Source organism: Streptomyces sp. CB01201 (assembly GCF_002803085.1).
Classification (GTDB): Bacteria; Actinomycetota; Actinomycetes; order Streptomycetales; family Streptomycetaceae; genus Streptomyces; species Streptomyces hundungensis.
The window spans coordinates 113597-170551 of the sequence record NZ_NNBJ01000006.1; the positions used below are offsets into that span (position 1 = coordinate 113597).

Consider the following 56955-nt stretch of genomic DNA (forward strand, 5'->3'; position numbering starts at 1 on the left):
TCCCGTCCCTTCAAGCTGGTGATGCCGCAGCCCTTCCGGCTCGTCGAGGCGGTGGTGACCCACCGGTCGATGGGCCTGACGACCGCCGACGCCGCCCGTCTCACCGCCCGGCCGTGGTGCGGTGAACAGGGCATCGCCGCGTTCATGTCCACGCTCCTGGGCGGATTCCAGCGGCACGGCGACGAGATCGAGACCGCCTTCGACCTGTTCGGCGGCAGCATCGTGGGCCTGGCGGCCGCGCTCTTCGCCGAACGCATGCGGTCGGCCGTCGCGGAGCCGGACGCCGCCCGGCAGTCCCTGATGCTCCACATCCAGGCCTACGTCCGCGAACGGCTCGCCGACCCCGAGCTGACCCCGTCCCTGGTGGCCAAGCGCTACAACGTCTCGCTGCGCTACCTCCAGAAGATGTTCCGCGAGCACGGCACCAGCCCGGCTCGCTGGATCCGCGACGAGCGGCTCGCCCGCTGCCGCTGCGAGCTGTCCGACCCGCGCCTGGAGCACCTGCCGGTCGCGCTGATCGGGGAGCGCGCCGGACTCTACGGCGCCTCGCACTTCAGCCGCCTCTTCCGGGACCGCTACGGCGTCACCCCGAGGGAGTTCCGCAGGGAGAAGGTCACCGGATGAACAGGGCGGACCTCTCGTTCCTCGACGGCGGCCCCGCACCGCGCCCGGCCCACGCCGACCTCGGCTCGGCGCTCCGGTCGGCGGCCCGGCAGGGCAACCCCGAAGGGCTCTGCTTCCTGGACGCGGACGGCACCGAGACCCGGATGAGCTATGCCGAACTGCTCGACGCGGCCTCCCGGATCCTCGGCGGACTGCGCGCGGCGGGGACGGCGCCGGGGGAGACCGTGCTGCTCCAGATCCGGTCCGAGCCCGAGCTGATCGCCGCCTTCTGGGGCTGTGTGCTCGGCGGCTTCGTGCCGATGCCGGTGGCCGCGGGAGAACCCGGCACCCCGGGCGGACCCGCCGCCGGCCCCGCGTCCGGCGCCGAGCAGCTGCACCGGGTGTGGACCCGCTACGGCAGACCCCGCACCGTACTCGGCGCGGGGCAGCCGGTCGCCCCGGCGACCCGCTCCGACCCCGGCTGGCCCGGCGCCCTCGCCGGGGACACCCGGCGGCTGCTCTCGCACCTGCCCGACCGGTCGTGGCACCGGGCCGGGCCGGACGATCCGGCAGTCCTGCTGCTCACCTCCGGTTCGACCGGCACGCCCAAGGCCGTCCCCCTCACCCACCGCAATCTGCTGACCCGCAGCGCCGCCACCGCGCAGGCCAACGGCCTCTCCGTGCACACCCGTTCGTTCAACTGGATGCCGCTGGACCACGTCGGCGGTCTGGTGCTCTTCCACCTCAGGGACGTCTACCTGGGCGCCTACCAGGTGCACGCGCCGCGGTCGTACGTGCTCCAGGACCCGCTGCGCTGGCTAACGGTCGCCGACCGGCACCGGGTGTGCACCACCTGGGCCCCCAACTTCGCCTTCCAATTGCTCACCGACCAGGCGGCCCGGCTGCGCGGCCGGTCCCTGGACCTGAGCGGGCTGCGCTACGTCATGAACGGCGGCGAGGCGGTGCGGGCCACGGTGGTGCGCGCCTTCCTCGACCTGCTGCGGCCCTTCGGGCTCGGATCCGACGTCATGTATCCCGGCTGGGGCATGTCGGAGACCTCGTCCGGCGTCATCGACATGCGCTTCGAGCCGGCCGCCGGCGACGAGCGGTACGTACCCGTCGGCCGGCCGCAGCCGGGGACGGCGGTGCGCTGTGTGGACGACGACGGCGACCTCGTCCCGCAGGGCACACCGGGCCACCTGGAGGTGTCCGGCACGGCCGTCACCCGCGGCTATCACGACAACCCGGTGCAGAACCTGCGGTCGTTCACCGCGGACGGCTGGTTCCGCACCGGCGACCGCGCCTTCGTCGAGTCGGGCCGGCTCACCGTCACCGGCCGGGCCGACGACGTCATCGAGTGCGGCGGCGTGACGTGTCACAGCCACGAGATCGAGGCCGTGGTGGAGGAACTGGACTTCGTCACCCCGTCGTACACGGTGGCCGGCCCGGTGGCCGTGGACGGGCGCGAGGAGCTGGCCGTCTTCTTCCACCGGCGCGGCGCCGTCGGTGCCGCCGAGGCCGAGGCCCTGATCCGCCGCCGCGTCGAGGAGCGGCTCGGCCTGAACGCCACCCGGATCGTCCCGGTGGACCCGAGCGACGTCCCGAAGACCGGGATCGGCAAGCTCCGCAGGAGCCGGCTGCGCGAACAGTACGAGGCGTCCGCTGCCCGCTGCGGCGGATCGCCTGGCACCACACCAGAGAACGGACCAGGGAGGCCGAATGGCGACGACCATCTCCGCGCACGAGCAGCACGCTCGGCGACGGGCGTTCCCGCACCGTGGGGAACGCCCGGACGTCGTGGACGACTGTCCCCCGGACGACTGCCCGGCGCGCTGGGTCCTTGAGATCCTGACCACCAAGTGGACACCCGTCCTGCTGCACCTGCTCCAGTCCCAATCGCCCATGCGGTACGGGGAGTTGCGCCGGGCCATGCCCGACGTCAGCAAGAAGGTGCTGACCGAGACGCTGCGCGGACTGGAGCGCGACGGACTGCTGCTGCGCGTGGACCACGGGGAGAAACCCCTCCGGGTCGACTACTACATCACCGAACTCGGCGCGAGCCTGATCCCGATCGTCGGGTCGCTCCGGGTGTGGGCCGAGGAGAACATCGCCGAGGTCCTCGCCCACCGCACGCTCTACGGGCGCACCGATCCGCCCACCGCCCGAGAAGGAGCCGTCACCCCCGCATGAAACACCGGCACGGATCCATCGAGGCCGTCGAGGCCCATGTCTACGCGATCCCGATGCGCACCGCCTTCCGGGGCATCACCGTGCGCGAGGGCATGGTGCTGCGGGGGCCGCACGGCTGGGGCGAGTTCTGCCCGTTCCCGGAGTACGGCGACCCGGAGGCGGCGGCCTGGCTCGCCACCGCCCTTGAGCAGATCGGCGGGGACCGCCCCGCGCCGGTGCGGGACCGGATCCCGGTCAACGCCACCGTGCCGGCCGTCGGCCCGGAGCGCGCCCATGACCTGGTGGCGCGTTCCGGCTGCGGCACGGCCAAGGTCAAGGTGGCCGACCACCCGGACGCCCTGGCGGAGGACCTGGCCCGGGTCGAGGCGGTCCGCGCCGCGCTGGGCCCGGGCGGCAAGGTCCGCATCGACGTCAACGGCCGGTGGGACGTGGACACCGCGGTCACCCGCGTCCGGCTGCTCGACCGGGCCGCCGGCGGCCTGGAGTACGTCGAGCAACCCTGCGCCACCATCGAGGAGTTGGCCGCCGTACGCCGACGGGTCGAGGTGCGCATAGCCGCCGACGAGTCGATCCGGCGGGCCGGCGACCCGCTGAAGGTGGCGGTCGCCGGGGCCGCCGACATCGCGGTCCTCAAGTGCACGCCGCTCGGCGGAGTGCGCCGCGCCCTGGAGGTCGCCGAGGCCTCGGGGCTGCCCTGTGTGGTGTCGTCGGCCCTGGAGACCAGTGTCGGGCTGTCCGCCCAGGTCGCCCTGGCCGCCGCGCTTCCGGAGCTCGAATTCGCCTGCGGGCTCGGCACGTTGAGCCTGCTGGACGGCGATCTCGTACCGGCCGGAGCGGCCCTGCGGCCGGTCGACGGCTTCCTGGCCGTACCGGGTGCGGTGCCCGAGCCCGCGCCCGAGCTCCTGGACCGCCACCGGCTCACCGATCCCGACCGGGCCGCCTGGTGGCACGCCCGCCTGGCCCGCGTCGGCGGTGCGCGGCTGCGGGTCCGGCCCGTCTGAGCCGGACCCGTCGGGCCTCACTCGCGCAGCGCGCTGTCCACGAGCCGTGCGCTCGCGCCGGTGTAGGCCGCCGGGTCGCACAGGGCCCGCAGCTCCGCCGGGTCCCAGGGGCCCACGGCTCTGGACGGTCCGGAGAGTCCGGCCAGTTCGGGCAGCTCGGGCAGGACCTCGTGCAGCGGCCTGCGCTGCGCCTGGGCCTGCTCGGACGCCCGGGTCAGCAGCTCCTTGGCGGCCGCCTTGCCGAGCACCGGGGCGAGGCGGGCCGCCAGGCGCTCCGACACGACCTGACTACCCGTCAACTCCAGGTTGTGGGCCATGCGTTCGGGGTCCACCCGGAGTCCCTCGGCCAGGTCCACCGCCGTGTGGGCCGCCCCGCCGGTGAGCCGCAGGCACTCGCGCAGCAGCAGCCACTCCGCGTGCCAGCCGCCCGCCGAGCGCTCGTCCTCGGCCGGCAGGCACTGGAGCAGCCCGGTCGCCAGCACGGGGACCTGCAACGCGGCGCTGCGCACCAGGGTCGCGAGTACCGGATTGTGCTTGTGGGGCATGGCCGACGAGGCCCCCCTGCCCACCGCGGTCGGCTCCGCGACCTCGGCGATCTCGGTGCGGGAGAGCGTCTGCACATCCACCGCCAGCTTCCCCAGCGCCCCGGCCGCGAAGGCCAGGGCCGACGCGAGGTCGGCGAGCGGTGTGCGCAGCGCGTGCCAGGGCAGCCGGGGCCGCGCGAGGCCGGTCTCCTCGGCGAACGCCTCCGCGAGGCGGACGTGGTACTCCTCGTCGGCGGCCTGCGGGGCGTCGAGGCGTGCGTACTCCAGATATCCGGCGAGCGTGCCCGCGGCCCCGCCGAGCGAGACCGGAAGACCGCCCTCGTGCACGGCCCGCAGCCGGTCGACGGCGTCCCGCACCCCCTGGCGCCAGCCCGCCGCCTTCAGCCCGAACGTGGTCGGCACCGCCTGCAACGCCAGGGTGCGTCCGGCGATCGGGGTGTCCCGGTGCCGGGCGGCGAGCCGGGCCAGGGCCCGGTCGACGCGGCCGAGATCGTCGAGCATCAGCCCGAGCGCCCGGCGCGCCACCAGCATCGCCGCCGTGTCGAACACGTCCTGGCTGGTGGAGCCGCGGTGCACATACTCGGCGGCCACCGGATCCTCGGCCGCCACCACCCCGGTCAGCGCCTTGACCAGGCCGACGACCGGGTTGGCGGTCTCCCGGGCCGCGAGGGACAGGGCGCGGGCATCGAACCGGTCGGCCCGGGCCAGCCGCGCGATGGTCCGGGCCGCCCCGGCGGGTACGGTGCCGAGCCGGGCCTGGGCCCGGACCAGGGCCACCTCGGCGTCGAGCATGGCCTGGAGCCAGGCCAGGTCGGCCACGGCCGCCTCGACGGGGGTGCCGGCCCGGACCGGGGAGAGCAGCCCCGCGTCGGTCCCCGCTCCGGATTCCGGCTCCGGCTCCCGCTGCTCGGGACGGCTCCCCGCGCTCACACGATCACCTCGCGCACGACGCCCGACTCGGCCGCGGCGGAGGGGACTTCGGTGCGGTCCTGCGACACCGGGGCCGCGCCGGGGACCGCGCGCGGGAGGTCCGGGCGGGCGGAGTCCGGGCGCGGGCTGTCCGTTCGGGTCAGGTCGGGCCGGGGCAGCGACACCAGCGCCCGGGCTATCGCGTCGGAGTCGCCGAGGGTGACCGAATCGACGCCGGGGCGCACCCCCGCGGCGGTCACCCAGTGCACCGACTCGGTGGGGACGCCGTAGGCGAAGCGCCGCGGGTGCGCACGACCGCGCCGGTCGACGATCCGGTACGGGCGCTCGGTGACCGCGAGCCCCCCGGTCTCCACCTCGGTGCCCTGCGCGGTGGTGATGCGGTAGGGGACGGCCTGCTCGGTCTCCAGCAGATGGCGCAGCAGCGGGTCCTCGGTGCGGCGCACGTCGGGCTCGGGCAGCCGGGCCTCGATCAGGGCCGTCGCGTGGACCGAGCGCCCGGGCACCCGCGTGCTGGCGGCGATGAAGGCGGGCTCCGCGGAATCCAGCCTGACCTCGGTGCCCGGGCCGGTGACGGTGAGCACCCCGGCCTCGATCAGGGCGGCCATCTCCTCGATCCGCGTCACCGGCGGGCCGATCGACAGGAAGGCGTTCAACGGCGTGTACCAGCGCTCCAGTTCGTCGCGGTGGGACTCCCCGTCGAGCCCGCCGTGGTCGACCGCCAGGCGTATCTCGTTGCGCAGGTCGCGCAGGATGTCGAGGGAGGCCTTCAGCGGGCCCGACAGGTTGCCCGCGCGGCCCGCCTCGGCGTCCGCCCGCAGATAGCCGAGCAGCCAGTCCCGGTACTCGTCCCGGGAGGCGAAGCCGAGATCGCCGCAGGGGTCGGTGAGCCTGTCCCAGTCGAACCGGTCCGCCGCCACCAAGCCGTGTGCGGACAGGAGTTCGTCACTCCCGGCACCTTCGGCGAGGTCGAGGTCGAGGTCGAGGTAGCGGTCGGTGAAGCCTTCGACCACATCGCTCGCGACACCCCGGGAGCGCAGCGTGGTGGCGTAGTAGACGCTCTCGACCTCGCGTTTGATCAGCGGCCACAGGTGCTCGGTGAAGCCGATCCGCTCCCCGGCCGCGGCGCGTGCGCGCAGTCGGGCGACGTACTCGGCGGTGAGCAGGCGCGGGTAGTAGCGGCCGAAGGCGCCCTTCTCGTTCTCGCCGCGCGCGTGGTAGGGCACCCCCCGGCGGGAGAAGGCGTACAGCCGCGGTTCGAGGCCCGAGGCGCGGTAGACGAGCCGGTCCCGCTCGCGGACGAAGCGGCCGCCGCGTCCGGTGGTGAGCAGGGCCATGTAGTCGAAGAAGTTCAGGCCGAGTCCGCGCAGCAGCACGTTCTGCTGCGGCTCGACCCAACTCAGGTCCACATCGGCCGGGTTGGCGGGTGTGACATAGGTCAGTCCGTGAATGAGCGCGAGGTCGGCGGTGCGTCGCTGACGCGCCGTCAGATGGGTGCCGACATGGCCCACGGCGAGGAGCACCGCGTCCAGGCCGTCGAGCCGGGCGCCGTTCTCCAGGCGCAGGCTCTGCGGTCCGTCGGCCGCGCCGAGCGCGTCGGACAGCACGACGGCGCGGGTGCGGTGCTCGCGCACCTCGATGTGGGCCGGGGCCCGGGAGACGATCCTGCGGTAGCAGTCGTGAAGGTAGTGGCCGTAGAAGCCGCGCGAGGGATAGGAGTCGGGGCCGAGCCGGCGGGCCTCGGCCAGGGTCCGCTCGTCGTAGTCGCCGTCGCCGCCGAGCAGGGCCAGGCTCTGCGCCCACTCGTACAGGCTCGGGCCGGGCTCGATCGGGCCCTCGATGCGCACGCTGTCGTCGGTGAAGACGGTGATCTGCGAGGCGACCGTATTGGTGAGCAGCTCACCGGGCTGATCGGGGCGCCAGACCGCGCCCGCGCCCGGGAGGTGGGGGTCCACGAGGTGCACGATCACGCCGTCGGCGGAGGGCCCCCGGCGTTCGTTGGCACACAGCCTCTCCAGTACGGAGAGGCCGCGCGGGCCGGCGCCGACGACGGCGAGGTGGCGGGTGACAGGAGGCATGGCAAGTCCTAGGGAGACGGCGGTCGTTGGCGACCGGACGAGCTGGTGAAGAGCTGGTTAAGAGCCGGTGGACTGTGCGAACGGCAACCTTGCACGAGGGGAACGGCTGCGGACAAGGAGCCCTGGAGAGCCACTCCGCCGGCCCCAGTGATCGTCCGCGCCCCCTTCCGACGGAACAAGAAGGCACCTGAAAGTGCCCATCGCGGGCGCCGCCACGGCCGCTGGCCACCGCCGGAGCGCGCAGAGTATAGGCACTTAAAAGTTCCTACTTGAACTACTTCCGGCCCCGGACGAAGCTCTTCACCAGAGCCGGACACGGCCCGGCGGCAGCAGGATCCGCCGCCCGATTCCCCCCTCGCCGCGCACATCGCCGCACGGCACCCGCATCCAGAGGAGCACTTCCCATGAGCAACCGCGTCGCTTTCGTCACCGGCGCCGGCAGTGGCATCGGCCGCGCGTCCGCCCTGCGCCTGGCCGAGCTGGGCCACGACCTGATCGTGCAGAGCCTCACCCCGGACGGCCTGGACGAACTGGCCATCGAGGCCAAGGAGTTCGGCGCCACCACCACCGCCCTGACGGCCGACTTCTCCGACATCGACGCGGTGGCCACCCTGTGGCCCCAGGTCGAGGAGGCACTGGCCGGCCGCACGCTCGACTTCGTCTACCTCAACGCGGGCATCGCGCCGTTCGGCGACCCGACCCAGCTCGGCGAGAAGGACCTGAGCCGCCTCCTCCAGATCAACACCGTCGCCCCGTACGGGCTCGCGGTCCGCGCCGCGGAGCGGATGACCGCCCCCGGTGGCCAGATCGTGTTCACCGGCTCCGGTCTGACCCGCTACGCCTACCCGGCGCTCACCGGCTACGGCATGAGCAAGATCACCCTGGAGTACCTGACCACCAACCTCGCCGTCCTGCTCGGCCCCAAGGGCATCACCGTCAACCTGCTGGCCCCCGGTGTCGTCGACACCAACATCAACGCCGGCTGGCTGCGCGACAACGACGAGGCCGCCGCGGCGACCCGTGCCACCTCGGCACTCGGCAAGATCGCCAAGCCGGCGGACATCGCCGAGATCATCGGCCTGCTCGCCCAGTCGACGTCCCAGGCCATCACCGGCCAGCGCCTCGACGTCTCGATGGGGACCGAGCTGTGAAGATCGCCGTCATCTACCACAGCCTGAGCGGCAACGTTCATCTGCTGGCCCGCGCCGCCGCCGAGCACGCCGAGGCCCTCGGCCACGAGGTGGGCGTCCACCGCCTGCCCGAGATCGACGAGCCGGAGCGCACCGCCGAGGTCCACAAGGCGGCCCTCGAAGACCTGGCCGACGCCGAGGTCGTGCTGTGGGGCACCCCCGGCCGGTACGGAGCCATGTCGGCCCCGGTGAAGCACTTCGTCGACCAGACCCTGCCGCTGCACCTGGCCGGCGGCCTCGCCGACAAGTTCATGACCACGTTCGTCTCGACGGCCACCAACCACGGCGGCCAGGAGAGCACGGTCCTGTCCTTCAACAACATCCTCTACCACTGGGGCGCGGTCATCGTGCCGGCCGGACTGACCGGCCCCGAGCAGCACACGCCCCTGAACGGCAATCCCTACGGGATCAGTTCGGTCTCCGGCCGTGAGCCGGAGAACGTCCCCGAGGAGAACCTCGCCGCCATGCGCTACCTCGTTGACCGCCTCGTCTCGATCGCCGGAGGTGCCCGCTGATGTTCCCGATCAAGGAGCTCTTCAAGCCCACGTCCCGTCCGCTGTACCTCTACGAGAACTTCCGCCAGGCGGCCGATGCCCACCCCGCCTCGATGATCCACCTCGACGCCCCGCTGTCGGCCTACCCCGAGATCGGTCTGCACGTCACCTACGCCGAGGCGGCGGCCGCCGTCGCCCGTCGCGGTGAGCAGTTCATCGCGCAGGGCATCGCACCGGGCGACCACGTCGTCGTCTACAAGTCCGCCCTCTTCGACAGCTACCTCCTCGCGGTGGCCGTCTCCTACGCCGGTGCCGTGCCGGTGATGATCTCCCCGCACCTGGACGCCGAGACGGTCACGGTGATGGGGGCCCGGCTCAAGCAGCCGTGGCTGGTCTTCGACGCCGCGACCAACGACAAGGTCGCCGCCATCACCTCGGTGGACGAGGCGCGCAAGCTCGACACCCAGGTGATCAGGGACACCGTGGTCGAGAAGCCGGGCGGTCCCGCCCGCAAGCCCGCGGTGCGCGACATCGCGTACATGACGCACACCTCGGGCACCACCGGCATCCCCAAGTTCATCGCCCACTCCCCCACGTCGATGGGCTGGCGCGTCACCTGGCAGCGCCGGGTGCTGTCCTTCGTGGACCGCCAGGGGCTCATCGCCTTCCACATCTCCCCGGTGCACAGCCGCTTCAACATCGGCATCTCCTCGCTGATGTCGTACGGCTTCTCCTTTCTCAACATCGGCGATCCGCGCGAGGACAACGTCGAGACGATGCTGCGCCAGTACCGGCCGCTCGCCCTCGAATCGCACCCGAACCACCTGGTGCGCTGGACGTCCCTCATCGACCGCGACCCGTCGGTCTTCGCGAGCGTCAAGTACGTGCACTCGACGTTCGACGCGGTCAACAAGGGGACGATGCTCAAGTACCTGAACGCCTCCGGCCACCGGGTGCCGGTCTACCTCCAGGTCTACGGCCAGAGCGAATGCGGCCCCATGGTGGTCCGCGCCAACACCCGTACCTCGCTGCGGTACAGCGACGCCCGCGGCATGGGCTACGGCGTCCCCAAGCTGACCCGGGTCCGCGTCGTCGACGAGGCCGGCCACCCGCTGCCGCGCGGCAAGCAGGGCGTCATCGAGATGTCGTCGCGGGGCCGTGCGGTCACGTACTACGGGGAGGAGGAGCGGTTCGAGAAGAACCTCCGCGACGGCTGGTGGAACAGCGGCGACCAGGGCGAGATCACGCCGACCGGCCAACTGGCGCTGCACGACCGGCAGGTGGACCTCATCGACGAGGTCAAGAGCACGCTGGCGATCGAGGACGCGCTCCTGGACAAGCTGCACTTCCTCAACGAGGTCGTCCTGGTCCGCACCGCCGACGGCGACCCGCAGCCGGTGGTCTCGGTCTCCGACGGCCAGGAGATGGACTGGGACGCCTGGTGGGCCTGCGTGGCGGACATGCCGCGCCTGGAGGCGCCGGTGATCCTGCCCTTCGAGAAGTTCCCGCGCACCGCCACCATGAAGGTCCAGCGCAACCGCCTTGAGCAGCTGCTGCGCGGCGGGGCCTCCCATGCGGCCTGACACCGCCGGCCCGTCCGCCTCCCGGCAATCGACCGCGTTGATTGCCGGGGCGGGCCCCGCCGGACTCGCCCTGGCCGGCCTGCTCGGCTCCGCCGGCTGGCAGGTCACCGTACTGGAGCCGCTCACCGAGCGCCGCGCCGGAACCCGCGCCCCGACCCTGTGGCCGCCGGCCGCGCACCTGCTCGACACCCTCGGCGCCGGCCGACGGGTCCGCGCCCGCGCCCATCGCGTGGAACGGCTGCGCTTCGTCTCCGACGACGCGGAGCGCGACCTCGACCTCGGCCCGTACGCCTTCCACACGCTCCCGCAGGGGGAGTTGGAGGAGATCCTGGAGGAGCGGGCCGTCGACCTCGGCGCCACCGTCGTGCGCGGCGCGGCCGTCACCTCCTTCGTCGCGGGCGCCGACGGGCGCCCGCGGGTCACCGTCGGCCACGGCGACGGCCGGACCGAGCAGCTCACCGCCGACCTCCTGGTCGGCGCCGACGGGGCCCACTCGGTGGTGCGCGGGCAGCTGGGCGTCGAGTCGGCCGGCGAACGCTACGCCTCCCGTTTCGCGCTGCTCGACTTCACCGACGAACAGGGCCTGTTCCCCCGGGACACCTCGATCACGTGGGTGGGCCGGCGGGGCACGCTGGTCTCGGTGCCGCTGCCCGCGGGCGGCACCCGCGTCGTCGTCCCCGTCCTCGACCCGGACGCCGACCCGGCCGGCTTCCTGCTGAAGACCGCCGCCGAGCACGGCTTCCCGCTCTCCGTGGACACCGCGACCTGGCAGGCCGAGTTCCATGTCACCGTCGCCATGGCCGAGACGTTCGCCCGCGGCTCCGTCGCCCTGATCGGCGACGCGGCCCACGTCCAGTCACCGGCCGGCGGACGCGGCATGAACAACGCCCTTGAGGACGCCTTCGCCCTGGCAACCCAGCTGTGCGACAGGGCAGTCGGGGAGGCGGCCGAAGGTGCGGTCGACGTACCGGCCGCCCTGGTCCGCTACGACCTGCTGCGGCGCGCGGAGATGGCCGACGAGCTCGGCGCCATCAAGGAGACGACGGACCGCTGGGTGGGACGCACCGGCTCCGGTGAGCCCGAGCCGACCGCCGTGCGGCGGCCCCGGCGCTCCGACGTCCAGCGCACCGCGTGCATCCACCCGCGCCCGCGCCCCACCGCCGAGGGCGAGGAGCCGCCGGTCTGGTCCCGCGCCGGCTTCACCGGCTCCCGCATGGTCCTGTCCGACGCGCCGGAGACGGCCTGGCCGCCGCATCCGGTGGTCCTGGTCGGCGGCCCCGACGAGCCGGCCGTGCGCGGCGCGCTCTTCGCGGGGGCCCGGCGGGCCCGGTCCGCGGACCGCCTGGACGGCGGCGCCGCCCTGCCGCCCGGCGTGTATGTCACCACCGCCTCATCGGACATCCTCGGCCACTGGCCGTGGGAGCTCCTGAACGAACCCGACCCGAGCCCGGTCCTCACCCAGATCGGCCAGTGCATGGGGAGCCACCACCATGAACCACCACGCTGAACCGGGCCCCGCAGCCACCGCCGTGGAGCCGACCGTGACCGCGGCGGTCGTCGTGGACGAACTCGTCCGGGGCGGCGTCGAGACCTTCGTCTACTGCCCCGGGTCCCGCAACGGCCCCATCGGCTTCGAGCTGACCCGGCGCGCGGCGGCCGGCACGATCACCCTCCACGTCCGCCTGGACGAACGCTCCGCCGCGTTCCTCGCCCTCGGCGTGACCAAGTCGACCGGGGCCCCGGCCGCGGTCGTGACCACCTCGGGCTCGGCGGTGGCGAATCTGCTGCCCGCCGTGACGGAGGCCCACTACTCCCGGCTCCCGCTGGTCCTGGTCACCGCCAACCGCCCGCTCGCCGTCCTCGGCACCGGCGCCTCGCAGACCGTCGAACAGGCCGAACTCCTCACCTCGCAGGTACGCCACGTCCAGCACCTCCAAGTGCCGGAAGGGACCGAGGAGATGAACCGGGTCGTGCGGGCCCAGATCTGCCACGCACTCGGCATCGGCGCCGGGCGGCTGGCCGGCCGGCCGGGACCGGTCCAGATCGACGTGCCGCTGCCGTCCGGCATCCCGCCGCAGGACCGGGCGGTGCGCTTCCCGGCCGGGCGCCCCGAGGGGCAGCCGTGGTTTCGCACCTTCGACCGGGACCGCGGCGCCGCGCGGCCGTACCGCGTCGACCTGAGCCGCCCGACCGTCGTGGTCGCGGGCGACGGCGCCGACCTGACCGGCATCCCCGGGTCCGTCCCGCTGATCGCGGAGCCGACCGTCCCCCTCGAAGGACGCACCGCCCTGCATCCGTGGGTCCTCGACCACATCGGGCCCGAACAGGTCCTGGTGGCCGGGCGGCCGACCCTGCACCGCAACGTGGGCAAGCTGCTCGCCCGGCCCGACGTCACCACGATCCTGCTCGGCGACGGCGACGACGCCTGGGTCTACGCGGCCCCGCACATCGACGTACTCGCCGTGAACCCGGTGTTCGAGGGCACGGCCGCCCCCGCGTGGGCGGACCAACTCGCGCGGCTGGACGCCGTGTTGCGCCGCACCTGGGCCGAAACGCTCGACGAGCCCGGCCACCGCGGCACCGGGGTGGGCGTGGCGGAAGCCGTGGTCCGCGCCCTGCACCCCGGCGACCTTCTGTGGGTGGGCGCCTCGAACCCGGTCCGGGACGTGTCCCTGACCGCCGCGCTGCCGGCCGGGGTGCGGGTGCTGTCCAACCGCGGAGTGGCCGGCATCGACGGCAACATCAGCTCCGCCGTGGGCGCCGCCCTCGCCAACCCGGACCGCACGGTGGTCACCCTCGTCGGCGACCTCACCTTCGCCTACGACGCGGTCGGCCTCCAGAACGGCGTACTGGAACAGGTCCCCGCCAACCTGGTGGTCGTCGTCTCCAACGACGCGGGGGGAGGCATCTTCGAGGTCCTCGAACAGGGCCACCCCAAGTACCGCTCCGCACCGTACGGAGACACCTTCGAGCGGATCTACGGCGCCCCGCAGAACGTCGACTTCGCGGCCCTGTGCGGCTCCTACGGGGTCTCGCACCGGAGCGTCGAGCCCTCGGCGCTCGGCCCCGCGCTCGCCGCGGCCCGCGCCTGCGACCGCCCGATCGTCCTCGAAGTCCCGGTGGCCCGCACCCGGTTGAGGGAGCTGCACGCCCGCGCGAGCGAGCGGGCCACCGCCGCACTGAACACCATCGCCCCAGCCGGCGCTCCCGTCCTGGTCGGCTGACCAGCCCGAACGAGTGGAAACAGAGTCATGACCATCACCACCCCCGCCCCCGCCCCCGTCGCCCCGGCCGCCCCCGCCGAGGAGGTGGCCAACCCGTTCGACCCCACGGCATGGCGCGTCGTCGACGGCTTCGAGGACCTCACCGACATCACCTACCACCGGGGCGTGGAGCGCGACGCCGACGGCGCCGTGCTGCGCGACCTGCCCTGGGTGCGCATCGCCTTCGACCGGCCCGAGGTGCGCAACGCCTTCCGCCCCCGGACCGTCGACGAGCTGTACCGCACGCTGGACCACGCCCGGATGTCCTCCGACGTCGGCGCGGTCGTCCTCACCGGCAACGGGCCCTCCGCCAAGGACGGCGGCTGGGCGTTCTGCTCCGGGGGCGACCAGCGCATCCGGGGCCGTGACGGCTACCGCTACGCCGAGGGCGAGACCGCCGAGCACATCGACCCGGCCCGCGCGGGCCGGCTGCACATCCTGGAGGTGCAGCGCCTGATCCGCACCATGCCCAAGGTCGTCATCGCGGCGGTCTCCGGCTGGGCCGCGGGCGGCGGGCACTCGCTGCACGTCGTCTGCGATCTGACCATCGCCTCCCGCGAGTTCGGCCGGTTCAAGCAGACCGACGCCACCGTCGGCTCCTTCGACGCCGGGTACGGTTCGGCGCTGCTGGCCCGCCAGGTCGGACAGAAGTACGCCCGCGAGATCTTCTTCCTGGCCCGGGAGATCGACGCCGACCGGATGCGCGAGATGGGCGCGGTCAACGACGTGGTGCCGCACGCCGAACTGGAGCGCACCGCCATCGAGTACTGCCGGGACATTACCGCGCAGTCGCCGCAGGCCATCCGGATGCTCAAGTTCGCCTTCAACCTGCCCGACGACGGCATGGTCGGCCAGCAGGTGTTCGCGGGCGAGACGACGCGCCTGGCCTACATGACCGACGAGGCCGTCGAGGGTCGCAACGCCTTCCTGGAGAAGCGCGCCCCCGACTGGTCCGCCCACCCCTACTACTTCTGAGGGAACGTCGTGTCAGCCATCCCCCTGCGCCCGATCGTCCTGCCCGCGGAACCCGGCGCGGCCGTCCGTCTCCTGCTCCCCGAGATCGAGCGGATGCAGCGCGGCGGCGACGCCATCGCCCCGGTCTCCGATCCCGCTCAGACAGCCCACCTGCCCCCGACGGTCCCCGAGGGCACCGGAGTGGTCCTGTCCACCTCCGGTTCGACCGGGCCCCCCAAGCGGACCGCGCTGCCGCGCACCGCGCTCCTCGCCTCGGCCCATGCGACGCTGGCCCGCCTCGGCGGGCCCGGTGAGTGGCTGCTCTGCCTGCCGCTCGGATTCGTGGCCGGCTTCCAGGTCCTGTCCCGTGCCGTCGTCGGCGGCACCGGGGTCACCACACTCGCCGGCGGCCGCTTCGACGCGGCGGCCTTCGTGGCCGCGGCCCGCCGGATGGGAAGCGGGCGCCGGTACACGGCCCTGGTCCCCACCCAGGTCCGCCGGCTGCTCGCCGACGCCGAGGCACGGGCCGAACTGGCCCGGTTCGACGCGGTGTTGGTGGGCGGCGCACCGCTCGACCGGGCCACCGCCGACCGGCTGCGCGAGGTCACCCGCCACCTGTCCACGTACGGCATGACGGAGACCGGCGGCGGCTGCGTCTACGACGGGGTGCCGCTCGACGGGGTCCAGGTGCGGCTCGTCGACGACATCGTGCACATCGGCGGACCGACGGTGGCCGGCACCTACCTCGGTGCCGCCGAGGCAGAGCAGAGCCGGTTCTCCGTCGACGCCGCCGGAGTGCGCTGGTTCCGCACCGCGGACCGGGCCCGCTGGGACGCGGGCCGTCTGGTCCCGCTCGGCCGGACCGACGACCTCATCAACACCGGTGGGGTCAAGGTCTCCGCGGGCGCCGTCGAGGAGGTGCTGCTCGGTCTCGACTGGGTCGACAGCGCCGTGGTCATGGGCCTGCCCGACCCCGAGTGGGGCGAGCTGGTCAGCGCCCACGTCGTCCCGCGGGCCGGGATGCGCGCCCTCGGCAGCGGCGCCGTCCGCGAATCGGTGGGCCGGCTGCTCGGCCGGGCGGCGATGCCCAAGCGGGTCGTCTTCGGCGCGGACCTGCCGCTGCTGCCCAACTCCAAGATCGACCGTTCCGCGATCCGCACCCGGCTGAGCCTCACGCCGGCACCGGCCCCCCAGGACAAGGAAGGCTGACATGTCAGCAGAGCTCTTCTCACCGGTGCGGTTCGGCGACATCGACGCCGCCAACCGGATCGTCATGAGCCCGATGGGCCGCCGCAGAGCGGACGCCGACGGGACCCCGAACGACCTGATGCGCACCTACTACGAACAGCGCTCCTCCGCCGGCCTCATCGTGACCGGCAGCGTCCACCCCTCCCTGCGGGGCAAGGGCCAGCCCGGCAGCCCCCATCTGATCACCGCCCGGGACGTGGCCGCGTGGGCCAAGATCACCGGGGCCGTGCACGAGCGCGGCGGCCGTATCGTCGTGCAGCTGATGCACGCGGGCCTGGCCGCCCATCCGAGCGTCAACGGCGGCCGGACCTGCCTCGCGCCGTCGGCGGTCGTGCCCCGCGACACCGCCGTCCTGGACGGACGGACCGTCGAGCAGCCCGTGCCGCGGGCGATGACCACCGGCGAGATCGACGGCACCGTCGAGGAGTTCGCCCGGGCGGCGGCCCTGGCCGTGCGCGCCGGATTCGACGGGGTGGAGGTCCACGGCGGCAACGGCTACCTCGTCCACCAGTTCCTCGCCTCCGGCACCAATCTGCGCGACGACGAGTACGGCGGCGGTACCGACCACCGGATCCGCTTCGCGGTCCGCGTCGTCGAGGCCGTCTCGGCGGCCATCGGCCCCACCCGCACCGGTCTGCGCATCTCTCCCGGCTTCTCCGCCAACCGCCTCACCGAGGCGACCGCGGCCGAGGTCTACCCGGCCCTGCTCGGCCACCCCTCGGTGCGCCGCCTGGCCTACGTCCACACCATCACCGGCAGCGATCCGGGCGTCCTCGGCCTGCTGCGCACGCACCGGCCCGGCGGCTGGATCCACAACATGGGCACGGACCTGTCCTGGTCCGCCGGCGAACTGCGCGACCGGCTCGGCGGCCAACTCGCCGCCGGCGCCGACGCGGTGGCCCTGGGACGCCTCTTCGTCTCCAACCCCGACCTGGCCGAACGCCTTGAGCACGGGGCACCCCTGACCGCTCCCGACCCCAGCCGCTTCTACGGCGGCGGCAGCGCGGGATACACCGACTACGTTCCGTGGTCCGCACGGACCGGAGGGCCGATCCATGTCTGAACAGCGCTTCCCCGCACCCGGGACGGACCGCGCGAGAACCCCGTTCCTGCTGCACGGCCCGAGCACCTCGGCGAGCCTGGAGGGCCCGCTGAGCACCTTCACGGATCTGGCCGAGGCCGAACTGGCCGTCCGCGGCGGCGCGTTCGGCGACCTCGTCGCCGGCGCCGTCCCCTTCGACCCCGCCTCCGGCACCTCCTCCTTCTACCTGGGCCGCCGCGCCGCCCACCGGCCGTCCGCCGCACCGGCCCGCGACACGGGGTCCTTCTTCCCCGACGTCCCCTTCAACGACACCGAGATCGCCGGCTACATCCGCCTGGTCGATTCGGTGCTGCCACTGCTCCGGTCGCCGGGCAGCGCCCTGGAGAAGGTCGTCGTGGCCCGTGCCGAGCGGTTCCGGTCGACCGGCAGCGCGTCCATCGACCCGCTGCACCTCTACGGCCGCATCGCCGACCTCTATCCGCGCGTGCACAGCTACCTGGTCGAGCACCTCCACAGCCCCGGCGTCCACACCCTGGGGGCGAGCCCCGAACTGTTCCTGCGCAAGTCCGGCGACACCATCACCATGACGCCGCTCGCGGGCACCGTCCCGCGCGATCCGACGCTGACCCCGGCCGAGGACGAACGGCGGGCGCGCGCCGAGCTGTTCACGGACAAGTTCCTCGTGGAGCACCGCCATCTCGTGGAGTTCATGCTCGCGAACCTGGCCCCGTTCTGCACCCTCGTCGACCACCCCGGCCGGCCCGAGCTGATCGAGGCGCCCGGCGTCTGGCACCTGGGCACTCCGATCCGGGCCCGGCTGCGCGGCTTCGACGTCCGCGTCGCCGACCTCGTCTCGGCTCTGCACCCGTCCCCCGCCGTCTGCGGGGTCCCGCAGGCCGCATCGCTGGAGCTGATCACCGCGAACGAGTCCGCACGCGGCTACTACGGAGGCCTGGTCGGCTGGCTCGACAGCGACGGCGACTGCGAGTTCTACATGGCCCTGCGCGGACTGGACTACGACGCCAACGACGGCCTGCTCACGCTGCGCGCGGGCGGCGGCATCGTCGCCGACAGCCGCCTGGACGTGGAGTTCGCGGAGACCAGCGCGAAGCTCGCGACCATGCGCCACGCCCTCGGCATCGTGAAGCCGGTGCGCACCCGGCTGCCGGCACCCGCCGTCCCGGCCCCGCGCGTGCCGCTCGTCGCCGCCGTGTGAACCACGCGCCGTCCCCGGCCCGACACCCCAGTGAGGTACCCCACACCGGAACCCGGCCGAAACCCGCCGTCGTGCCGCGCCCGGCTCCCCGGGCCCGGACATACAGAAACGGGCTGATCGCTTTCACGATCAGCCCGTTTCATCGGTACTGCTGCGGGCACTTCGTCTGTGCCCTGTTGTGCGCGAGGGGGGATTTGAACCCCCACGTCCCGAAGGACACTGGCACCTGAAGCCAGCGCGTCTGCCGTTCCGCCACTCGCGCAAGAGTGGTGTGCTGGGCTCTCTCACTTTTCGGTGCGATTGCCTGGCGACGTCGAGAAGATTAGCACGCTGGACAGGGTGGATTCACATCCGTTGTTTGCGGCCACCCTGGAGGGGAGGAGCAGATCAGTGAGAGGCAACCCCCGGCATCGTTACCCGCTCCTCCTGAGTGCACCCGAGGTGCGGGACACTGTCGGGAAGCCACCTCTACGATCCGTACGAAGGGTGCGTGTGAGAGGTGACACTCGTCCACAGGGCACAGAAGGGGAACCAGCCGATTTCCCGACGCGTGGATACGATCAGTAAGCAGTACCAAGAGAGCGACTCAGAGCAGAACCGGCAGCAAGACCAGGACGACAACGACGGAGGAGGTGCCCCATGGGAGTCCTGAAGCGTTTCGAGCAGCGGCTCGAAGGCCTGGTCAACGGCACCTTCGCGAAGGTCTTCAAGTCCGAGGTCCAGCCCGTCGAGATCGCAGGCGCGCTCCAGCGCGAGTGCGACAACAACGCGTCGATCTGGAACCGGGACCGCACGGTCGTCCCCAATGACTTCATCGTCGAGCTGAGCGCTCCGGACTTCGAGCGGCTCAGCCCGTACTCGGGCCAGCTCGGCGACGAGCTGTCCGGCCTGGTGCGCGACTACGCGAAGCAGCAGCGCTACACCTTCATGGGCCCGATCAAGGTGCACCTGGAGAAGGCCGAGGACCTCGACACCGGTCTGTACCGGGTGCGCAGCCGCACACTCGCGTCCAGCACCGACCAGCAGGGCCACCAGGGCCCCCAGGGCGCGGGCCCGGGTGCCCCGCAGCGGCCCGCCCCTGCGGCGCCGCAGGGCGGCCGTGGTGGCTACGGCTACCCGCCGGCCGCTTCCGCCCCGCCCATGCCGTCGGCGCCGCCCCCGGGCCGCCCCTCCGCCTCGCCCGGGGAGCACCGTCCGGCGGCTCCGGGGCCGATGCCGGGCGGGCAGGGCCAGGTGCGACGCTGGATCGAGATCAACGGCACCCGCCATCAGATCTCCCGCCCGACTCTGGTCCTTGGCCGCAGCACCGATGCGGATGTGAGGATCGACGATCCCGGCGTCTCGCGCCGGCACTGTGAGATCCGGACCGGAACGCCCCCGACGATCCAGGATCTCGGGTCCACCAACGGCATCGTGGTGGACGGGCAGCACACCACCCGCGCTACGCTCCGCGACGGCTCGCGGATCGTCGTGGGCAGCACCACCATCGTTTACCGGCAAGCCGAAGGGTGAAGCGGGGGCAATGTCAGAGCTGACCCTCACGGTCATGCGGTTGGGTTTCCTCGCCGTACTGTGGCTGTTCGTCATCGTGGCCGTTCAGGTCATTCGCAGTGATCTGTTCGGAACGCGCGTCACCCAGCGCGGTTCGCGCCGGGGCAATGACGCCAACCGGCAGCAGCAGACCGGCCGGCAGGCCGCGGCCGCCGCACCGCCGCCGCAGCGCGGCCAGCAGCAGGGCGGGGGCGGGCGCCAGCGCCGCGGCGCCCCGACCAAGCTGGTGGTCTCCGAGGGCACCCTGACCGGGACCACGGTCGCGCTCCAGGGGCAGACCGTCACGCTGGGCCGGGCGCACGATTCGACGATCGTCCTGGACGACGACTACGCGTCGAGCCGCCATGCCAGGATCTACCCGGACCGGGACGGCAATTGGATCGTCGAGGACCTCGGGTCCACCAACGGCACCTATCTGGACCGGACCCGGCTCACCACCCCGACCCCGATTCCGCTGGGCGCGCCGATCCGCATCGGCAAGACCGTCATCGAGCTGCGGAAGTAGTACGACAATGAGCGAGCGGAGCGAGCGAGCCGCGGCGGTCTTCAGGGACCGGGACGGGCTCCCGACCGGAGGGTGGGCAGTGTGGCTCGACATGACCGGCCGTACCCCGAGCCGACAGGCGAGGTGCGCATGAGTCTCTCCCTGCGTTTCGCCGCCGGATCGCACAAGGGCATGATCCGCGAGGGGAACGAGGACTCCGGCTACGCCGGTCCCCGTCTCCTCGCCATCGCCGACGGCATGGGCGGCCAGGCCGCCGGCGAGGTCGCCTCCTCCGAGGTGATCTCCACCCTGGTCACGCTCGACGACGACGTACCCGGCTCCGACATCCTGACCTCGCTCGGCACCGCCGTGCAGCGGGCCAACGACCAGCTGCGCATGATGGTCGAGGAGGACCCCCAGCTGGAGGGGATGGGCACCACGCTCACCGCTCTGCTGTGGACGGGTCAGCGCCTGGGCCTGGTGCACGTCGGCGACTCGCGCGCCTACCTGCTGCGCGACGGCGTCCTGACCCAGATCACCCAGGACCACACCTGGGTCCAGCGGCTTGTCGACGAGGGCCGCATCACCGAGGAAGAGGCCACCACCCACCCGCAGCGCTCGCTCCTGATGCGCGCCCTGGGCAGTGGCGACCACGTCGAGCCCGACCTGTCGATCCGTGAAGTGCGGGCCGGCGACCGGTACTTGATCTGTTCCGACGGCCTGTCGGGGGTGGTCTCCCACCAGACGATGGAGGAGACCCTCGCCAGCTACCAGGGCCCGCAGGAGACCGTGCAGGAGCTGATCCAGCTCGCGCTGCGCGGCGGCGGCCCCGACAACATCACGGTGATCATCGCCGATGTGCTGGACGTCGACGCCGGGGACACCCTGGCGGGCCAGCTCAACGACACGCCGGTCATCGTCGGCGCGGTCGCCGAGAACCAGTTGCAGCTCAACGACGGCGGCGCCATGCAGACCCCGGCCGGCCGCGCCTCCGGGCTCGGCCGCCCCGCGCCCGCGCCGCAGGGCGGCTTCGGCCCGCCCGGCAGCGGTGAGGACAGCGGCTACGGCAACCCGCCCGAGGGCGCCTTCGGCTCCTACACCGACGAGGACTTCGTCAAGCCGCGCCGGCGCGGCAAGGGCCGCTGGATCCGCAGATCGCTGTACATCGTGCTGGCCCTGGCGGTCGTCGGCGGCGGCCTGTACGGCGGCTACCGGTGGACGCAGACGCAGTACTTCGTCGGCACCAACAACGACGGCAGTCCGCATGTGGCGCTGTACCGGGGCATCAGCCAGGACCTGGCCTGGGTGAAGCTCTCCAAGGTGGAGACCGATCACCCCGAGATCGAACTCAAGTACCTCCCGCAGTACCAGCGCAACCAGATCGACTCGACCATCGCCGCGAGCAGCCTCGACAAGGCGCAGGCCAAGATCAAGGAGTTCGCGACGCAGGCGTCCGCCTGCAAGAAGGAGGAGGAGCGACGGGCCGCGGAGGGCAACACCCCCGCGAAGCCCGCCACGGGCGCCACCGGCGCCCCGTCCAACAAGACCGCGACCACCGCATCTCCCACACCCGGCCCCAGCCTCTCGGAGGACGAGCAGAAGCTGGTCTCGCAGTGCGGTAAGCAGTAGGCAGCCGTAGGGGGCCTTTCCACACCATGAGCGTTGTCACCAACACGACCACCATCGGCGCGATCGAAGCACCGAGCCGCCGCAACACCGAGCTGGCCCTGCTGATCTTCGCGGTGGCCATCCCGGTGTTCGCGTACGCCAATGTGGGGCTCGCCCTGACCGGCAAGCTCCCCTCAGGCATGCTCGGATACGGTCTGGGCCTCGGTTTGATGGCGGGTGTGGCGCACTTGGTGGTGCGCAAGTTCGCCCGGTACGCCGACCCGCTGCTGCTGCCGATCGCGACGCTGCTCAACGGGCTCGGCCTGGTGCTGATCTGGCGCCTGGACCAGTCCCCGCGGCTGATCCAGCGCGCGAAGCTCGCCTGGGGCAAGTTCTCGCCCGACGCCCCGCACCAGCTGCTGTACACGGCGATCGGTGTGGCGCTGTTCATCGGCGTACTGATGCTCCTGAAGGACCACCGCATCCTCCAGCGCTACACGTACATCTCGATGGCGGTGGCGCTGTTCCTGCTCGTCCTGCCGATGTTCTTCCCCGCCGTCAACGGCGCCAAGATCTGGATCTCGATCCCCGGTCTCGGCACCATCCAGCCCGGCGAGTTCGCGAAGATCATCATCGCGATCTTCTTCTCCGGCTACCTGATGGTGAAGCGCGACGCGCTCGCACTGGCCAGCCGTCGATTCATGGGTCTGTACCTGCCGCGCGGCCGTGACCTCGGGCCGATCCTGGTCATCTGGGCGCTGTCGATCCTGATCCTGGTCTTCGAGACCGACCTCGGCACCTCGCTGCTCTTCTTCGGCCTGTTCGTCGTCATGCTGTACGTCGCCACCGAGCGCACCAGCTGGATCGTCTTCGGTCTGCTGATGTCGGCGGTCGGCGCGGTCGGTGTGGCCTCGTTCGAGCGCCACGTCCAGTCGCGTGTGAACGCCTGGCTGGACCCGTTCGCCTGCTACACCTCCGACAAGAGCGGCGCCTGTGAGCAGATCGGCCAGGCCATCATGTCGTTCGGCTCCGGCGGCACGCTGGGCGCCGGGCTCGGCCAGGGCAACTCCGACCTCATCGGCTTCGCCGCCAACGCCGACTTCATCCTCTCCACCGTCGGTGAGGAGCTGGGCCTGGCCGGAATGATGGCGCTGCTGCTCCTGTACGGCCTGATCGTGGAGCGCGGTGTGCGCACCGCGCTCGCCGCCCGCGACCCGTTCGGCAAGCTCCTCGCGATCGGCCTGTCCGGCGCCTTCGCGCTCCAGGTGTTCGTCGTCGCCGGCGGTGTGATGGGCCTCATCCCGCTGACCGGTATGACGATGCCGTTCCTCGCCCAGGGCGGTTCCTCCGTCATCGCCAACTGGGCGCTGATCGGCATCCTGATCCGGATCAGCGACACCGCGCGCCGGCCCGCCCCGGCCCCCGCCCCGTCCTCCGACGCCGAGATGACCCAGGTGGTCCGACCGTGAACAAGCCCCTGCGCCGGATCGCGATCTTCTGCGGTCTGCTCATCCTGTCGCTGATGATCCGCGACAACTGGTTGCAGTACGTACGGGCCGACGAGCTGAACGCGAACGAGCACAACCGCCGCGTCCAGATCGAGCGCTTCGCCCATGAGCGCGGCAACATCATCACGGCCGACGGCCAGACGATCACCGGCTCGGCGGAGACGTCCGGCACCGACTTCAAGTACAAGCGGGTCTGGAAGGACGGCCCCATGTGGGCGCCGGTCACCGGATACGACTCGCAGGCGTTCGGCGCCACCCAGCTGGAGAACCTGGAGGACGGCATCCTCTCGGGCACCGACAACCGGCTCTTCTTCGACCGGACCATGTCGATGTTCACCGGGGACAAGAAGAAGGGTGGCAATGTCATCACCACCCTGAACAGCAAGGCCCAGAAGGCCGCGTTCGACGGGCTGGGCGACAAGAAGGGCGCCGTCGCCGCCATCGACCCGCGCACCGGTGCGATCCTGGCGCTCGCCTCCACGCCGTCCTACGACCCGTCCACGTTCGCGGGCAACAGCAAGAAGGACTCCACGGCCTACAACGCCCTGCAGAAGAAGGCCGACCCGAACGACCCGATGCTGAACCGGGCCCTTCGCCAGACGTACCCGCCGGGCTCCACCTTCAAGGTGGTCACCGCCGCGGCCGCGCTGGAGAACGGCCTGTACTCCGGGATCGACGACCCGACGAAGTCGCCGGTGCCGTACATCCTGCCGGACACCGCCCACCAGCCGCTGAACAACGAAGGCAACATCCCCTGTGAGAACGCCACGCTGAAGGTGGCTCTCCAGTACTCCTGCAACACCGTCTTCGGCAAGATCAGCGCCGACCTGGGCAACGACAAGATGAAGGCCGAGGCCGAGAAGTTCGGCTTCAACAAGGAGATCTTCAACCCGGTCCGCACGGACGCCAGCGTCTTCCCGAAGGACAACCGCCCGCAGAACGCCATGGCGGGCATCGGGCAGGCCTCCAACCGCGCCACCCCCCTTCAGATGGCCATGGTCGCCGCCGCCGTCGCCAATGACGGCAAGCTGATGAAGCCGTACATGGTCGACCAGCTCCAGACGCCGAACGTGGACGTGCTCACCAAGACCCAGCCGGAGCAGATGAGCCAGCCCATGTCGGCCGCCACCGCGCAGAAGCTCCAGAAGATGATGGAGTTCGTCGTCACCGACGGCACCGGCAAGGCGGGGCAGATCGACGGCGTGACCGTCGGCGGCAAGACCGGCACCGCCCAGCACGGTGTGGACAACAAGGGCAACCCGTACGCCTGGTTCATCTCCTACGCGAAGTCCGGCGACGGTTCCCCGGTCGCGGTCGCCGTGGTGATCGAAGGCTCCGACACGACCCGTGACGACATCGCGGGTGGCAAGCTCGCTGCCCCCATCGCCAAGAACGTCATGAAGGCGGTGCTCGACAGCAAGAAGTGACCCGGGCTGTTTCACGTGAAACATCGTCCGTTTCACGTGAAACATCACACGTGCCCTGTACCGGTCCGGTATCAGGTGGCGGCCGCGAGCTGATCGGCTTGCGGTGCCCGGTAGCGTATGCGCGAACAGCACACCGCCGGACCACCCATGGGTACGGTCGGGACAGACGGAGAGGGCTGGATTAGCTATGGAAGAGCCGCGTCGCCTCGGCGGGCGGTACGAGCTGGGCCAGGTGCTCGGCCGTGGTGGTATGGCGGAGGTCTACCTCGCGCACGACACCCGGCTCGGCCGCACCGTCGCCGTGAAGACGCTGCGGGCCGACCTCGCCCGCGACCCGTCCTTCCAGGCCCGCTTCCGCCGTGAGGCCCAGTCGGCCGCCTCGCTCAACCACCCGGCGATCGTCGCTGTCTACGACACCGGCGAGGACTACGTCGACAACGTCTCCATCCCGTACATCGTGATGGAGTACGTCGACGGTTCGACCCTGCGTGAGCTGCTGCACTCCGGGCGCAAGCTGCTGCCCGAGCGGACCCTGGAAATGACCATCGGCATTCTCCAGGCCCTCGAATACTCGCACCGCAACGGCATCGTCCACCGCGACATCAAGCCGGCGAACGTCATGCTGACGCGCACCGGCCAGGTCAAGGTCATGGACTTCGGCATCGCCCGCGCCATGGGCGACTCCGGCATGACGATGACGCAGACCGCGGCCGTGATCGGCACCGCCCAGTACCTCTCCCCGGAGCAGGCCAAGGGCGAGCAGGTCGACGCGCGAAGCGACCTCTACTCCACGGGCTGCCTGCTGTACGAGCTGCTCACCGTCCGGCCCCCCTTCGTCGGGGACTCGCCGGTCGCGGTGGCCTATCAGCACGTACGCGAGGAGCCGCAGGCCCCGTCGAACTTCGACGCCGAGATCACGCCCGAGATGGACGCCATCGTCCTCAAGGCACTGGTCAAGGACCCCGACTACCGCTACCAGTCGGCGGACGAGATGCGCGCCGACATCGAGGCCTACCTGGACGGCCAGCCCGTCGCCGCGACCGCCGCCCTGGGCGCGGTCGGCTACGGCAACGGGTACGACGGCTACAACAGCGGCTACGGCAACGACCAGCCGACCACCGCGCTGCGCCAGACCGACCCGGGTGGCGGGCAGACCTCGATGCTGCCGCCGGTCAACGCGGACGACGGCGGCTACGGCTATGACGACCGCCCGGACCGGCGCCGCCAGAAGAAGTCGCACACCTCGACGGTCCTGCTGATCCTGGCGGGCGTCCTGGTGCTGGTCGGAGCGATCCTGATCGGCAAGTCCGTCTTCAACAACAGCGCCGACAGCAGCTCGATCGACGTGCCCACCCTCGTGGGCAGCAGCCAGGGCGACGCGGAGAAGCTGGCGATCAACGCCGGCGTGAAGATGTCCGTGTCCAAGAACGAGCCCTGCCCCGACCAGCCCAAGGGCAACATCTGCTCCCAGTCGCCGGCGAACGGCACCATGAAGAAGGGCGAGACGGTCACCGTCACCGTCTCCACGGGCGCGCCCAAGGTCGAGGTCCCGGACGTCACGCAGAAGGACAAGGACAGCGCGTCCCAGCTGCTCACGACCAAGGGCTTCCAGGTGAAGACCAAGGAGGTCGAGTCCAGCGCGACGCCGGGCACGGTCGTCACCCAGGACCCGACGGGCGGCTCGCAGGCCGAGAAGAACTCGACGGTCACGCTTTCGATCGCCAAGAAGCAGACCACCAATCTGCCGGACGTCACGAAGCGGGACTACAACTCCGCGGTCCAGCAGCTCAGTTCCCTCGGCTTCAACAACGTGTCCCGCCAGGATGTCGATTCCAACGACCCGCAGAACCAGGTCGTCTCGATGAGCCCGAGCGGCAACACGAGCCAGCCCAAGGACGTCCAGGTCGTCCTGAAGGTCTCCAAGGGACCGCAGACGACCCCGACGCCCCCCGGCCAGGCGCAGATCCCGGCGAACCTGATCGCGATGAGCGTGAAGAAGGCCACGCAGGCACTGAACGACGCCGGCTTCAGCAACATCCAGTTCGCGCCCGGCAGTTCGAACGACGACAAGGCGCGCGTCACCGGCGTCACGCCCGGCCCCGGCACCATGGCCGACCCGAACCAGCCGGTCACGCTGTCCACCATGGGTGGGAGCGGCGGCAACGGTGGGAACGGCGGCAACGGCGGCGGAGCCATCGGCGGCTGGTGGGACTAGCCGGCCACGGCCCTCGTCAGCGCTGAGAGCCCCGGACTCCCAGCATCGAGCCCCGGCACCCTGTGAGGGTGCCGGGGCTCAGTGCTGTGCCGGAGGCGGCGAAGGCGGCGAAGGCGGCCCCAGGGCGGCTAGCGCAGCTCGGCCGGCGGGGTGCGCTTGGCGTCGACCTTCTCCGTGCGCACCAGCTCGCCCCACACGATGTAGCGGTACTTCGAGGTGTAGACCGGGGTGCAGGTCGTCAGGGTGATGTAGCGGCCGGGCTTCTTGGCGCCCGATTCCTTGGGGACCGGCTGGAGCACGTCGACGTTGTACTTCGAGGTCTCCGGCAGCTCGGCGAACACCTTGTAGACGTACCAGGTGTCCTTGGTCTCGAAGACGACCGGATCGCCGGTCTTCAGCTTGTCGATGTTGTGGAACTTGGCGCCGTGGCCGTCCCGGTGGGCGGCGAGCGTGAAGTTGCCGTCCTTGTCCGTGCCGGGCAGCGTCGCCTTCACCGGGTCCGTGTAGTACCCGGCCACACCGTGGTTGAGGACGTCGGTGTCGGTGCCCTTCTCGACGAGCACCTCGCCGTTCTTCATCGCCGGCACGTGCAGGAAGCCGATGCCGCCCTTGGTGTCGAGCGCGCCGGGTCCCGTGGCGGCGGCCCAGTCGCGGCGCACGTTGTCGCCCTGCTTGGAGGCCTCGCGGTCCGCCATGACGTTGGTCCACCACAGCGAGTAGACGACGAACAGGGCGAGCAACAGGCCCGCCGTGATGAGGAGTTCGCCGAAGACGCTGATGGCGGCGGCCACCCTGCCGTGGCCGCGCCGAGCCGGAGGCGGCCCGGACCTGCCGGTCCGCTCCTCGTGGTCGGTTCCTGTCGCCACCGCACCCGCCCCTGCTGTCCGTTCGGTCATCCCACGAGCGCGTCGGGCTTGCCCTTGCTGCGCGGTCGGTCGTCGACCATCTTGCCCCACACGATCAGACGGTAGGTACTCGTGAATTCCGGCGTGCACGTCGTCAGCGTCAGATAGCGGCCGGGCTTGGTGAATCCGGATCCCACCGGGATCGGCTTGAGCACCGAGACGTTCGACGGCGGGGTCTGCGGCAGCTCGCTGGTGATCTCGTACGTGTAGTACGCCTCCTGCGTCTCCACGACCACCTTGTCGCCCGCCTTCAGGCGGTTGATGTAGCGGAACGGCTCGCCGTGGGTGTTGCGGTGGGCGGCGACCGCGAAGTTGCCCGTGGGGTCCGACGGCATCGCCGTCTTCAGACCGCCCTCGTCGTAGTGGCCGATCATGCCCTTGTCGAGCACCTTGGCCTTGCTGGTGCCCTGCGCGACGGGGGCGACGATGTCGAGCTTGGGGATGTGCATGATGGCGAAGCCCTGGCCCGGCGCGAACGTCCCGGGCTTGCGGCCGTCCGCCCAGTCCTGCGTGATCTTCTTGGTGGCGCTGCCGGCTTCCTGGTGGGCGCGGACGTTCGTCCACCACAGCTGGTACGTCACGAACAGGAGCATCACCACGCCGAGCGTGATGAAGGCCTCGCCCAGGACCCGGCTGGCGATCACCGCCGGGCTGTCCTTGCGCGCCTTGGCCGCGCGGCGCGCCTCGGCCCGGGTGAGCCGGCGGCCGTCCGGCCCGGTGGCGGGAGCGGCAGCGGGAGCGGGAGCGGGCGCCGCGCGCCCCTTGCCCTTGGCGGCCTTGCGCCGCTCGGCCCGCCCGCCGGTGGCCGGCGGAACGACCACGGCCGGCATGGCCCTCGTGGACGCCGGGTCGGCCGTGGAATCCCCGGCCGCTGTCGGCTCGGCGACGGATATGGGCTCGGAGATCGGTGCCGGTATCGGTGCCGGTGCCGGTATCGGTGCCGTGGTGGACGGATCGGCCGTCGTGACCGGTCCGGACATCGGCTCGGGCATCGGCTCGTGCGCGGGGTACCAGTCCTGCTGATAGGGCGGGGGGACCGGCTCGTACCACTCCTGGGGCGCGGCCACGGGCTCGGGCGCCCCCATGGGCCCCGGCGGGTAGACCGGCCCGGATGCGGGCTCCTGTACGGGGGCTGACGCCTCGGGCGCCGGGTTGTCGGAGCGGAACCAGGGCGACTCGTGGCCGCCCTGCGGCAGGGGGTCCGTCAGCGGGTCGTACTCGTGCTCCGGGCGCGCCGAAGTCACGCCGCGGCCTTGCCCACCACCGGCGCGAGCCCCGCCGAGCGCCCGACGGCCCCCGCGTCCCCGCATCGCACCAGCCAGTTGGCCAGCATCCGGTGGCCGTGCTCGGTCAGCACCGACTCGGGGTGGAACTGGACGCCTTCGACGGGCAGTTCACGGTGGCGCAGGCCCATGATGATGCCGTCCTCGGTGCGCGCGGTGACCTCAAGTTCGCCCGGCAGGGTGGCGGGCTCCGCGGCCAGCGAGTGGTAACGGGTCGCCGTGAACGGCGAGGGGAGCCCGGCGAAGACGCCGGCGCCCTCGTGCAGCACCGGGGAGGTCTTGCCGTGCAGCAGTTCGGGGGCCCGGCCCACGACACCGCCGTACGCGACCATCATCGACTGCATGCCGAGACAGACGCCGAAGACGGGGACGCCGGTCGCGGCGCAGCGGCGCACCATCTCGACGCAGACTCCGGCCTGTTCGGGCGAGCCGGGTCCGGGGGAGAGCAGGACGCCGTCGAAACCGTCCTGGGCGTGCCGGAGGGAGACCTCGTCGTTGCGGACGACCTCGCACTCGGCACCCAGCTGGTACAGGTACTGGACCAGGTTGAAGACGAAGCTGTCGTAGTTGTCGACTACGAGAATGCGCGCACTCACCGGACTGCCGTCCCCATCCCCTGGTCCACCGTCACGTCGTTGAACGGGAGCAGCGGCTCCGCCCACGGGAAGACGTACTGGAAGAGCACGTAGACGATCACGAGCACCATCGCGAGCGAGATGAACGCCCGCAGCCACGCGTTGCCCGGCAGATGCCGCCAGATCCAGCCGTACATGCTGTCCCCGCTGTCCCTTCCGACGATCGTTACGGCACCAGACTAGGGCCTGTCCGGCGGATCTGGTCGCCGTCGAGCGACCTCGGCTTTGCGGTGCTGGTGAGCGGGGGCCTGGTGCGTCCAGCTGCAAGGCGGAGGAGGGCGACGACGCGGAGCGTCGGCAACCGACGACAACGCCGCAGATGGGCGTGCCAGGCCCCCGCGTCCCAGACAAGATCCGCCGGACAGGCCCTAAGGGGCCGGGGTCAGGTGTGGGGTCAGCCGTCCAAAGCTGTGGGTTTGCCCTGTGCCACGGGCTGCGTGGAGTCGAGGTGGCCCCAGACAATCAGACGGTGGCTGCTGCCCCATTCCGGGTCGCAGGTGGTGAGCGTCAGATAGCGGCCCGGCGAGCGGAACGGGGACTCGGTGGGGACGGGGTCGATGACGCCGACATCGCTGGGCACGGTCCGGAAGGGCAAGGCGTCGAGGCGGTAGGTGTACCAGGTCGTGTCGTCGCGCAGCACCACCGCGTCGCCGGGGCGCAGTTCGGGGAAGTCCTTGAACGGGTCGCCGTAGGTGCGCCGGTGGCCGGCGACGGAGAAGTTGCCCGGCTGCCCGAGCCGGGTCGTGTTGTCGTAGTGGCCGAGGCCCTTCTGGAGGTCCTTGACGGCGGTGCCTTCGAGGACCGGCTTGTGCCAGTCCTTGCCGAGCCGGGGGATGTACATGACGGCGAACGAGCGGCCCTCGGTGTACGCGGCCGGTACCGGGGCCGGCCGGGGCGCGGGCTGCTGGGACGCGGTCGGCCGGGGCGGGGCCGAGCTGGGTGCGGGGCTCTGGGCCCACTGCTGCTCAAGGCCCGATATCTGGTCGCTCGCGGCGTTGTCCGCCTTCACTCCGGTCCAGTACAGGAGGTACACGACGAACAGGACGATCAGGGTGCCCACGGTGAGGCACAGTTCGCTGAAGGACCTGACGAGGATCCGCACGGACATCGGCGGTGGCCCCCTTCCGCGCCGCTACCGCACCGGTTTCGCGTAGTGGAGATCCACTGTGCCCGAGTAGGCGTCGAGAGTCATCGTCTTGCGCTCGTCGACTTTCCAGCCGAGCCCGTAGGCCTTCACGTACAGCTGGTAGTTCTGGATCGCCTTGGAGGCGCCGAGCGCCCCGCGCAGCTTCCCGGTGTCCCCCACGGCCGTGATCTTGTACGGGGGCGAGTAGACGCGGCCCTGGAGGATCAGAGTGTTGCCGACGCAGCGCACCGCGCTGGTGGAGATCAGCCGCTGGTCCATCACCTGGATGCCCTGGGCCCCGCCCTGCCACAGCGCGTTGACCACCGCCTGGAGGTCCTGCTGGTGGATGACGAGGTCGTTGGCCTGCGGCGGGGGATAACCGGGGGCGGCGGTGGCGTTGGGCGGGGCGTCGTTGAGCGTGACGGTGAGGCCCTTGCCGGAGACCGGCGCGGTGCCCGAGGCGTCCTTGAGGCCGTTGAGGAGCTGGTCCTGGGCCTTGGTGGAGCCGTCGTCGCGCTGGGCCAGCGCGTCCACGTCGCCGCGCAGGGCCGCGGCGGCGTCGCCGAGCTCCTTGTTCTTGTGGTCGCGCTGCTTGATCAGGTCCGACAGCTTCAGGAGCGAGGCGTCGGTGCGGATGTTGGTGCCCTTGGCCGTGTTGAAACTCGTGACGAAGATGAGTCCGGCCAGAGCGAACACGGCGGCGGACAATAGACGTACGGGACGACCGCGCAGGCGTCGCCGGGGCTGTTCGGGGACCCCGTCGGGGGAGTCGGCAGAATTGCTCAACGTACCCTTATCTCCTTCGGCGCCACGGAAGCACTACGCTAACGGACGCTTGGGGGAGCATTCCCCCGCAGTTCCGTCCCCCGGCGCCGCCACAGTTCCCTGCGCGGTCACGCAGCGCATCGACAGGAGAGTTCCTCGTGCCGAAGTCACGTATCCGCAAGAAGGCCGATTTCACGCCGCCGCCCGCCAAGCAGGCGACCGCCATCAAACTGGGCAGTCGCGGCTGGGTGGCCCCGGTGATGCTGGCGTTCTTCCTCATCGGGCTGGCCTGGATCGTCCTCTTCTATGTGACCGAGGGCGATATGCCGCTCAAGGCGCTCGGAAACTGGAACATCGTCGTCGGCTTCGGCTTCATCGCGGGCGGCTTCGGCGTCTCCACGCAGTGGAAGTAGCCCGCTGACCACAGCGCAATCCGGGGCGGACGCAAGCTCTGCCCCTAGTTATCCACAGCGCTATCCACGGGGAGTGGATAACTCAGACCATCTGTGGATAACTTCCGGGATGTTGACGCCGGTGTGACTGGTTCCACCGGCTCCCACAGCACTTGTGCCCCTCGCCCCGCCTGGAAAGCACCAGGTCAGGGGCGAGGGGCACGGTCATCCCCCACCCGGTGCACAACTCCGGCCACCCTCTGTGGACAACTCTGGGGAAAGCTCGTACCGGCTGTGGCCGTATCCGCGTGCCCGGGCCTGTGGTCAGGTGAGCTGTGCCGTACGGATCAGCACGAGCACGACCGAGACCGCGAGCACCAGCGCACAGCTGCCCCACTGCACGAGCGAGCGCCGCTCGGCCGGGGCGTGCACCATGCCGATGCCGAGCAGAACGCCCGCGACCAGGCCGCCCACATGCGCCTGCCAGGCGATCCCCGACCACGCGAACGTGAAGATCAGGTTGACCACGAGCAGCCCGATGACCGGCCGCATGTCGTACTTCATCCGCCGCATCAGCACCGCGGTGGCACCGAACAGGCCGAAGATCGCGCCGGAGGCGCCGAGCGAGGACTGGTCGGGAGCAGCCAGCAGATAGGTCAGTGCGCTGCCCGCCAGGCCCGACACGAAGTACAGCGCCAGGTAGCGCGCCCGGCCGAGCGCGGCTTCCAGGGGACCGCCGATCCACCACAGGCTGAGCATGTTGAAGCCGATGTGGGCGAAGCCGTCGTGCAGGAACATCGAGGTCAGCAGGCGGTACCACTGCCCCTCGGCGACGCCCAGCGCACCCGGGACGTGTCCGGGCCACTGGCCCACCAGGACGAAGTCGGAGGTGAACCGGACCCCGACCACCAGCTTCACCACGAACAGCGCGATGTTGATCCCGATGAGGAGCTTGGTGAAAAGCTGGGGATCGCCCTTGGCCAGGACCCCACCCGCCACCGTGCGCGGCTGGTTGGCCGTCGGGGCGTGGCCGGTGCCGGAACCGGAGCGTACGCACTCGGGGCACTGGAAGCCCACCGAGGCGCTGATCATGCACTCCGGGCAGATCGGGCGCTCGCAGCGGGTGCAGCGGATGGCCGTCGGCACCCCGGGATGGCGGTAGCAGCTGGGCGGCCCGGTCTGCCGCGCCTGGTCCTGGTGGTCCTCGTTCATCGGGCTCCCTCGTCCTCGTGCAGCAGCTCCGCCCCGCTCGTCATACGGACGAGCGGGGCGGAAAGGTTCCCTGCGGAGCCGGAGATCAGCCTTCGCGGGTCTCCACGACGACCGACTCGATGACCACGTCGTTGACCGGGCGGTCGGTGCGCGGGTTGGTGTCGGTGGCGACGATCGCGTCCACGACCTTGCGGCCGGCGTCGGTCGACACCTCGCCGAAGATGGTGTGCTTGCCGGTCAGCCAGGCGGTGGGCGACACGGTGATGAAGAACTGCGAGCCGTTGGTGCCCGGGCCGGCGTTGGCCATGGCCAGCAGGTACGGCTTGGTGAAGGCCAGGTCGGGGTGGAACTCGTCGCCGAACTCGTAGCCCGGGCCGCCGGTGCCGTTGCCCAGGGGGTCGCCGCCCTGGATCATGAAGCCCTCGATGACGCGGTGGAAGACGGTGCCGTCGTACAGCCGGTCGCTGGTCTTCTGGCCGGTCGCCGGGTTCACCCACTCGCGCTCGCCCTGGGCGAGCTCGACGAAGTTCTTGACGGTCTTGGGTGCGTGGTTCGGCAGGAGCCGAATCTCGATGTCGCCCTGATTGGTCTTCAGGGTGGCGTAAAGCTGCTCGGCCACGATCTGCCTTTCCTCAAAGGTCTGTACTGACGTCCCCCCGATCCTCGCACGGACCGCGGCGCCGGAGGGAAACCGCCCGGTTACCGACAGATACCCGCCGAACGCTGCCGTACCGCCCCCAACCGTGGCATTGTCGTCCGCGAGCTCCCGCCCCGGCGGTGCGCCCCGCACCGCTTCCCCAATTGCTCCAAAGATGCGACGCCCACCCGGATGCCTTTCCGCACATGCCGGGTACTCGCAGAACAGGCATGATTTCGAGATGGGTGGAAAGGCGACATACCGAACCGCCACCAAGGAGGAGGATCACGTGACCCGCATGGAGAGCGTGCGCGCCGCAACCGGAACGGCGAAGGAGAGCGTGCTGCACGCCGCGGAAGTGGTGGCGCCCTACGCCGACTCGGCCAAGCAGCAGGCCGCACAGTATGCCCAGCACTACGCCCAGGAGGCACGCGTACGCGTGGCCCCGAAGGTGTCCAAGGCGGCAGCCCAGGCCCGAAGCCAGGCCCGGAACCAGTACGACGCCCATGTGGCGCCGCGCGTCCCGCCGAAGGTGGACGAGGTGGCCCACCAGGCGGCGAAGCACTCGCGCCGGGCCGCCCGGCAGGCCGCGGACTACGCCGCCCCGCGCGTGGAGCAGGCGGTCGCCGCCGCGCAGCCGCTGCGCGAGGAGGCCATGGCGCGCTCCGCCGCGGCGCTCGCGGCGCTGCGCGGCCAGGTGACGACGAAGGAGATCGAGAAGCTGGCGCGCAAGCACCGGCGCCGGGCCAAGGCGGCCCGGGCCGGCAAGGGCTTCCTGATCCTCGGCGTCGTCGCGGGCGGGGCGTTCGCCGCATGGCGGTGGTGGGACAAGCAGGCCAACCCGGACTGGCTGGTCGAGCCGCCCGAGGCGACCGAGGTCGTCGACCGTCCCCCGCTCAGCTCGGTGGACGGCAGCGCCGAGGCCCTCGACCCCGAGGTCCAGGCCAAGCAGGCCGAAGCGGAGGCGGAGGCCGCGGACAACGAGAAGAAGCAGCACTGACGGGACGGCTCGGCTCCGCCCCGTCCGGACGCCCGGCGACCCCCTGAGGCCGCCGGGCGTCCGGCTGTTCGGGTCCCCGGGTACCGCGCGGGCCGGGCTCCCGCCCGGCGGCACGAGCACCGGAACGGCTCGTCAGCCGCGTCGCCGCCCGGCCCGGACGAGGCACCACGCCCCGCCGCCGAGGAACACGAACGTCACACCACGCACCAGCAGACCGGCCATCATGCCGGACTCCTCGGGTAGCCCGGCGGCCCGCGCCTGCGTGCGCCAGATGACAACGCCGCCCAGAACGATCAGGGCGAACCCAGCGGCTCCCCAGCCCACCCGCGCCCTCACCGGACGTTCCTTCGTCATACCCAACTCCCCCCGCTGTGGCGGCTTTCCCGCCCCTCGGCACCTCACCGGGCCGACCACGGTTCGGTGCGAGCGGGCCGCACCGGCGAACCAGGGGCCGGGCCCTGTCCGGCAGATCTTAGGCCGAGGCCGCTCGACGGCGACCGGATCCGCCGGACAGGCCCTAGAACCGGCACACCAGCTGATGGGCGCTCGCCGCGAGGGAGGCCCGGATGCCGGCGCACACCAGCGGGATCGCCGCGAGGGTGTCGGGGGGAGCGGGGGTGAACGGGCCGATGTGCGGCGGCTGTTCGGCGCCCGTGGCCCAGGGTTCGCGGGTCGCGGTCAGCAGGGCCCGCAGGGTGCCGGCCGGATAGGCGCGGGCCGGGGCCCGGTGGTGCCGGGGCAGCAGCCGGGGGCGGGCGAGCAGGCCGGGCGGGGGCACCGGGACCAGGAGGTCCCGGTCGCGCAGGCTCTGCTCCACGCGCACCAGGGTCCGGGGCGCCAGACGCTCGACCCACTCCTGGGCCGCCCCGCCGCGCCGCCCCAGGACCAGGCGCCCCAGCACCTCGTCCTGGACGGGGTCGGCGACGCGGTCGAGGGAGAGCACCGTGAGGCCTTCGGGGCGCACGGCGATGCGGTGGGCCAGGGCGAGTTCGATCAGGACCGCGCCCGCCACGGCCCGGCCCAGCTCGATGTGCCATCCGGCCGTGCGGCCGTCGGTGACCCCCGCGACGTGCAGCAGGACCTCGTCCGCCAGCGAGACGGGTGGGGCACTCACCCGGTCGCCGCCTGCGAGATGCCGGGCAGCGGGGCCCGGTGGGCGGCCCACTCCTCGGGCAGCTCCTCCTCGTAGAAGATCGCCTCGACCGGGCAGACGGGCTCGCAGGCGCCGCAGTCCACGCACTCCTCCGGGTCGATGAACAGGGCGCGCGGCCCCTCGGTGATGCAGTCGACGGGGCACTCCTCCAGGCACGCCTTGTCCTTGACGTCCACGCAGGGTGCCGCGATCACATAGGTCATCGGCCCCTCCCGGGGGAGGCGGGCCGGGAGCCCGCGGCGGACCGGGCGGTCATGACGCCCGGCCTTCGCGCTCGGTCGGGTATCCGGCGCGCTGCCAGTACTCGAAGCCGCCGATCATCTCCTTGACGCGGAAGCCGAGCGCCGAGAGCTTGGCGGCGGCCCGTACGCCCCCGTTGCAGGCGGGCCCCCACCCGTAGACCACGTAAAGGGGCTCAGGCGCGAGCGACTTGACCGCCTCGGAGCAGATGTCCTGGTGCGGCAGGCTCCGGGCGCCACGGACGTGTTCGTCCGCGTAGGCGGCGGCGCGCCGGACGTCGAGGACCACCACCCCGCGCGCCCCCTCGGCGAGGTCGTGGTGCACGTCGTACGGATCGGTCTCGCAGGCCAGCCTGAGGTCCTGGAAGTACTCCTGGGCCCGCTCGGGGGCGGCCGGGGCGATCCCGAGGACGCGGCTGGGGGCCTCGTAGCGGATCGGCCGGTAGTCGGCGAGGCGGCGGAAGTCGCGGTAGGCGGCTTCGTAGTCCTGGTTGGAGACGAGGAAGGTGCCGCCGTTGGCGAGCAGCGAGTTGCTGCTCTCGATCTCCTCGCCGACCTCGACCTTCCACGTCATCGCGACGTCGCTCTCCAGGTCGGGTTCGACGAGCTCCTTGACGATCCCGCGCGCCTTGGGCACGACGCCGTCGAAGCAGTAGATCCGCTCGCCGTCGTAGGGGTGGCTCTTGACCCCGGACTCGATCGCGAAGGCGAGGTTCACGAAGGCGACACCGTAGTTGCGCTGCATGGCGGCGAGGCCCGCCATGCCCTTGAAGCGGGCCCCGACCTCCAGGAAGACGAGTTCGTCGTCCGCGGTGTGGAAGAGCTCCAGGTGCGAGCCGCCGTCGAGCCGGCCCAGCGCGTCCAGGGCCCGCTCGGCGAAGCCGACCATGCGGGCGACCCGGGGGTCGGAGTCGATGAGGTTGATGTCCGCGTTGACCTTGCCGCCGGGCACTTCGAGCGAGTTGACCAGGTACTCGGTCACGCCGCCGAAGACCGTGCGGCCCGCGTCGGTGACGAGGTTGACGCTGTACATCGTCCCTTCGACGAACTCCTCGTACTCGTACGCCCGCCCGAAGTCGTCCGGCAGCGAGGCGAATTCGTCCCAGCCGGTGATCTTGAGGACGCCCTCGGACGCGGCGGCGTCGGTCGGCTTGAGGATGAAGGGCAGCCCGACCTCGGCGACGAGGGCCTTGAAGTACCCGGACGCCGAGTCCGCGAAGCGGCCGGCGTCGAAACGGCCGAAGCGGGGCACCCGCACGCCCGCCTCCACCAGGCGCTGCTTCATCACGCACTTGTCGCGGTAGGGCAGGATGTCGGCGACCTGGGGCCCGGCGAGGCCCAGGCGGGTGCGCAGTTCGGCGGCGACCGTCATGTTCTGCTCGTCGTAGCAGTGGACGGTCACCTCCCGCGGCTCGGCCGTCCCGGCGGCGAGGAGCTGGGCGAGCACGGACTGCGCCGCGTCCAGGTCGACGAGCGAGTACAGCATCGGGGTGGGGTCGGGCAGGCCGCACGGGACGATGTGGATCTCCTCGAACCAGCCGCGCTGCTCGTCGTCCAGGTTGGACGCGTCGCGGTCGGCGAAGATCCCGATCAGCCGGACCTCGTCCGGGGCGACCAGCAGGTCGTGCCGGAACACCCCGAACCCGCGGGTGGAGATGACGACGGCGGTCTTCATGCGGCGTGGACCTCGTTCAGGGACTCGGCGGAACGTCGGCCGGTGGCCGGGGGAAGGGGGGCGGAGCGGGTGCCGGTGAGCTCGGTCAGCGCGTCGACCAGCGTGTTCAGGCCCGCCGAGAGGTTGACCTGGCTGATGGTGAGCGGCGGAAGGAGCTTGAGCACCTCGTCGTGACGGCCGCAGGTCTCGATGATCAGCCCCTTCTCGAAGCAGCGCCGCGAGACGTCGGCCGCCTCCACGCCGGGGACCTCGCCGAGGTCGACGGCCCGCATCAGACCGAGCCCGCGGACCCGGGCGCCGAAGGGGGCGGCGATCTGGCGGTCGAGGAAGTCCGAGACCAGCTCGGACTTGGTGCGGATCTGCTTGGCGAAGGCGTTGTCGGACCAGTAGTGCCGGATCGCGGCCGCGGCCGCGACGAAGGCGAGCTGGTTGCCGCGGAAGGTGCCGTTGTGCTGGCCCGGACGCCAGATGTCGTACTCCGGTTTGATCAGGACGATGGCCATGGGCAGGCCGTAGCCGCCGATCGACTTGGAGAGGGTGACCAGGTCCGGGGTGATGCCGGCCCGCTCGAAGGAGAAGAAGCTGCCCGTGCGGCCGCAGCCCGCCTGGATGTCGTCGACGACGAGCAGGATGCCGTGGCTGTCGCACAGGGCGCGCAGCTCCTTCAGGAAGGGCACCGGCGCCACCCACACACCGCCCTCCCCCTGCACGGTCTCAAGCAGGACGGCGGCGGGCTTGTCGACGCCGGAGCTCGGGTCGTCCAGGAGGCGCCGCAGCAGCCCGATGCTGTCGAACTCGCCCTGCGGGGAGTCCGGGTAGGGGATGTGGGTGACCTGGGGCAGCGTCGACTCCAGGCCCTGGCGGTAGTACTGGGCGCCGGTGGCCGCGAGCGAGCCGGTGCTGACGCCGTGGAAGCCGCCGCCGAACGCGATCACATTGGTGCGGCCGGTGGCCAGCCGGGCCACCTTCAGGGCGGCCTCGACGGCGTTGGTTCCCGACGGGCTGGTGAACTGCACCTTGTAGTCGAGGCCGCGGGGTTCGAGGATGTGGGTCCGCAGGGCTTCGAGGAACGCCGCCTTCGCCGAGGTCGCCAGGTCGAGGCCGTGGACGATCCCGTCGTGCTCCAGGTAGGCGATCAGCTCTTCCTTGATCAGGTCCGGGTTGTGCCCGTAGTTGAGCGTTCCGGCCCCGGCCAGGAAGTCGATGTAGCGCGAGCCGTCCGCGCTGGTGAGCAGGTCGCCCTTGGCGCTGGTGAACAGCGCGGGGAAGGCGCGCGAGTAGGAGCGGACGGCCGACTCGGTGGTCTCGAACAGGGTGGGCGTGCCGACGGTGAGCGTGGTCATGGGGGTCAACTCCTGAGCTGTGCGGCGGCGGCCGGCTCGGCGCCGGAGGGAAGGGAGCCGTCCTCGAAGGCGGCTCCGATGTCGGAGCGGAAGCGCATACCGGGGAAGGAGACGCTGCCGATGCGCCGGTAGGCCTGGGCCCGCGCCTCGGCGAGCGTGGTGCCGGTGCCGACCACGTGCAGCACCCGGCCGCCGCTGGTCACCGGCGGCCCGTCGGCCGCGGCCCGCAGATTGGCGTAGAACAGCCGGGTCTGCTCCAGCGGGAACGGGGCCAGCCCGAGCACCGGCTGGCCCGTGTCGTACGCGCCGAACGGCCAGCCCGGCGCGGCCTGCGGGTCGGTGTCGTCCAGGCAGCCCTGGGTCAGCGCGACGCTGCACCGCACGAGACCGTCCGTGACGAGCAGGCTGCTCGCGAGGTCCTGGCGCAGCACCGCGCGGCACAGCTCGGTGAAGTCGCTGTGCACACCCGGCAGTACGGCCTCCGCCTCGGAGTCGCCGAAGCGTGTGTTGATCTCGATGACCTTCAGGCCCTCGTCCGTCAGCATCGCCCCGATGTAGACGAACCCGGTGTAGGTGAGGCCCTCCGCCTTCAGGCCCGCGACGAGCGGCTCGACGAGGTCGCGGCGCAGCTGTTCGAGCAGGGCGGGCGAGGCCTGCGGGTGCGGGGCGATCGAGCCCATGCCGTCGCAGTTCTTGCCGGCGTCCCGCTCCAGGGTCCGCTTGAAGTCGAGCGCGGTCGGGAACAGCAGGTAGTCGGCGCCGTCGAGCAGCGCGAACACCGAGATCTCCCGGCCGTACAGCCGTTCCTCGACGACGACTTGGAAGCCCTCGCCCTGCGCTGCCGCGAACGCGTCCACGGCCGCCTCCGCCTCGGCCGTGGTGGCGCACACGACCGAGCCGTCGCCGTCGGGGGTGAGCCCGTCGGTCTTGACGACGCAGGCGTACGGCTGCTGCTGGACATGGGCCTTGGCGGCGCCGGGATCGGTGAACGCCGCGTACCGCGCGGTGGGCAGCCCGTGGCTGGCGCAGAAGAGCTTGCCGCGCTCCTTGCTGGCCTCGATGCGGGCGGCCTCCGCGGACGGGCCGATCACCCGGTGCCCGTGGGCGGTCAGGACGTCGACGTAGCCGGCCGACAGCGCGTCGATGTTGGCGACGAGGACGAACTCCACCGGGTGCTCGGCCAGGAACGCCAGGGCCGTCGCCGGGTCGTCGAACCGGATCTCCGGTACGGGCACGATGCGCTCGGCCGCCAGGGCGTCGCAGCCCGGCCCGTAGTAGACCGTGACGGTCGGGTCCGTCCGGACGAACAGGTCACAGATCGCGTGGCCGCGCCCCGTGCCGTCGACCACGAGTATGTGCGTCACAGCTGCTCCTTCTTGACCCGGCCGTCGGGGCGTACGACGCCCGAGACGACGGGCACCGATTCCGTCCAGGGGGTCGGTTCGACGTCCGCGGGCAGACCCGCGCTGTTGCCGCCGACCTGGCCGGCCGCCTGGAGATGGTCGGCGAGCGAACCCCACACCTCGGTGTAGCGCTCGGGCCGGTTGTCCTGGTCGTCCGCCCTGATCCAGGGCGAGTTGGCCCAGTCGCAGGCCGGCATGACGTGGTGCAGATCGTGCTGGACGGTGTCACCGACGAGCACGAACATCCGGTACGAGGAGTGCACCACCAGCATCCGGAAGGTCCACCGGCCCCAGGCCGCGGCCCGGCGCGGGCCGGTGACCGAGTCCTCGGGGACGGCCTCGCCGCAGAACCGGCCGAAGGTCAGCAGGTCGCGCTTGTCGCGGGGGAGGCGGTCCTCGTTGCCGAACAGCCACCAGCGGTGCTCGGTCATCGTGTAGAGGAAGGTGCAGCCCTGGAAGAAGACCGACGCCGGCACCAGCCAGAGCACCAGCCACTGGACCCACCAGCCGGTCAGGACCAGGAACGCCGCGGTGGCGGCCAGGTAGGCGAGGGACATCGCGAGGCGGTAGCGCGGGGTGACGCCCACGAAGTTCGACTTGACGCGGTTGCCGAAGAACCGGGCGTGGTGGCGCGGCGAGAGCAGCGCGGCCCACAGGTAGCGGCGGAACTCCGAGCGGCTCATGCCCGGCCGCATGCCCGTCGAAAGGAGGTAGCGGGTGTCGCCGTCCTTCATCGAGCAGGGGTAGGCGTGGTGGAGCAGGTGCTCCTTGCGGTTGTCGTCGTAGGGGCTGCGCCAGAACAGCGTGGTGATGAGCTCCCCGACGAGCCGGTTGCTCCACTCCTTCTTGGTGAACATGCGGTGCAGCGTCTGGTGGACCACCACGACGTCGAGGCGCCGCATGCCGCCGCTGGTCAGCAGCCAGCCGAGCACCAGGAGGGGCGCGGTGAGGACGGTGAGGGGCCGTATCGCGTACGCGCCGAGCGCGATGCCGAGGGCGATCTGCGCGATGCCGAGCAGGCCGGCCTTGGTGGGGCTCCACGGGATGAGCTGCTTGCCGCCCCTGAGCGGAACGCCGGTCACCCAGGTCAGATAGGGCTGGACGAAGCCGGGCAGCCGGCGCATGCTCTCGCGGGGCTCGCCCGCGATGAGCGCCAGCGCGTCGGTCTCGGGCCCGGTCCCGGTACCGCCCTCGGTGCCGGGCGCGGTCCGGGTGGTCTGCGACTCAGACACCGACTCCCCCGAACAGTACGTCGTTGGTCTCGTGGGTGATCTCGCGCTGGAGGTCCGCGCCGCTCGCCCAGGTCATGTTCACGATCGTGCGGCTGGTCTCGCCGCGGATCGGATAGACCCGGTGCATGGTGGTGTCCGTCTTCACGACGTAGGCGTCGCCGGCCTCGAAGGCGTACGACCTGACCTGGCTCTTCAGCAGGGCGCCGTGCACATCGGGGTTCTCCTTGTCCCACGAGGTGTGCGGCACGGCCTGGACGAAGCCGCCGTCGCGGTAGTCGGGGGCGCGCAGGACGAGGATGAAGCCGTAGGTGTAGTCGTCCCAGTGCCAGCCGTGGGTGTCACCGTTCTTCCCGAGGCGGCTGATCACGTAGTGCTCGCCGGCGTAGGGGCAGGTGTGCACCTCCTCGCCGACCACCCGGGACAGCAGGTCCTTGACCGCCGGGGAGAAGTAGGTGGCGTGGATGAGCGGGCCGTGTTCCTTGATGACCGGCTGGCCGACCGTGGTCATCTGGCGCGGGGTGCCGTCGGTGATGTCGAAGCTGAACTTCCGGTCCACGCCGTGCTCGTCCATGATCCCGGCCGCCTCGTCCTGGAGCGGGGCGAGCAGCTCGGGCGGGCAGAAGCCGCGCAGCGGCACGATGTGCTCGGACCGGAACTTCTCCTGGAGGCCGGCCAGGGCCTCGCCGGTGAAGCGCGCGGCGAAGTGCTCGGCGAAGAGGCGTTCGGGCTCGGAGGCGGTGCCCGGCTCCGGGATCGCCTGGGTGGTGACGGTCATGCGGTGTCTCCTTCGAAGTGGCCGGCGGCGTCAGCCGCGCGATGCCGTGAGGTGGTGGAAACGGGGGGAGATCAGCTGGTTGTTGGGGTTGTCGCCCAGCGGCCGGCCGTCGAAGAGGGTGTCCCTGCGGGCCGCGAGCGCCTTGTGGTGCAGCTCGGGCGCGGAGTCCGCGGTGACGACGACCATGCCGACGACGTCGAGCTGGTCCGCCCGCCCCGAAAGGGGCTCGCCGACGGCCTTGGTCAGGCGGCCGTACTCGGTGCCCGCCGGGAAGTCGAGCCGCTTCATCTCGGCGGCCCCGGGCGGCGGAAGCAGCAGCATGTCGGCGGAGTAGCGGGGCGCCCGGGTCAGGAACGACAGGTCGGGAGCCCGGCCGCAGGCCAGGTCGGTGAGCGGGACCGCGTAGTCGACGGCGAAGGCGTTCCCGATGCAGACCGCCATGCCGACGCCGGCGGTGCGCAGGTTGAAGTCGATGAGTTCGATGGGCCCCTCGTCGGGGACCATGACCTCCAAGTGGGTGGGGCCGTGCGTGATGCCGAGGGCGCGGTGGAGTTCCACGGCCCGCGCGACGATCTCGTCGTGGCGCGGGTGGTGGTACGGGAAGACGACGCCCTGCTCTACGACCGGGTCCAGGGCGGAGAGATAGCGTCCGGTGAGCCCGACGACCCGGACCTCGCCCTGGTCCACCAGGGACTCCACCGACAGCAGCTCGCCCTCGGCCCGCTCCTCCAGGACGAACGCCCCGTGCGCCAGGATGAAGTCCTTCATCAGCGTGTTCACCACGCTTGCCGCCGCCACCCGGTCGGCCGCCGCGCGCAGTTCGTCGAGCGAGCCCACGGTGAAGCACAGGGCGCTGCCCGTGCCGTTGGCCGGCTTGAGCACGGCGGGCCGGTCGAAGTTCCAGTGGTCCCAGGTGAGCGCCTCGTCCAGGGTCTCCGAGCGCAGTCCGGTCAGGCCCGCGGCGTACAGGGTGCGGCGGACCCAGAACTTGTCGAGTGCCCGTGCCACCTGGGCCGCCCCGGTCGTCGGCAGCCCGGCCCGCTCCCGGAGCTCGGCCTCGTGGCGCAGCGCGCCCTCGAACGCGGCGTAGGTGCCGGCCACCGAGAAGCGTCCGAGGACGTCGTCCAGGAGCGGGCGCACCGTCCCGTCGGTCCAGGACGCGACCGGAATCACCTCGTCCACGAGGCCGTCCGGGACGGCGAACGGGCCGGCGGCCTGGAGCGGGCCGTGGTTCAGGGCGATGACGCGGAAGCCGCGCCGCTTGGCCTCCCGGGCCACCAGGACCATGTGGTTGAGCAGTTCGAGCAGAACGAAGGCCTGCGGTTTCGCGGGCTCCTGGTCCTTCTCGCGCGCCTCCTGGCGCTGTTCCGGCTGCGTCATGGTGCTGCTTCCTCTCAGCTGGTGGGGACTTCTTCGGGGCGGGCGGCCTGCGGGGCCGGCCCTGCCGCGGGCGAGGACGCCCCGATGCGCCTGCGCAGGACCTCCCAGCCGATGACCAGGGCCGCGATGAGGGCGATGTCCGCGTAGAGGGCGGGCTCGATTCCCAGGCCGTCCATGCCCCGGGCGAAGACGAAGGCGAAGACCGCCATCAGGCTGTAGCCGATGGCCGTCTGCACCCCCACGACCGAGGAGACCTGTGCGTCCGGGGTGCGCGCGATCATGAGCTTGAACTGGTGCACCCAGATGACTTCTCCGCAGAGCACGACGAGGGAGAAGAGGCCCACGCAGAGATAGATGTTTCCCCGCGCCGCCGGCATGGCGAGATAGGCGATGGTGCTGACGGCGACCGCCGCCATGTTCACCCTCTTCTCGTTCGCCGCCGTGATCATTCCGCGCCGGCTGGCGAATTGATAGGCGAAGATCCCGACCATGATGCTGATCGATTCAAAGGTGAAGAAGAGGGCGGTCCCGGACTCTCCGTAGTGGAACCAGACTTCGGGAATCACGGTGATGAGCGATTCATAGGTCGCCTGGAACGCGGTCACGGAAAGGACGATGTAGAACACCGCGCTCGCGATGGTCTCGTCCCGCGCCATCAGGGCGAACGCGCCGCGCGCGCCGGAGAGGCTGCCGCGTCGCTCCGCGGCCCTGGCAGCCCGCAGCGACTCCTCCAGCCTGCTCTCGTTCGGCCGGACGAACACCATGAGGACGGCCGCCACCAGGAACGCCGTGGCGTCGATCCACACCACCGCGGTGAATCCGACGAACTTCAGGATGAACACGCCGACCGCGCCCGCGAGCGCCATGGCGAGCGGCAGGCTGGAGTTGAAGACCGGTGAGTACATCTCGGTCTCGCGCTCGTCGAAGAACTGCACCAGCGCCTTCACCCTGGCATTGCTCACAGCACTCTTGAGCAGGGATCTGACGAAGATGATGACCACGGCCCCGGCGAACATCCCGGGCCCGAGGAAGGCCAGGAAGAGCAGGGTTATCGCAGCCGTCACGACATTCAGCCGGATGAGCAGCGACTTCGCGTTCTGCCGGTCGATGTACTGGGCGGCGAAAATTCCGACGAAGAGGTTGGCGATCCAGTCCGCCCCGAAGATGATCGCGGACAGGGTCGCGCTGCCACTCTGCTGGAACACATAGGCGGCGTACGAAATCATCAGCAGCTTCGAGCCGAAGAGCGAAATGAAGGAGGCCAGGAAACTGAGCAGGAAATTTCTGCGTATATAGACGCTCATACCTGTTTGATCTTTCTGCCGGGATCGACTCCCCACCTCCACGGAGCGGCTGGGGCGGGCCGTCGCGACGCGGGACCGTGGTTCACTCGTGCTTGCCCCTGGAGTCTTCGGCAGGGTGTTCCCGATCACGTACCGAACCGGTACCCACCGCCCCGAAGGCCGCCTAATATCGGCGCAACACGCCCCCTACCTGGGGTTTTCAAGCTTTGTGGCGGTGCGCGATGACGGAATCCGAGGGCCGGTCGGTACGGTTCAACATCCTTGGTTCGCTTGAGGGATGGGTGGACGGCCGTCGGGTGAAGCTGGGCGGCCCGATCCAGGAACGCGTCCTGACCGTGCTGCTCCTGGAGGCCAACCGCGTGGTGCCGGTGTACCGGCTCATCGAGGCGGCCTGGGAGGAAGAGCCGCCCGCCACCGCCGTCCAGCAAATACGCAAGGCCGTGGCCGAAATCCGTCGGCGTATTCCCGGCGGTCCGCAATTCCTGCTCACCGAGGGGGCCGGCTATCTGGCCCTGATCGCGGACGATGAGCAGCTCGATCTCCAGATGTTCCTGCGCGAGACCAAACGGGCCGCGGCCGCGGCGGCCGAGGGGCGCCCGGTCCAGGCCGTGGCGGGGCTGCGCGAGGCCCTGGCCCTGTGGCGCGGCAGCATGATGTCGGGTGCGGGCGGACCGGTCGTCGCCGCCGCCTCGGCCGCGCTCGAAGAACACCGCCTCGCCGCCCTTGAGCAGCTCTTCGAGCTCCGCCTGGCCCTCGGGGAGGACAACGAACTCGTGGGCGGGCTGCGGGAGTCCGTCGGCTCCCACCCGCTGCGGGAGCGGCTGCGCGGCCAGCTGATGCTCGCGCTCTACCGCTCGGGCCGCCAGGCCGAGGCACTCGCCGAGTACGGCCGGATCAGGGAGCTGCTGGCCGAGGAACTCGGCATCGACCCGGGCCCCGAGCTGTCCCGGCTGCACGAACGCATGCTGCGGGCCGACACGGAACTCGCCGCGCCCACCCGCCCCGCGCCCCCGCCTCCCGCCCCCGAAGCACCGGTGATCGAAGCATCCGCAACCGAAGTACCGGCGCCCGCACCGCCGTTCACGCCCCAGCGCACCTCCGACGGCGTCCCCGCGCCGCCCTGCACCCTGCCGTACGACTTGACGGACTTCACCGGCCGCGAACAGGAGTTGGCCCGGCTGCTCGCCCTCGCGGTACGCGGCGGCGACGCCGGTGAACGCACCCCCATCGTCGGCATCGACGGGATGGGCGGCTCGGGCAAGACCACCTTGGCCGTGCACGCGGCCCACCGGCTCGCCGAGGCGTTCCCCGACGGCCGCCTCTATGTGGACCTGCGCGGTTTCACACCCGGCCAACGGCCGCTCCAGCCCGACTCCGTGGCCGGTCTGCTGCTCAAGGCGCTGGGCGGCCCGGACACCCGGATCCCCGACGACGAGGAGGCCCGCTTCGCGCTGTGGCGGTCCTCGGTGGCGAACCGGCGGATGCTGCTCATCCTCGACAACGCGGCCGACACCGCTCAGCTCCGGCCGCTGCTCTCGGCCATGCCGTACGGCTTCGTCATGGTCACCGGCCGGGTCCGCCTGGTCGACCTCGACGGCGCCCAGTGGATCTCGCTCAGCAGCATGGCCCCCGACGAGAGTTCGGCCCTGCTGGCCAAGACGCTCGGCGAGGAGCGCCTGGCCGCCGAGCCGAAGGCCGCCGCCGCACTCGCCGAGCTGTGCGGCCACCTTCCGCTCGCCCTGCGCATCGCCACGGCCAAGCTGCGCAACCGCCCGCTGTGGACCCTGCAATACCTGACCGGCCGGCTCCGGGACGAGTCACGGCTGCTCAAGGAGCTGAGCTCCAGCGAACGCAGCGTCGCCACCAGCGTCCAGCTCTCCTACCAGGCGCTGGAGCCCGAACACCGGCGTGCCTTCCGGCTGCTCGGCCTGCATCCGGGCTCCGACGTCGACAGCCACACGGCCGCCGCGCTCATCGGCACCTCGGTGCCCGAGGCCGAGGAGAGCCTGGAGGCCCTGCTCGACGCGCACCTGCTGCGTCAGCAGGCGCTCGGCCGCTACACCTTCCACGACCTGGTACGCAGCTTCGCGCGCGGCCTGTGGCAGGCACGCACGACCCCGGAGTCGAGCGCGGTCCTCGACCGGCTGCTCGACTACTACATCGCCGCCACCGACGAGGCCTGCGGCCTGCTCTTCCCCGGCTGGGTCGGATACGCCGCCACCCCCGTCACCCCGCCCGCCGAACTGCCGCCGCTGGACGACGAGTTGACGGCGGGTCACTGGTTCGACGAGGAGATGCCGGCCCTGCGGGCGGCCGTCGCCCTCGGCCACGAGCGGGGCCATCACCGGCAGGCCGCCTACCTCGCCCGCAACACGATGTTCCATCTGCACCAGCGCGGCGATGTGAAGGGGCTGCGGGAGACCGGGGAGCTGGGCGTGGCCGCGGCCCGCGACGCCCAGGACCTGCACACGCTGCGGCTGAACCTGATCAACCTGTCCACGGTCCACTCGGCGGCCGGTGACTTCCGCAAGACCGCGCGGCTCTGCGAGGAGGGGCTGCGCATCGTCCGGTCGCAGGAGGACCGTCGCGGCGAAGGCTCCTTCCTCGACCAGCTCGGCTGGGCCCACGGCTGCCTGGGCGACCTGCACGAGGGGCGGCGCCACCTGCGCGAGGCGGTCGCGGCACAGCGGGCGGTCGGGGACCAGCACCGCGAGGCCTTCGCCCTGGGCAATCTCAGCTCGCTGCACATCTGGCTGGGCGAGACGGCGGACGCGGTGGCGACCGCCCGGCAGTCCGCCCGGCTCCAGCAGCAGGTCGGCGCGCATCAGCCGCAGACCGCCGCGCTCAACGACCTGGCCGTCGCCCATCTGGCCGGGAACGACCCGGCGTCCGCCCGCACGGTCCTGGACGAGGCGCTCCGGGTCGGCGAGAAGTCCTCGATGCCCCGCAACCTCGCCCTCACGCACGCCCTCATGGCCGACCTCTGCCAGCGCGAGGGCCGCGGCGAACAGGCCCCGGCCCTCGCGGCCCGGGCCCTGGAGCTGGTGGCCCCCCTGGGCGCACGGGCCTGGCAGTGCCAGATCGAGAACATCGCCGGACTCGTCCACCGGCGGCGCGGGGAGCACCGCGAGGCACTGGAACTGCACCGGAGCGCCTTCCGGCATGCCTCCGGCATCGAGTTCCGCATCGAGATCGCCCGCGCCCTGGACGGCATGGCGCAGGCCGCTCAGGCCCTGGGGGACCCCGTGGCCGCGGCGGACCACCGCCGGCGGGCGGAGGCCCACTTCGACGCGATGTCCGTCCCGCAGGGCTTCCGCCGGCGCTCCTGACACGGCGGTGCCCCGCTCCCCGGCAGGGGGGAGCGGGGCACCGCCGTACCGCGCGGGTCAGCCCCCCACGGTCACGCGGGCCATGCCGCCGCCGTCGGCCACCACCGGCTGCCCGGTGGCACCGTGCTGCGCCGCCGCCCCCAGGCCGAAAGCCAGCGCCAACGCCAGAATCCCGACCAGGCCCGCCAACTTGCTCCGCATCGTTCCCCCTGTTGTGATCCAGTACTGCTGTGCGGAACCGATACTGATGCATGCGATTCCCAAACAGAATCCCCACGGATACCGCACGGATACCGCCGCATCCCGGCCACCGCCGGAGCCCGGCCCGGCCCGTCGGCCGGGCGTCGGCACCGGATGCGCGACCGGGCCCGGACGCGGCGAGTCCTGCCGCCCCGTCCGGGTCCGCGGGCCGCCCGTCACGGCATGGGCCAACGGCGTTGCAGGGAAGGCCAGTTGGGCCATCCTCCAGCGAGAAGCGCGCAGCCTCTGGAGGAGTCCGTACGGCTGGGTGAGGCACGACGCGGGGGCAGGCCGCTCGCCGAGGCTTCGCGGAAGCTCAGGCGTCCGCGTTGCGACGTGGCTCGTTTTGAGCGCGGTATTCGGCGTTGAGGCGCTGGGCTTCTTCGAGCTGGTCTTCCAGGACGACGATGCGGCAGGCGGCCTCGATGGGGTGCCGGCTACGACCGCCCCCAGGGTTAAGGGATCTGGACGGGGGCATAGGCCCTGCCTAGCAGGATCCGGGCAGGACGATCCAGGGACCAGGTGGTGCACCGATGGAAACGATGAGCCTCAACGCCGAAACCGTCAGCTCCCCGGCATCCGTCGCCGACGCCCGCGACACCGCCCGGGACTTCGTGGCGGGGCTCGCACGTCCGGTGGCGGCCGATGCGGCCGACACGGTGGTCCTGGTCGTGTCGGAGCTCGTCACCAACGCCCTGCGGCACGGAGGCGGCACCTGCGCCCTGGACCTGACCGAACACCCGGGCAGCATCGAGGTCGCCGTCCACGACCTCAGCACGCACGCTCCGCAGATGCGCACCCCCGACCTGCACGGGGACACCGGGGGGTTCGGCTGGCCCATGGTCAACCGCCTCGCCCACGCCACCTATGTCACCCACAGCAGCGCGGGCGGCAAGACCGTCAGCGCCTTCCTGCCCCGCTAGCACGCACGCTCCGGGCCGCATCGCGCATGCTCCGGGCCGCATGGGGTATCCGGGTCGCCGATCGACATCCATGAGGTCAGGGAGGGTTCGCATGTCAGCGGTGGCGGAACCGGAGCAGCTGGAACGGGTGGCAACCACCCCATCGGAGTCCGGCGCTGCGGCGGCGGGTGAGCTGCCGTGGGTGGAGGACGCGGGCAAGGTCGCCCCCAAGGACGCCCGGGCCCTGTCGAAGGTGTTCTTCGACCAGCTCCAGGTACTGGAGGAGGGCACGCCCGAGCACCAGTACGCGCGGAACACGCTGATCGAGATGAACCTGTCCCTGGTCCGTTTCGCGGCGAGCCGGTTCCGCAACAGCGGCAGCGGCGAGATGGAGGACATGATCCAGGTCGGCACGATCGGCCTGATCAAGGCCATAGACCGCTTCGACCTGTCCCGCGAGGTCGAGTTCACCTCCTTCGCGATCCCCTACATCGTCGGCGAGATCAAGCGCTTCTTCCGCGACACCACCTGGGCCGTGCACGTCCCGCGCCGCCTCCAGGAACTGCGCACCGAGATCGCCAAGGCGAAGGAACACCTCGCCCTCCAGCTCGACCGCGACCCCACCGTGAAGGAACTGGCCGCGCATCTGAAGCTGGACGAGGACGACGTCATCGACGGGATCGTCGCCTCCAACGGCTACACCGCCGGCTCCCTGGACATGTCCGCCGACATGGAGGACGCGGGCCAGTCGGCCGGCACCAAGACACGGAGCGTGGCCGACTTCATGGGCGAGGAGGACCCGGGCTTGGAGAAGGTCGAGGACCTCCACGCCCTGGCACCCCTGATGGAACAGCTCGACGAACGCGAGCGCCGCATCGTGAGCATGCGCTTCGGACACGAGATGACCCAGGCCCAGATCGGCGCCGAACTCGGCATCTCCCAGATGCAGGTCTCCCGGCTCCTCGCCAGGATCATCACCAAGCTCCGCACCGGCATGCTCGACGAACTCACCACCGCCTAGCGGGCCGCGACGCCGGTCCGGCTGCGTAGGCACAGCCACTGGATCGGCTTCGACACCGCACAAGGGGCCTCGACCACGTCTGTGGCCGAGGCCCCTTCGCATGACCGCGGGCCGCTGCCCCAGCTCCCTCGCTTCGCCTCGATCCGGCTCGCCCCGCCTCAACCCGGCTGGGTCCGGCCCCATCCGGGCGCCACGGCGGCACGGCGGCACGGCGGCACGTTCGGGGCGCCGCATGCCTGTGGCCGGGGTCGTACCACCTGGTACGACCCCGGCCACGGGGTGCGATCTGTGGAGCGGTGCCGGTCAGTCCTTGAGGACGTCCTTCACCTTCTCCTTGGCTTCGCGGGCGTCGCCCTTGGCCTGCTCGGCGTGGCCTTCGGCCTCCAGGCGCTCGTTGCCGACCGCGCTGCCGGCCTTCTCCTTGACCTTGCCCTTGGCCTGCTCGACCTTGGACTGCGCCTTCTCGTCGCCTGCCACGGCACTCAACTCCTCTTGCCACGATAGGGGTATTCGCTCAAGGAGTCGGCTGTCCCGGATACGTCTCCGTAAACAGGAAAAATGCGCGAGCACATATCCCGCCCAGGAGTTGCCCCGGGTGTTGCGCAGCGAAAAGGCATAGCAGATTGCCCGGTTAAGAATCTTATAAACAGACGCATCGGGACCGTGTAGCCCTGCTGCGGCGGGGCATCTGATGGCTCGGAGGTTGATAACTATGGTTCCCCTGCTTCTCGTTCTTCTGCTGGCTCTGATCCTCTTCGGTGCGGGTTTCGCGCTGAAGGCCCTGTGGTGGATCGCGATCATCGTGCTCGTCGTCTGGCTGGTCGGCTTCGTCGCCCGTCCCAAGGGAGGAAGCGGCCGCTGGTACCGCTGGTAGGCGCCGATCGCGCCGACTCGACGCAAAAGGGGCTCCCCGCCCAGGCAAGGGCGGGGAGCCCCTTTTGCGTGTGCCCGAGCGGGTAGGGAGAAATTCCATAAAGCGTGGGTCATGCACAGATTTCTGGGTACCAGGAGCGAACGGCCGTGGCGTCGGCCTCCGCGCATCGGAACCACGCCTCCAGGAAACCGCCGCCACGGCCTCCAGCACCCTTCGCCGTGTGCGCACTCCGTGCCGCGGACGCGCTCGGCACAAGGTCGGGAAAGCTCCGGTGCGACGTCATCCCGGGGCATCCTTCAGAACATCCCCGAGAACACCCCTCGGAGCGAAATACGAGTCACGAGTACCGGGATGAGGAAGGTGCGCAGGAACAGTGAAGTGGTGGCACAGGCTGCGGCATGAGGCCGGCGCCGTCAAAGGCTCCCTGCGACGCGCCCTCGCGGGCCCGGGGCCCGAACGCGACATGGGCGTTCAGGCGCTCAAGGCCGCAGGTGCGGCGCTCATCGCCTGGCTGCTGGCCGGCTGGTGGTGGCAGGCCCCGATGGCGCTGATGGCGCCGTGGACGGCGGTCGCCCTGGTGCAGAGCACGGTGTACCGCTCGGTGCGCGCCGGTGTGCAGCAGCTGGCGCTCATCGCGTCCGGCACCCTCATCGCCGCGGCGGCCGTATCGCTCACGCACAGCACCACGGCCGCGATCGCGATCGCCCTGCCGCTCACCACCCTGCTGGGGAACTACACCCGCTTCGGCGACCAGGGCCTCTACGCCTCCAGCACCGCCCTGTTCGTCCTCACCTACGGCACCTACAGCGCCACCGACATCGGACACCGGCTCCTGGAGAGCCTGCTCGGAGCGGTGGTCGGGATCGCCGTGAACGCCCTGGTCCTGCCGCCGGTGCATCTGCGCGGAGTCCACGACGTACTGCCCGGACCGCCGCGGCAGGCCGCCCGGCTGGCCCGGCTGATGGCCGACGACCTGGAGGCGGGCCACGGCTCCGACCACGCGCAGAACTGGAAGGCGCAGTCCGACCGCCTCACCCAGGCACTCGCCGATCTGCGCACCGCCCGCGGCTGGACCCAGGAGAGCCTGCGGCTCAACCCCGGCCACCGCCTGCGCCGCCCACCGAACGTGATTCCCGCGCCGAGCTGGGACATGGACTGGGAGCGGGTCTCGCACCATCTGACCGCGCTGGCCGGACTGCTCGCCGAAGGCACCCGCGACGAGCCGGCCCTCGCCCCTCCACCCACCGACGTGCCCGCCCGCACAGCCCAACTGCTGCGCGCGACCGCCGACGTGTGCGAGGGGCACGCGCGGACCCTCACCGAGCCGTGGCACGAGCCGGACGACAGCATCGCGGAGGCCATGCAACGGGCCCGCGACGCGCTGGACCAGCTGAAGCTCTTCCTTCTCGCCCAGGACGACCGCGAGACCGAGGCCGTCGTCGGCGCCCTGGTCGCCCGTACCCAGCAACTCATCCACGACCTGAATCGCCTGGCCCGGCCCGGCACGAGCACGGGCACCCCCGTCGGGCAGTGACCCGCCACGGGCGGCTCCGGGAGACCGACAGGAGGGACAAAAAGACCCCCCTGCCCGCATTCATGCAGGTCAGGAGGGTCATCGATGTGGAGCCTAGGAGATTCGAACTCCTGACATCTGCCTTGCAAAGGCAGCGCTCTACCAACTGAGCTAAGGCCCCGGATGAGGTGTTGCGGGAACAGAGTACCGGGTGGAGCGGGGGATCTCGCAAAAGGATTGGGACTCCCGGTGAACGACCACTCTCCGTAAGATGCTCGTCGAGGTTCGCACCCGTGAAGCGGCCTCACTGGGGAAGCGATGGGGAGACGCGCAATGGACGCAGCACAGCAGGAAGCGACCGCCAGAGCCAGAGAGCTTCAGCGGAGCTGGTACGGGGAGCCGCTGGGGGCGCTCTTTCGCCGGCTGATAGACGACCTCGGGCTCAACCAGGCCCGGCTCGCCGCCGTTCTCGGGCTCTCGGCGCCCATGCTGTCGCAGCTGATGAGCGGACAGCGCGCCAAGATCGGCAACCCGGCCGTGGTGCAGCGCGTCCAGGCCCTGCAGGATCTGGCCGGACAGGTCGCCGACGGCAGTGTGAGCGCCGTGGAGGCCACCGACCGCATGGAAGAGATCAAGAAGTCGCAAGGAGGCTCGGTGCTCACCAACACCGGCCAGACGACGTCCAGTTCGGGCGCCCCGACCGTGCGTCGCGTGGTGCGCGAGATCCAGTCCCTGCTGCGTTCCGTGGCGGCCGCGGGTGACATCATCGACGCCGCCGACACCCTCGCCCCCGCCCACCCCGAACTGGCAGAGTTCCTCCGGGTGTACGGCGCCGGGCGGACGGCGGAAGCGGTTTCGCACTACGAGGCGCATCAGAGCTGACAACGGACCGATCGATCCTGGGGGGCGTCGGGTGGGCGAGGTCTTCGCCGGTCGGTACGAGCTGGTCGACCCGGTCGGCCGGGGCGGGGCCGGAGCCGTCTGGCGCGCCTGGGACCGGCGCAGGCGCCGTTACGTCGCCGCGAAGGTGCTCCAGCAGAGCGACGCCCACACCCTGCTGCGGTTCGTCCGCGAGCAGGCCGTCAGGATCGACCACCCGCATGTCCTGGCGCCCGCCAGCTGGGCCGCCGACGACGACAAGGTCCTGTTCACCATGGACCTGGTCAGCGGCGGCTCGCTGGCCCATCTCATCGGCGACTACGGGCCGTTGCCGCCCCGGTTCGTCTGCACCCTGCTCGACCAGCTGCTCGCCGGACTCGCCGCGGTCCACGCCGAAGGCGTCGTCCACCGGGACATCAAACCGGCCAACATCCTGATGGAGGCCACCGGAAGCGGGCGGCCCCATCTGCGCCTCTCCGACTTCGGCATCTCCCTGCGCAAGGACGAGCCGCGCCTCACCGAGACCAACTACGTGGTGGGGACGCCCGGTTACTTCGCCCCCGAGCAGATGATGGGCGCCGAACCCGACTTCCCGGCCGACCTGTTCGCCGTCGGCCTGGTCGCGCTGTACCTCCTGGAGGGCAGCAAGCCGGATGCGCGGGCCCTCGTCGAGTACTTCGCCGCCCACGGCACCCCGAGCGCGCCGCAGGGCATCCCCGAACCCCTGTGGCAGGTCCTCGCGGGGCTTCTCCAGCCCAACCCGCAGAACCGGTTCCGTACCGCCACGGGGGTGCGCAAGGCGCTGGCCTCCGCGGTGGAGCTCCTTCCCGAGCAGGATCCGGACGACGAGCCGGTCGAGGTCTTCGACCAGATCGGCCCGCTGCCCCCCGGCTTCGCCGAACACGGCCCCGAGCGGCCGGCTCCGGGGCCCGCCCATGGCCCGCAGGCGTCGGCGTCCAGCCCCGAGGCTTCGGGAGAGTGGGCGTCGGGAGAGTGGGAGGCGGGCCGGCGGGGATCGGGCCCATGGCCGTCGGGCCGGCGGTCACCGGGCCAGGCACCCCAGGGCCAGGCACCCACCGGCTTTGGTCCCGCCACCGATGCAGCTACGGAGACCGGCCCGGGCAGCGGCACCTTCCCCCCTGTCCCGCATCCCCCGGTCCCGCAGCAGGCGCCCACCCCGCCCACTCAGGCCCCGGCCGCCCCCGCGTATCTGCCACCGCCGTACGAGCAGACACCTCCCACCCCCGCCACCGCCCCGTACACCGCGCCGTACCCCAATGCGGCCGCGTCGCCCCAAGTTCCCTTCCAGGGAGCCTCGTTCGGGCCATCCGCGCCGCCTACGCAACCGGCGCCATCGGTTCCGCCCCTGCCGTCCGTACCGTCCACGCCGTCGGCGCCCTCCGTACCGGCGGCACCCCGGCCGGGGCCGCCCGCGAAGGTCGCGGTGCCGGTGCTCCTGGTCGCGCTGGTGTGCTTCGCCGTCGGCATCTGGGCGCTGACCCGGACCTGAACCAACCCGGACCCGGCCGCCCCGACCCCGACCTGAACCCCCGACCTGAACCGGCAGGCACCCGACGGGCCAAGGGCCCGGCGGCTCGGCTACCAGGCGTTGGGCGGACCGAAACCCGGAACGCGCCGCCCGGCGGCGGCCGCCCGCCTGCGGGCCACCAGCCTCCAGGTTCCGAGCCCCGCCACCAGCACCGTTCCCGAACCGATGCCCAGGGCGGCGACGAGCTTCATCGTGCCCGCGCGGGCGGAGGAGCCGCCCGCGGCGGATCCGTCCGCACCGAAGTCGGGCGCCGGACCCGCGTACGCCGGCCCGGACTGCGCCGCCCCCCGGACCGTCAGACGCAACGTCAGGTCGTAGGGGCCGTCCCCGAAGGTCCGCCCGACGTCGGGGCTGAGCGACACGGCCAGGTAGTAGGAGCCTTTGACCCGCATCGCCGAGGTGTCGTCCGCGGGCGCGTACCGGTTCTCGTAGGCGACCGGTGCGAGCGGTTCGAGCGCGGCCTGTTTCTGCCGCCCGTCGTACGGTGCCGAAGCCTCCGTGGCCCGGGCGAGGACGGGGTTGTAGAGCTGGACGGAGAGCGCCGTGCCCACGTAGCCGTCCTTGGCCGAGGCGAGGCTCCCCAGACCTCCGGCGGCGAAGAGCTGCTGACCCCAGTCGAGCGGCACCTGGAAGAAGAGGGTCTCGCCGGGCCGGATGGAATCCCGCCACTGGCCTTGGGACAGCGTGGCCGCGTCGTGGAAGCCGGTGCCGCCGTGGACCTGGCGCGGGGCGTCGGAGGGCGGCGCGGGCGACGCGGAGGGCCAGCCGGAGGGCGCGGTGTTCGGCCCGCCCCCGCTGCGGGTGGGCTCGGTCGTGTAGCGCAGGTCGAGCCCCCAGTCGGCGGGCGTGGAGGTCGGGTCGCTCTCGCGCTCGACCACCATGTAGTAGGTGCCCGGTTCCTGACAGGTCGACAGACTTCTGCGCACGGAACGGTAGGCGGAGGCGGCGATGGGGTGCGGGTACTGCGCCGAGCCGATCGAACGACGCTGGGAGTCGCAGTCGTCACCGTTCGCGTTCTGGAGCGACACCTTGATGGAGTCGCCGTAGGCGAGCTTCGCGCCG

At 71.4% G+C, this 56955-nt stretch carries 50 protein-coding genes, 2 tRNA genes and 2 pseudogenes (2 of these 54 only partly in view); 28 read left to right on the forward strand and 26 right to left on the reverse strand.

Annotated features, from left to right (window positions below):
• The 4 genes in view from CG740_RS14620 to CG740_RS14635 are tightly spaced (each overlapping or abutting the next) and all read left to right on the forward strand, a layout consistent with a single transcriptional unit that may run on beyond the window.
• Positions 1-624: the 3' portion of a helix-turn-helix domain-containing protein gene (locus tag CG740_RS14620; RefSeq protein WP_100575554.1), read on the forward strand. The gene continues 321 nt to the left of window position 1, outside the view; 624 of the gene's 945 nt are visible here — the last part of the coding sequence; the start codon falls outside the window, past its left edge; it ends in the stop codon at positions 622-624.
• Positions 621-2447, forward strand: a complete 1827-nt coding sequence (locus CG740_RS14625; RefSeq protein ID WP_100575555.1) for an AMP-binding protein — start codon at positions 621-623, stop codon at positions 2445-2447. The genes CG740_RS14620 and CG740_RS14625 overlap by 4 nt, the downstream gene beginning before the upstream one ends.
• Positions 2401-2793: a winged helix-turn-helix transcriptional regulator gene (locus CG740_RS14630; RefSeq protein WP_199846446.1), complete on the forward strand. Its 393-nt coding sequence runs from the start codon at positions 2401-2403 to the stop codon at positions 2791-2793. Before CG740_RS14625 ends, CG740_RS14630 begins: the two co-directional genes overlap by 47 nt.
• Positions 2790-3794 (forward strand): o-succinylbenzoate synthase, encoded by a 1005-nt coding sequence (locus tag CG740_RS14635; RefSeq protein ID WP_100575557.1) that lies wholly within the window; start codon positions 2790-2792, stop codon positions 3792-3794. The genes CG740_RS14630 and CG740_RS14635 overlap by 4 nt, the downstream gene beginning before the upstream one ends.
• A 17-nt stretch (positions 3795-3811) precedes the next feature.
• Here CG740_RS14635 and pcaB read toward each other — a convergent pair whose 3' ends face one another.
• Together pcaB and CG740_RS14645 are read right to left on the reverse strand one after the other, a co-directional pair.
• Entirely contained in the window at positions 3812-5269 is a 1458-nt protein-coding gene (pcaB, locus tag CG740_RS14640) for a 3-carboxy-cis,cis-muconate cycloisomerase (protein WP_100575558.1), read from the reverse strand.
• Complete coding sequence (locus tag CG740_RS14645; RefSeq protein WP_100575559.1) at positions 5266-7344, reverse strand: FAD/NAD(P)-binding protein; 2079 nt, start codon at positions 7342-7344, stop codon at positions 5266-5268. Before CG740_RS14645 ends, pcaB begins: the two co-directional genes overlap by 4 nt.
• A 404-nt stretch (positions 7345-7748) precedes the next feature.
• On the opposite strand from CG740_RS14645, the gene CG740_RS14650 reads away from it, so the two are divergent.
• Genes CG740_RS14650 through CG740_RS14690 form a run of 9 tightly spaced genes read left to right on the forward strand, consistent with a single transcriptional unit; the run spans position 7749 to position 18334 of the window.
• On the forward strand, positions 7749-8495 hold the full coding sequence (locus tag CG740_RS14650) for an SDR family NAD(P)-dependent oxidoreductase (protein WP_100575560.1): 747 nt from the start codon (positions 7749-7751) through the stop codon (positions 8493-8495).
• The gene (locus CG740_RS14655; RefSeq protein ID WP_100575561.1) at positions 8492-9049 is read left to right on the forward strand and encodes an NAD(P)H-dependent oxidoreductase; all 558 of its coding nucleotides are present in this window, start codon (positions 8492-8494) and stop codon (positions 9047-9049) included. The genes CG740_RS14650 and CG740_RS14655 overlap by 4 nt, the downstream gene beginning before the upstream one ends.
• Complete coding sequence (locus CG740_RS14660) at positions 9049-10611, forward strand: AMP-binding protein (RefSeq protein WP_100575562.1); 1563 nt, start codon at positions 9049-9051, stop codon at positions 10609-10611. Before CG740_RS14655 ends, CG740_RS14660 begins: the two co-directional genes overlap by 1 nt.
• Positions 10601-12118 carry an FAD-dependent oxidoreductase gene (locus tag CG740_RS14665; RefSeq protein ID WP_100575563.1) on the forward strand — a complete coding sequence of 506 codons (1518 nt, stop codon included), beginning with the start codon at positions 10601-10603 and terminating at the stop codon, positions 12116-12118. The genes CG740_RS14660 and CG740_RS14665 overlap by 11 nt, the downstream gene beginning before the upstream one ends.
• Entirely contained in the window at positions 12102-13835 is a 1734-nt protein-coding gene (gene menD / locus CG740_RS14670) for a 2-succinyl-5-enolpyruvyl-6-hydroxy-3-cyclohexene-1-carboxylic-acid synthase (protein ID WP_100575564.1), read from the forward strand. Before CG740_RS14665 ends, menD begins: the two co-directional genes overlap by 17 nt.
• 27 nt (positions 13836-13862) lie before the next feature.
• Entirely contained in the window at positions 13863-14849 is a 987-nt protein-coding gene (locus CG740_RS14675) for a 1,4-dihydroxy-2-naphthoyl-CoA synthase (RefSeq protein ID WP_100575565.1), read from the forward strand.
• Positions 14850-14858: 9 nt separating this feature from the next.
• Positions 14859-16037, forward strand: a complete 1179-nt coding sequence (locus CG740_RS14680) for an AMP-binding protein (RefSeq protein ID WP_199846447.1) — start codon at positions 14859-14861, stop codon at positions 16035-16037.
• A 1-nt stretch (position 16038) separates the two neighbouring features.
• Complete coding sequence (locus CG740_RS14685) at positions 16039-17139, forward strand: oxidoreductase (protein WP_100575566.1); 1101 nt, start codon at positions 16039-16041, stop codon at positions 17137-17139.
• Positions 17132-18334, forward strand: coding sequence for an isochorismate synthase (locus tag CG740_RS14690; RefSeq protein ID WP_100575567.1), 1203 nt, complete (start codon positions 17132-17134; stop codon positions 18332-18334). The genes CG740_RS14685 and CG740_RS14690 overlap by 8 nt, the downstream gene beginning before the upstream one ends.
• Before the next feature lie 179 nt (positions 18335-18513).
• Here CG740_RS14690 and CG740_RS14695 read toward each other — a convergent pair.
• Positions 18514-18596: transfer RNA gene (locus CG740_RS14695), tRNA-Leu, on the reverse strand.
• A gap of 377 nt (positions 18597-18973) precedes the next feature.
• On the opposite strand from CG740_RS14695, the gene CG740_RS14700 reads away from it, so the two are divergent.
• The 6 genes from CG740_RS14700 (at position 18974) to pknB (ending at position 27127) form a co-directional block, all read left to right on the forward strand.
• Positions 18974-19846, forward strand: coding sequence for an FhaA domain-containing protein (locus CG740_RS14700; protein ID WP_100575568.1), 873 nt, complete (start codon positions 18974-18976; stop codon positions 19844-19846).
• A gap of 10 nt (positions 19847-19856) precedes the next feature.
• Complete coding sequence (locus CG740_RS14705; protein ID WP_100575569.1) at positions 19857-20390, forward strand: FHA domain-containing protein FhaB/FipA; 534 nt, start codon at positions 19857-19859, stop codon at positions 20388-20390.
• A gap of 129 nt (positions 20391-20519) precedes the next feature.
• Positions 20520-21998, forward strand: a complete 1479-nt coding sequence (locus tag CG740_RS14710) for a Stp1/IreP family PP2C-type Ser/Thr phosphatase (protein ID WP_100575570.1) — start codon at positions 20520-20522, stop codon at positions 21996-21998.
• Positions 21999-22024: 26 nt separating this feature from the next.
• Positions 22025-23446: an FtsW/RodA/SpoVE family cell cycle protein gene (locus CG740_RS14715; RefSeq protein WP_100575571.1), complete on the forward strand. Its 1422-nt coding sequence runs from the start codon at positions 22025-22027 to the stop codon at positions 23444-23446.
• Positions 23443-24912, forward strand: coding sequence for a penicillin-binding transpeptidase domain-containing protein (locus CG740_RS14720; protein WP_100575572.1), 1470 nt, complete (start codon positions 23443-23445; stop codon positions 24910-24912). The genes CG740_RS14715 and CG740_RS14720 overlap by 4 nt, the downstream gene beginning before the upstream one ends.
• A gap of 187 nt (positions 24913-25099) precedes the next feature.
• Entirely contained in the window at positions 25100-27127 is a 2028-nt protein-coding gene (pknB, locus tag CG740_RS14725; RefSeq protein ID WP_100575573.1) for a Stk1 family PASTA domain-containing Ser/Thr kinase, read from the forward strand.
• A gap of 128 nt (positions 27128-27255) precedes the next feature.
• On the opposite strand, the gene CG740_RS14730 is transcribed toward pknB, so the two are convergent.
• The 6 genes from CG740_RS14730 to CG740_RS14755 form a co-directional block, all read right to left on the reverse strand.
• A complete protein-coding gene (locus tag CG740_RS14730) occupies positions 27256-27993 on the reverse strand; it encodes a class E sortase (RefSeq protein ID WP_100575574.1) in 738 nt (245 codons plus the stop codon).
• A gap of 26 nt (positions 27994-28019) precedes the next feature.
• Positions 28020-29342: a class E sortase gene (locus CG740_RS14735; protein WP_100575575.1), complete on the reverse strand. Its 1323-nt coding sequence runs from the start codon at positions 29340-29342 to the stop codon at positions 28020-28022.
• Positions 29273-29911 (reverse strand): aminodeoxychorismate/anthranilate synthase component II, encoded by a 639-nt coding sequence (locus CG740_RS14740; protein ID WP_100575576.1) that lies wholly within the window; start codon positions 29909-29911, stop codon positions 29273-29275. Before CG740_RS14740 ends, CG740_RS14735 begins: the two co-directional genes overlap by 70 nt.
• Positions 29908-30087, reverse strand: a complete 180-nt coding sequence (locus CG740_RS14745) for a hypothetical protein (RefSeq protein ID WP_100575577.1) — start codon at positions 30085-30087, stop codon at positions 29908-29910. Before CG740_RS14745 ends, CG740_RS14740 begins: the two co-directional genes overlap by 4 nt.
• 257 nt (positions 30088-30344) lie before the next feature.
• Complete coding sequence (locus CG740_RS14750; protein ID WP_100575578.1) at positions 30345-31058, reverse strand: class E sortase; 714 nt, start codon at positions 31056-31058, stop codon at positions 30345-30347.
• A 24-nt stretch (positions 31059-31082) separates the two neighbouring features.
• Positions 31083-31862 (reverse strand): DUF881 domain-containing protein, encoded by a 780-nt coding sequence (locus CG740_RS14755; RefSeq protein WP_199846448.1) that lies wholly within the window; start codon positions 31860-31862, stop codon positions 31083-31085.
• A gap of 137 nt (positions 31863-31999) precedes the next feature.
• Between CG740_RS14755 and crgA the strand changes: the two genes are divergently transcribed.
• Positions 32000-32254, forward strand: a complete 255-nt coding sequence (gene crgA / locus CG740_RS14760; protein ID WP_100575579.1) for a cell division protein CrgA — start codon at positions 32000-32002, stop codon at positions 32252-32254.
• 303 nt (positions 32255-32557) lie between these two features.
• Here crgA and CG740_RS14765 read toward each other — a convergent pair whose 3' ends face one another.
• Positions 32558-33445 carry a rhomboid family intramembrane serine protease gene (locus CG740_RS14765; RefSeq protein ID WP_100575580.1) on the reverse strand — a complete coding sequence of 296 codons (888 nt, stop codon included), beginning with the start codon at positions 33443-33445 and terminating at the stop codon, positions 32558-32560.
• Between the two features lie 85 nt (positions 33446-33530).
• Positions 33531-34064, reverse strand: coding sequence for a peptidylprolyl isomerase (locus CG740_RS14770; RefSeq protein ID WP_100575581.1), 534 nt, complete (start codon positions 34062-34064; stop codon positions 33531-33533).
• 259 nt (positions 34065-34323) lie between these two features.
• Between CG740_RS14770 and CG740_RS14775 the strand changes: the two genes are divergently transcribed.
• On the forward strand, positions 34324-35082 hold the full coding sequence (locus CG740_RS14775; RefSeq protein WP_100575582.1) for a DUF5324 family protein: 759 nt from the start codon (positions 34324-34326) through the stop codon (positions 35080-35082).
• Positions 35083-35214: 132 nt separating this feature from the next.
• Here the strand turns inward: CG740_RS14775 and CG740_RS14780 are convergent, their stop codons facing one another.
• From CG740_RS14780 to CG740_RS14825, 10 genes and pseudogenes are all read right to left on the reverse strand, one after another.
• Positions 35215-35436: a hypothetical protein gene (locus CG740_RS14780; protein ID WP_159030298.1), complete on the reverse strand. Its 222-nt coding sequence runs from the start codon at positions 35434-35436 to the stop codon at positions 35215-35217.
• Positions 35437-35599: 163 nt separating this feature from the next.
• Entirely contained in the window at positions 35600-36196 is a 597-nt protein-coding gene (locus CG740_RS14785) for a GOLPH3/VPS74 family protein (RefSeq protein WP_159030299.1), read from the reverse strand.
• Between the two features lie 47 nt (positions 36197-36243).
• A pseudogene (locus CG740_RS14790) lies at positions 36244-36438 on the reverse strand (indolepyruvate ferredoxin oxidoreductase subunit alpha); the annotation flags it as partial.
• A 49-nt stretch (positions 36439-36487) separates the two neighbouring features.
• The gene (locus tag CG740_RS14795; RefSeq protein WP_100575586.1) at positions 36488-38149 is read right to left on the reverse strand and encodes a rhodanese-like domain-containing protein; all 1662 of its coding nucleotides are present in this window, start codon (positions 38147-38149) and stop codon (positions 36488-36490) included.
• Positions 38146-39492 carry a diaminobutyrate--2-oxoglutarate transaminase gene (gene ectB / locus CG740_RS14800; RefSeq protein WP_100575587.1) on the reverse strand — a complete coding sequence of 449 codons (1347 nt, stop codon included), beginning with the start codon at positions 39490-39492 and terminating at the stop codon, positions 38146-38148. Before ectB ends, CG740_RS14795 begins: the two co-directional genes overlap by 4 nt.
• Positions 39493-39497: 5 nt before the next feature.
• Positions 39498-40856 (reverse strand): phosphoribosylamine--glycine ligase, encoded by a 1359-nt coding sequence (gene purD, locus CG740_RS14805; protein ID WP_159030300.1) that lies wholly within the window; start codon positions 40854-40856, stop codon positions 39498-39500.
• Positions 40853-42127, reverse strand: a complete 1275-nt coding sequence (locus tag CG740_RS14810; protein WP_100575589.1) for a fatty acid desaturase family protein — start codon at positions 42125-42127, stop codon at positions 40853-40855. Before CG740_RS14810 ends, purD begins: the two co-directional genes overlap by 4 nt.
• Positions 42120-42902 carry a HalD/BesD family halogenase gene (locus CG740_RS14815; protein WP_100575590.1) on the reverse strand — a complete coding sequence of 261 codons (783 nt, stop codon included), beginning with the start codon at positions 42900-42902 and terminating at the stop codon, positions 42120-42122. The genes CG740_RS14810 and CG740_RS14815 overlap by 8 nt, the downstream gene beginning before the upstream one ends.
• A 30-nt stretch (positions 42903-42932) precedes the next feature.
• Complete coding sequence (locus tag CG740_RS14820; protein ID WP_100575591.1) at positions 42933-44282, reverse strand: ATP-grasp domain-containing protein; 1350 nt, start codon at positions 44280-44282, stop codon at positions 42933-42935.
• Positions 44283-44296: 14 nt separating this feature from the next.
• Positions 44297-45586 carry an MFS transporter gene (locus CG740_RS14825; protein ID WP_100575592.1) on the reverse strand — a complete coding sequence of 430 codons (1290 nt, stop codon included), beginning with the start codon at positions 45584-45586 and terminating at the stop codon, positions 44297-44299.
• Between the two features lie 221 nt (positions 45587-45807).
• On the opposite strand from CG740_RS14825, the gene CG740_RS14830 reads away from it, so the two are divergent.
• Complete coding sequence (locus CG740_RS14830) at positions 45808-48915, forward strand: AfsR/SARP family transcriptional regulator (RefSeq protein ID WP_100575593.1); 3108 nt, start codon at positions 45808-45810, stop codon at positions 48913-48915.
• Between the two features lie 57 nt (positions 48916-48972).
• Here CG740_RS14830 and CG740_RS40330 read toward each other — a convergent pair whose 3' ends face one another.
• Positions 48973-49116 (reverse strand): hypothetical protein, encoded by a 144-nt coding sequence (locus tag CG740_RS40330; protein WP_199846449.1) that lies wholly within the window; start codon positions 49114-49116, stop codon positions 48973-48975.
• A gap of 355 nt (positions 49117-49471) precedes the next feature.
• Positions 49472-49585: pseudogene (locus CG740_RS40925) on the reverse strand (MerR family DNA-binding transcriptional regulator); the annotation flags it as partial.
• A gap of 103 nt (positions 49586-49688) precedes the next feature.
• On the opposite strand from CG740_RS40925, the gene CG740_RS14840 reads away from it, so the two are divergent.
• Both CG740_RS14840 and CG740_RS14845 read left to right on the forward strand, forming a co-directional pair.
• Positions 49689-50078: an ATP-binding protein gene (locus CG740_RS14840; protein ID WP_100575594.1), complete on the forward strand. Its 390-nt coding sequence runs from the start codon at positions 49689-49691 to the stop codon at positions 50076-50078.
• 91 nt (positions 50079-50169) lie between these two features.
• The gene (locus CG740_RS14845; RefSeq protein WP_100575595.1) at positions 50170-51078 is read left to right on the forward strand and encodes an RNA polymerase sigma factor SigF; all 909 of its coding nucleotides are present in this window, start codon (positions 50170-50172) and stop codon (positions 51076-51078) included.
• A gap of 303 nt (positions 51079-51381) precedes the next feature.
• Here CG740_RS14845 and CG740_RS14850 read toward each other — a convergent pair whose 3' ends face one another.
• Entirely contained in the window at positions 51382-51555 is a 174-nt protein-coding gene (locus CG740_RS14850; RefSeq protein ID WP_100575596.1) for a CsbD family protein, read from the reverse strand.
• Positions 51556-51790: 235 nt separating this feature from the next.
• On the opposite strand from CG740_RS14850, the gene CG740_RS14855 reads away from it, so the two are divergent.
• Together CG740_RS14855 and CG740_RS14860 are read left to right on the forward strand one after the other, a co-directional pair.
• On the forward strand, positions 51791-51952 hold the full coding sequence (locus CG740_RS14855) for a hydrophobic protein (protein WP_100575597.1): 162 nt from the start codon (positions 51791-51793) through the stop codon (positions 51950-51952).
• 373 nt (positions 51953-52325) lie between these two features.
• Positions 52326-53486, forward strand: coding sequence for an FUSC family protein (locus tag CG740_RS14860; protein WP_234376261.1), 1161 nt, complete (start codon positions 52326-52328; stop codon positions 53484-53486).
• An 87-nt stretch (positions 53487-53573) separates the two neighbouring features.
• Here the strand turns inward: CG740_RS14860 and CG740_RS14865 are convergent.
• Positions 53574-53646: transfer RNA gene (locus tag CG740_RS14865), tRNA-Ala, on the reverse strand.
• Positions 53647-53798: 152 nt separating this feature from the next.
• On the opposite strand from CG740_RS14865, the gene CG740_RS14870 reads away from it, so the two are divergent.
• Together CG740_RS14870 and CG740_RS14875 are read left to right on the forward strand one after the other, a co-directional pair.
• Positions 53799-54347, forward strand: coding sequence for a helix-turn-helix domain-containing protein (locus CG740_RS14870; RefSeq protein ID WP_100575598.1), 549 nt, complete (start codon positions 53799-53801; stop codon positions 54345-54347).
• A 31-nt stretch (positions 54348-54378) separates the two neighbouring features.
• Positions 54379-55854 (forward strand): serine/threonine-protein kinase, encoded by a 1476-nt coding sequence (locus CG740_RS14875; RefSeq protein ID WP_100575599.1) that lies wholly within the window; start codon positions 54379-54381, stop codon positions 55852-55854.
• Positions 55855-55943: 89 nt separating this feature from the next.
• Here the strand turns inward: CG740_RS14875 and CG740_RS14880 are convergent, their stop codons facing one another.
• Positions 55944-56955 carry the 3' portion of a hypothetical protein gene (locus CG740_RS14880; RefSeq protein ID WP_159030301.1) on the reverse strand. Its footprint extends 302 nt past the window's final position, so 1012 of the gene's 1314 nt are visible here — the last part of the coding sequence; the start codon falls outside the window, past its right edge; it ends in the stop codon at positions 55944-55946.

Coding starts and splice junctions, on each gene's coding strand:
- CG740_RS14625 (WP_100575555.1), top strand. CDS start 621: ATGAACAGGGCGGACCTCTCGTTCCTCGACGGCGGCCCCGCACCGCGC.
- CG740_RS14635 (WP_100575557.1), top strand. CDS start 2,790: ATGAAACACCGGCACGGATCCATCGAGGCCGTCGAGGCCCATGTCTAC.
- CG740_RS14645 (WP_100575559.1), bottom strand. CDS start 7,344: ATGCCTCCTGTCACCCGCCACCTCGCCGTCGTCGGCGCCGGCCCGCGC.
- CG740_RS14650 (WP_100575560.1), top strand. CDS start 7,749: ATGAGCAACCGCGTCGCTTTCGTCACCGGCGCCGGCAGTGGCATCGGC.
- CG740_RS14660 (WP_100575562.1), top strand. CDS start 9,049: ATGTTCCCGATCAAGGAGCTCTTCAAGCCCACGTCCCGTCCGCTGTAC.
- CG740_RS14665 (WP_100575563.1), top strand. CDS start 10,601: ATGCGGCCTGACACCGCCGGCCCGTCCGCCTCCCGGCAATCGACCGCG.
- menD (WP_100575564.1), top strand. CDS start 12,102: ATGAACCACCACGCTGAACCGGGCCCCGCAGCCACCGCCGTGGAGCCG.
- CG740_RS14675 (WP_100575565.1), top strand. CDS start 13,863: ATGACCATCACCACCCCCGCCCCCGCCCCCGTCGCCCCGGCCGCCCCC.
- CG740_RS14685 (WP_100575566.1), top strand. CDS start 16,039: ATGTCAGCAGAGCTCTTCTCACCGGTGCGGTTCGGCGACATCGACGCC.
- CG740_RS14690 (WP_100575567.1), top strand. CDS start 17,132: ATGTCTGAACAGCGCTTCCCCGCACCCGGGACGGACCGCGCGAGAACC.
- CG740_RS14700 (WP_100575568.1), top strand. CDS start 18,974: ATGGGAGTCCTGAAGCGTTTCGAGCAGCGGCTCGAAGGCCTGGTCAAC.
- CG740_RS14705 (WP_100575569.1), top strand. CDS start 19,857: ATGTCAGAGCTGACCCTCACGGTCATGCGGTTGGGTTTCCTCGCCGTA.
- CG740_RS14710 (WP_100575570.1), top strand. CDS start 20,520: ATGAGTCTCTCCCTGCGTTTCGCCGCCGGATCGCACAAGGGCATGATC.
- CG740_RS14715 (WP_100575571.1), top strand. CDS start 22,025: ATGAGCGTTGTCACCAACACGACCACCATCGGCGCGATCGAAGCACCG.
- pknB (WP_100575573.1), top strand. CDS start 25,100: ATGGAAGAGCCGCGTCGCCTCGGCGGGCGGTACGAGCTGGGCCAGGTG.
- CG740_RS14735 (WP_100575575.1), bottom strand. CDS start 29,342: ATGCGGGGACGCGGGGGCCGTCGGGCGCTCGGCGGGGCTCGCGCCGGT.
- CG740_RS14745 (WP_100575577.1), bottom strand. CDS start 30,087: ATGTACGGCTGGATCTGGCGGCATCTGCCGGGCAACGCGTGGCTGCGG.
- CG740_RS14750 (WP_100575578.1), bottom strand. CDS start 31,058: ATGTCCGTGCGGATCCTCGTCAGGTCCTTCAGCGAACTGTGCCTCACC.
- CG740_RS14765 (WP_100575580.1), bottom strand. CDS start 33,445: ATGAACGAGGACCACCAGGACCAGGCGCGGCAGACCGGGCCGCCCAGC.
- CG740_RS14775 (WP_100575582.1), top strand. CDS start 34,324: ATGGGTGGAAAGGCGACATACCGAACCGCCACCAAGGAGGAGGATCAC.
- CG740_RS14780 (WP_159030298.1), bottom strand. CDS start 35,436: ATGACGAAGGAACGTCCGGTGAGGGCGCGGGTGGGCTGGGGAGCCGCT.
- CG740_RS14795 (WP_100575586.1), bottom strand. CDS start 38,149: ATGAAGACCGCCGTCGTCATCTCCACCCGCGGGTTCGGGGTGTTCCGG.
- ectB (WP_100575587.1), bottom strand. CDS start 39,492: ATGACCACGCTCACCGTCGGCACGCCCACCCTGTTCGAGACCACCGAG.
- CG740_RS14815 (WP_100575590.1), bottom strand. CDS start 42,902: ATGACCGTCACCACCCAGGCGATCCCGGAGCCGGGCACCGCCTCCGAG.
- CG740_RS14820 (WP_100575591.1), bottom strand. CDS start 44,282: ATGACGCAGCCGGAACAGCGCCAGGAGGCGCGCGAGAAGGACCAGGAG.
- CG740_RS14825 (WP_100575592.1), bottom strand. CDS start 45,586: ATGAGCGTCTATATACGCAGAAATTTCCTGCTCAGTTTCCTGGCCTCC.
- CG740_RS14830 (WP_100575593.1), top strand. CDS start 45,808: ATGACGGAATCCGAGGGCCGGTCGGTACGGTTCAACATCCTTGGTTCG.
- CG740_RS40330 (WP_199846449.1), bottom strand. CDS start 49,116: ATGCGGAGCAAGTTGGCGGGCCTGGTCGGGATTCTGGCGTTGGCGCTG.
- CG740_RS14840 (WP_100575594.1), top strand. CDS start 49,689: ATGGAAACGATGAGCCTCAACGCCGAAACCGTCAGCTCCCCGGCATCC.
- CG740_RS14845 (WP_100575595.1), top strand. CDS start 50,170: ATGTCAGCGGTGGCGGAACCGGAGCAGCTGGAACGGGTGGCAACCACC.
- CG740_RS14855 (WP_100575597.1), top strand. CDS start 51,791: ATGGTTCCCCTGCTTCTCGTTCTTCTGCTGGCTCTGATCCTCTTCGGT.
- CG740_RS14870 (WP_100575598.1), top strand. CDS start 53,799: ATGGACGCAGCACAGCAGGAAGCGACCGCCAGAGCCAGAGAGCTTCAG.